The sequence below is a fragment of the Streptomyces sp. NPDC059788 genome (assembly GCF_042732265.1).
Taxonomy (GTDB): domain Bacteria; phylum Actinomycetota; class Actinomycetes; order Streptomycetales; family Streptomycetaceae; genus Streptomyces.
In genome coordinates, this window is record NZ_JBHWHY010000033.1 from 18,043 (window position 1) to 75,010 (window position 56,968).

Genomic DNA, 56,968 nt, shown 5'->3' on the forward strand with positions numbered 1-56,968 from the left:
TCTCGCTCGGGTGCCCCCGGTGGGTTGAGTGGGGGGGGGGGGCGGCCCGCGCCGCCACCCCGGGCGGGCCCCCCCCCACGGCGGTACCGTGCCCCGCGTCATCCCCCCTCGATCAACCCCTGCTCGGGCCCCCGCCCCCCTGTCCCCTTGCCCCTCGGATCAGCCCTCCTTGAGCGTGATGGCTCCGTTGCTCGTGGTGAGGTCGAGCCGGTGCGTACCGGACGGGTCGTCGGGCACGCCGAGGCTCTTGTGGCCGTTGTCGGTCTCGGCGGATATTCGGTACCGGTTGCGCTGCCCGCCGGGCACGGTGAGCGTGATGGCCCCGTTCGACGTATCGGCGCGGACGTTCTGCGGTGTGTCCGTGACGAGGTCGATGGCGCCGTTGGTCGTGCGCGCCTTTATCCCCTCGCCTTTCAGGCCGCGCCCGTGAATCCTGCCGTTGGACGTACGGACATCGACCGGGCCGGTCACCCGGCTCAGACCGATGGCGCCGGAACTGGTGCTCACCCGCACCTCGCCGACATCCGAGAGATCCACCGCCCCGGCCGAGGTCCGGCCCGTCACCGGGAGGCCCGCCGGCACGTCGACCGTGTAATTCACCGAGCAGTCGTCCCCGCAACCGCCCAGCACCAGCACCCCGTTCTCCACGCGGTGGCTCGCCTGCTGCGGCCGGTCGCCCTGGTAGTGGAGCTCGCGGTGCACCTTCACCGCGTCGAGGGACTTCTTGCCGCGCAAGGTGAGGCTGCCGGAACCGCTGTCCAGCCGTACGGACTTGATGTTCGCCGAGAGCGTGGCGTCGTCCTCGGCGGTGGAGCGGTTCAGCAACCCGCATGCGCCGAGCCCGCTCACACCGACACCGGCCAGCGCAACGGCCGCGAAAACGCGGAGATGACGACGCACGGAAATTCCCCCTCGTAGTACGTGGCGCACCGTGCACGGATCGCATGCCCGGTGCGGACCGATCGCCGCGCCTCCCTGCGCGGCGATCATCAGATTACGGTGACGTCACGGCCGCCACCATGGGGAAAACCCCCGGTTCCACCTGCGGAACACCGCAGGTGTTCCACCGCGCCCGTACCCGTCGCGTCGCGTCGCGTCGCACAGGACGGTTGCTCCGTACGAATGGTCGTGGCCTGAACCTGCACCAACTCTTCAAGCACGCAAGCCCTGCACTTAAGGAACTCAATGAGCCGAGCGCGAGGCCACATCCGAGCCCGAGCTCCTGCCCGATCCCGAGCCCAATCCCGAATCCGCGTCGGCGTCCGTGTCCACCACCCGCAAATCCAGCTCCCGCAGCCGTTCCGGGTCCGCGAGGATGACGATTGCGGCGATCTTTCCGCCCGCGATCGTCAGCCCCATCACCGACACCGGCACCCCGTCCTCGACGGTGACGACACCCGCGGCCCCGTTCACCAGCGCGTGCCGGGCACGGCGCGAGGCGTGCCGGAAGGCGAGCGCCCGGCTCGCCACCGCGCGCGCCCCGCGGACCGTTGCGGCCCGGCCCGGGAACCCGGCGCCCGCATCGGCGCGCAGCACCACGTCCGGATCGAGCACCGCGAGCAACCCCTCGAAGTCGCCGCCGCGCGAGGCGGCGAGGAAGGCGTCGACGACCTCCCGCTGCCGGGCGAGGTCGGCGTCCGGCGCGGTGGGCGTCCCCCGTACCCGGCGGCGGGCCCGGCTGGCGAGCTGCCGGGCAGCGGCCGGGGTGCGCCCGATCACCGGCCCGATCTCGTCGAACGGCACCGCGAACATGTCGTGCAGGACGAACGCGAGACGCTCGGCGGGCGCCAGCGTCTGGAGCACCACGAGCAGGGCGAGACCGACGGCGTCGGCCAGCAGGGCTTGGTGCTCGGGGTCGGCCGCCCCGTCCGTACCGCTTCCGCCGCCGGTACCCCCGACGCTGCCGACGACCGGGTCCGGCACCCGTACGTCGAGGGGCTCCTCACCACGCGCCGTACGCGTACGCAGCAGGTCCAGGCACACCCGGCCCACGACGGTCGTCAGCCACCCGCCGAGGTTGGCGACACCGCTGACATCGGACCGGCTCAGCCGCAGCCAGGCCTCTTGTACGGCGTCGTCCGCCTCGCTCAGCGAGCCGAGCATCCGGTACGCCACCGCCCGCAGATGCGCCCGGTGCTCCTCGAAGCGCTCCGCCAGAAGATCTTTCTCGTCCACCTGTCACATGCTCCCGTCGTGTTCCGTCGGAGCATTGACGAACCGTTTCCCCCGAATGTGACACCAGGCCGATGCCTCCCGCCGCCCCCTGTCGAATCCCCGCCGAATTCCTGCCGTCTTCCGGGCGACCGTCTCCCGGGCGACTCGACGTGTCCCGGTCAGTCGAAGCGGATGTGCTTGAGGCTCGTCCACGTGCGGCGCAGCCGGCCCCGGAGCACGCTGTCGGTGTTCGGGGCCAGCGCCAGCCCGGCCGAGGCGGCGATGTGGTCGGCGACCTGCGCGATGGTGCGCCGGTCGGTCCACACATGTTCGGCGAACTCCGGGCCGTTCAGCCGTTCCAGGCACCGGTCCAGCTTCGCCTCGGCGAAGCTCTCCCGCCGCAGTGGTGTGTTCTTGCCCGCGACGAACCCCAGGGCGTGCCCGAAGCTGCGCTCGCGCAGCCGCCGCAGCACCGTTCGCCGGTCGGCCAGCAGCGCGAAGTGCCGGACGTCGTGCCCGCGGTCCCGCAGCCGGCCGACGGTCTCGTGGAAGTACGCCGGTTCCACCAGCGTCATCGGGGCGATCACCGTACCGGGGTGCTTGGTCAGGGCCAGGTCCAGCACTTCGTATACGCCCTGCCGCCAGGCCGGGAGGTCCTGGAAGTCGCCGCGCAGGGCCGGGGGCGCCATGCGGTGCAGGCCGAACCCGACGTGCTCGGGGTCGCAGATGACGCTGCCGGGGAGCCGGCGCCGGATCTCGTGCGCGGTCTGCGTCTTGCCGCCGCCGAAAGGACCGTTGATCCACAGGAGCATGCGCAGCACCCTACGAGCCGGGGGCCGACGGGGCGAGAGGGGCTGTGCTTCTTCCGGGGGTTGAGTCTTTCCCGGGGGATGCGCTTCTTCCGGGCGCTGCGCTTCTTCCGGTGGGTGTGCTTCTTCCGGCGGTCATGCTCCTGGGGTCGCCGGTCGTGCCCCTGGCCCGGTGGTCGTGCTCCTGGGACCGCCGGTCGTGCTCCTGGCCCGGTGGTCGTGCCCCTGGCCCGGTGGTCGTGCTCCTGGGCCCGTCGGTCGGACTACCGGTGGGGCAGTGCTTCTTCCGGGGGCGTGCGGCGCGTACGAGTACGGCGCATCAGCAGCGTGCACCCCAAGAAGAGGAGTCCGGCGAGGAGTTGGAGCGCGGCGGCCGTCAAGAGGGCGCCGGGCAGCGAGCGGGCGGCGACCGGCCCGGCGAGGCCCGCGCCGAGGGCGAAGCCGGTGATCTTCAAGCTGGCGCCGGTGGTGAAGACCTGGGCCCGCAGGTGTTCCGGCGCCTCGCGATGGCGTACCGCGAACAGCGCCGTGAGCTGCGGTCCTTCGCCAACGCCCGCGACGACCGCGGCGGCGACGAGCAGCGTGGGCGGGCCGGTGGCCGCCGACATCAGGAGTGCGACGGCGAGTACGGCGGTGCTGCATCCGAGGACGGTGTCCGGGCGCAGTGGCCCGGTGCGGCGGGCGAGCACCGCGTTGGCCGCGAGGGCGGAGGCGGCGACGACGGAGAGCAGGAGGACGCCGTGCCGCGCGTCGCCGAGGACGCGCGCCCCCAGCAGAGGACTGCACGCCGTCAGCATGCCCTGGCCCGTACAGGAAACCACCGAGGTCACGGTCGCGCGGGCCAGGCGCGGGGTGTGGCGCACGGCCCGGAACCCGGCCGCCGGCCCGGCCACGACCGACGCGGACGCCGCCGGGCGCGTCACCGGTCCTCCGGGCAGCGCGTGGGCGGACGGAACGGCGAGGCAGATCAGCGCGGCGGACACCAGCACGCCGGCCGCCGCCCCGGACGCGCCCGCGACGAGCCCGGCCAGCGCGGGGCCCGCCAGCGCGGCGGCGTTGAACGTCATGGCGTCGAACGCGATCGCCCGGGGGAGGAGTTCGGGTGGCGCGACGCGCGGCAGCTGTGCGGTCCAGCCGCCGGACAGGGCCGGTCCCAGCAGCCCGGCCCCCACCGCCACGAACACGCTGACCGCGATCGGTACGTGCCCCAGGCTCACCAGGACGACGGCCAGGACTGCCGCGTAACCGGCGAGCGCGCCCGCCAGCAGGCGGCCGGGCCGCGCGGATCGGTCGAGCAGGACGCCGAAGAGCGGGCCGCCGGCCGCCGCCGCGACCGTGATCCCGGCCAGCAGCGCCGGACCCGCGGACGCCGATCCGGTGAACGCCGGTCCGGCCACCAGCAGAGCGGGCCCCGACATCTCGTCTCCCACGCGCGCCAGTGCCGCCCCGGCGAGGGCGGACCCCATCGCGTAACGCTTTCGCATGCGCGTCACGTTAGGTATGTAACGGAAACCTTGCCCATATGCGTTACATCGGAACGGCCCGCAGCACTACCGTCAACGCCCATGCAGCCCACAGCCTCCGCACAGCCACAGCCACAGCCACAGCCCGTACGATCCGATCAGCCCGCAGCCTCCGCACTCCCTGCCCCTCGCCCCCAGGCCGCCCGCCGGGAATGGATCACCCGGCATTCGGTGCAGGCCACCGCCCGGCGCACCGCCGCCCTCGTCAACGCCCTGACCGGCGAGGCGGCGGCACCGGCGCCGGCCACGATCGCGGCCCTGCTACGCGAACACGGAGAGTCCACTGACTTCAGCGACTCCAGCAAGTCCGGTAAGCCCGAAGGGACCGGCGCTCCCGCAAAAGCCAGCGCCCCCGCAAAAGCCGGCGCCCCCGCAACAGCCGGCGCCTCCGAATCGGCCATCGCACTGTCCGCCACCGACGTGGCGGAGATGCGATCCGCCGCCCTGCTCCTCCGCGAGGTCTTCACGGCCGACGGGACCGGTCCCGCCGCGGAAGCGCTGAACCGCCTCCTCCGGCGCACCGCCGGCACCCTGCGTCTGACCTCGCACGACGGCGCGAGCCCCTGGCACCCGCACCTCGACAGTGACGACGACGCCCCGTGGGGCGAGTGGTTCCTCGCCTCGTCGTGCCTGTGCCTGATGGCCCTGATCTGGCACCACCAGCGCCCGCCCGGCGGCGTCTGCGCCTCGTCCACCTGCGACAACGTCTATCTCGCGCTGGGCAGCGGCCTCCCGCGCCGCTACTGCTCCCGGCGCTGCGCCACCCGGGAGCGGGTGGCGGCGCACCGGCGCTCACAGCCCTGACCCGGCCCGCCCCCAGCCCTCACCCCGCCCGGTCCCCTCAAACCACCGGCACGAATACCAGGCACGCATTGTGCCCGCCGAACCCGAAGGAGTTCGTCAGCGCGGCGCTCAGGGCCCCCTTCCGCGGTTCGCCCGTGACGACGTCGAGCCCGATCTCCGGGTCGAGGGTGTCGACGTTCTGGGTGGCGGGGACGACACCGTCGCGTACGGCAAGGATCGCCGCGAGAGCGCCCGCCGCTCCGGCCGCCCCGAAGAGATGGCCGGTCATCGACTTGGTCGCGGTCACGGACGGGTGGGTGCCGATGGCCTCCGTGATCGACCGGGCCTCCACGAGATCGCCCATCTGCGTGGACGTCGCGTGGGCGTGCACGTGCTCGATCTCGTACGGGGACAGCCCGGCGGCGGCCAGGGCCAGCCGCATCGCACGGACCTGCCCCTCGGGGTGGGCGGCCGTGATGTGGTGGGCGTCCGAGGTGACGCCCGCGCCCGCGAGGGCGGCGTGCGCGCGGGCCCCGCGCGCCGCGGCGAATCCGGCACGCTCCAGGACGACCACGGCCGAACCCTCGCCGATCACGAAGCCGTCCCGGTCGACATCGAACGGGCGCGACGCCCGCCGCGGCTCGTCATTGCGCGTCGAGTGGGCCTTGGCCTGGGCGAAGCCGGCCAGCGGCAGCGGATGGACGCAGGCCTCCGCGCCGCCCGCCACGACCACGTCGGCCCGGCCGAGGCGGATCAGGTCCAGGCCCGTCGCGATGGCCTCGGCCCCGGAGGCGCAGGCGCTGACCGGGGTGTGGGCGCCGCCGCGCGCCCCCAGCTCGATGCTGACCCAGGCGGCGGGGCCGTTCGCCATCAGCATCGGGACGGTGTGCGGGGACACCTTCCGTACGCCGGAGGCTTCGAGCACGTCGTCCTGGCCGAGCAGGGTGAGCGCGCCGCCCGTACCCGTACCGATCACCACGGCCAGCCGTTCGGGGTCGACGTCGGGTGCGCCCGCGTCGGCCCACGCCTCGCGGGCCGCGACGAGCGCGACCTGCTCGCACCGGTCCATGCGCCGGGCCTGCACCCGGTCCAGGACCTCGCCGGGCTCGACCTTGAGCCGGCCCGCGATCCGCACGGGCAGCCCGGCCGCCCACTCCTCCTCGATGGCGCCGATGCCGGACCGGCCGGCCAGCATGGCGTCCCAGGTCGAGGCGGCGTCCCCGCCCAGCGGGGTCGTGGCTCCGAGTCCGGTGACCAGCACGTCGTCGGTGACGATGGCAGCAGGCATGGGATGGCCCCCTTTGTCGTTTGGCTTGTCCGTCGTTGAGCCCGGCGTTCGGTTTGTCGTCGAGCTCGTCGTCGGGCTTGGCGTTGGGTTTGTCGTAGGGAGACAACTCGCCCGGGTGTCGGCACCCGGGGGTTGATCGCCTTGCTTCCGACTCTGCCAGGGGATATTCGGCGTGACAGGTGGCGGCTTCCACGGAGTCCGGGGCCCGCATTTTGTAGGTTGTCTTCAACTAGGAGATGGCATGTCGAGCGGTACGCGCCGCGCATGTCGAGCGGTACGCGTCGCGACGGAGGGAGGTCGCACAGGCGGTTCCGGGCGGCGGGAGCGGCGTCCGCGGCGGCCCGGCGGCGTGCTCACCGCCGGTGTACGTTCCGGCCGTACCGGGGCGTCCCGGCCGCGGTGGCCAGGGCCCTTCCTGGAAGGGGCCGATCACGAGATATCTTGATGTCGAGCAATGTTGCAGACGTGGAGCGGAGCACCCGGTGACTGACTCGACCATCATCTACACACACACTGACGAGGCCCCGGCCCTGGCGACGTATTCGTTCCTGCCGGTGATCGAGGCCTACGCCTCGACGGCCGGGGTCGCGGTGGAGAGCCGTGACATCTCCCTGGCGGGCCGCATCATCGCCGGATTCCCGGAGTGGCTCCAGGAGGAACAGCGCATCGACGACGCCCTCGCCGAGCTCGGCGAGCTGGCGAAGACGCCCGAGGCCAACATCATCAAGCTGCCGAACATCTCGGCCTCGATCCCGCAGCTGAAGGCGGCCGTCGCCGAGCTGCAGGAGCAGGGTTACGCGCTGCCGGACTACCCGGACGACCCGAAGACCGACGCGGAGCGCGACATCCGCGCCCGCTACGACAAGGTCAAGGGCAGCGCCGTCAACCCGGTGCTGCGCGAGGGCAACTCCGACCGCCGCGCCCCCGCCTCGGTGAAGAACTACGCCAAGGCCAACCCGCACCGCATGGGCGCCTGGTCCGCCGACTCCAAGACCGATGTCGCGCACATGACCGGCGACGACTTCCGCTCCACCGAGAAGTCCGCGGTCATCGCCGAGGACGGCGCCCTGCGCATCGAGCTGGCCGGTGACGACGGCTCCACCACCGTCCTGCGCGAGTCGGTACCGGTGCTCGCCGGCGAGGTCGTGGACGCGTCCGTGATGCGGGTGACCGCGCTGCGCGAGTTCCTCAAGGAGCAGGTCGCCCGCGCCAAGGCCGAGGGCGTGCTGTTCTCGGTGCACCTGAAGGCCACGATGATGAAGGTCTCCGACCCGATCATCTTCGGCCACGTGGTCCGCGCCTTCTTCCCGAAGACCTTCGCCGAGTACGGTGACGTGCTCGCCAAGGCCGGCCTGACCCCGAACGACGGTCTCGGCGGCATCTGGAAGGGCCTGGAGGCGCTGCCCCAGGGCGAGGAGATCAAGGCCTCCTTCGACGCGGAGCTGGCCGAGGGCCCGGACCTGGCCATGGTCGACTCCCACCGCGGCATCACCAACCTGCACGTCCCGAGCGACGTCATCGTCGACGCCTCCATGCCGGCCATGATCCGTACCTCCGGCCACATGTGGAACAAGGACGACCAGGAGCAGGACGCCCTCGCCGTCATCCCGGACAGCAGCTACGCCGGCATCTACCAGGCCGTCATCGACGACTGCAAGGCCAACGGCGCCTACGACCCGTCGACCATGGGCTCGGTGCCGAACGTCGGCCTGATGGCGCAGAAGGCCGAGGAGTACGGCAGCCACGACAAGACCTTCGAGATCCCCGCCACCGGCACGGTGCGGGTCCTCGACAAGGACGGCAACGCCGTCCTGGAGCAGACGGTCGCCGCCGGCGACATCTTCCGCATGTGCCAGACCAAGGACATCCCGATCCAGGACTGGGTCAAGCTGGCCGTCAACCGCGCCCGCGCGACCGGCGACCCGGCCGTGTTCTGGCTGGACGAGGGCCGCGCGCACGACGCGAACCTCATCGCCAAGGTCAAGCAGTACCTCCCGGAGCACGACACCGAGGGCCTGCGCATCGAGATCATGTCCCCGGTCGAGGCGACGAAGTTCTCGGTCGAGCGCATCCGCCGCGGCGAGAACACCATCTCCGTGACCGGCAACGTGCTGCGTGACTACCTCACCGACCTGTTCCCGATCCTGGAGCTGGGCACCAGCGCCAAGATGCTCTCGGTCGTACCGCTCATCAACGGCGGCGGCCTGTTCGAGACCGGCGCCGGCGGCTCCGCGCCCAAGCACGTCCAGCAGCTGGTCAAGGAGAACTACCTGCGCTGGGACAGCCTGGGCGAGTTCCTCGCGCTCGCGGTGAGCTTCGAGCACCTCGCGCAGAAGACGGGCAACGCGCGCGCCCAGGTGCTCGCCGACACCCTCGACCGCGCGACCGGCTCGTTCCTCGCCGAGAACAAGTCGCCCAGCCGCAAGCTCGGCGGTATCGACAACCGCGGCAGCCACTTCTACCTGGCCCTGTACTGGGCCCAGGAGCTGGCCAAGCAGACCGAGGACGCACAGCTGGCCCAGGCCTTCGCGGCCCTCGCGGCGACGCTGGCCGAGCAGGAGCAGACGATCGTCGACGAGCTGATCGCCGTCCAGGGCTCGCCGGCCGACATCGGCGGCTACTACCAGCCCTCGGTGGCCAAGGCCGCGGCCGTCATGCGCCCGTCGAACACGCTCAACCAGGCGCTGGCCACCCTCGGCGGCTGACGCGGCGCCGGCGGACGGGGCGCACCCCCGTCCGCCGCGCCCCGCACGAACGCGACGGGTCCGCCCCGGCCGGCATTTCCGCCCAGCCGGGGCGGACCCGTTCAGGCCCATGCGAGCCGTACCCCCGGACGCCCGCCAAGGGCCGCACCGGCCGCCCCGCCTACGGCACCAGATGCTTCAGCCCCTCCACACACCTCTTGGCCAGCTCGGAGGACCGCGGCAGCATCAGCTCCTCGTACGCGCGCACGGCGTCGTCCGTCCGCTCCTCGTCGATCAGCGCCCGGGCCAGGTCGGCGCCGTCGAGCAGCGCGTGGTTGACGCCCACGCCGAGGGGCGGCATCAGATGCGCGGCGTCACCCAGCAGCGTGACGCCCGGTACGTGCTCCCAGACATGCGGAACGGGCAGCGCGAACAGCGGCCGGTGCACAAGATCGTGGTCGCTGTCCAGCGCGGCGTAACGCAGGCTCTCGGCCCAGCCGTCGAGCCGCTGCGCGAGGAACGCACGCGTAGCCGCCGAATCGGCCGGGTCCACCCCGGCGGCCGTGTGCCAGTCCTGCGGAACCCGCATCGCCACGTACGTACGGATGTGGCCGTTGCTGTTCCGCTGGGCGCACAGCAGCGCCGAGCCGGACTTGGCCATCAGCGTGCCCGGACCGACCAGCTCCGCCAGCCCGGGATGGCGTACGTCGCAGTCGTCGAAGCCGGTCTCGATGAACACGACACCCGTGTACGCGGGCAGGGCGTCCGAGACGGCCGGGCGGACCCGTGACCAGGCGCCGTCGGCACCGACGACCAGGTCGAAGTCCTCGGTGGCGCCGTTCGCGAACACCAGGCGGCAGGTGCCGTCGCCGAGCGGCCGGGCGCTGCCGAGGGCGTGCCCCCAGCGGACCGTCCCCGGCGCGAGCGACTCCAGCAGCAGCCCCCGCAGATGCCCGCGGTCGATCTCCGGCCGGTCCTCCACGCCCGCGCCCTCGTCCCCGGGGGGCCACTCCTCTTCCAGAGCGGCCGCGGTGGCGTGGTCCACCGACCGCCACTCCTGGCCCTCCGGGCGGGACAGGGCGTGGAACCGGTCGAGCAGTCCCGCCGCGCGGATCGCCGCCTGGCCCGTGTCCGGGTGCAGGTCGAGCGAGCCGCCCTGCGGGCGGGCGTCGAAGGCCGCCTCGCGCTCGAAGACGGTGACGGAGGTGCCGTGGCGCTGCAGGATACGGGCGCAGACCAGGCCGCCGGGGCCCGCGCCGACGATCGCGACACGGGCCGCCCGGGTGGAATTCATGGGGTCCCCCTCCAGGGGTGCACGGAGCGCCGGACCGAACGTCCGGCGCCTCACAAAAAAGCACACCCACTAAAAAAGCGCAACGGCTAAACCTTCGAACTCGATACACCACGAGGTAGGCTGCGTCCGTGACCGAACCCGCTCCCCGCATCGAGCCCCCGCCGCCCGCCGAGAGCGGCGCCCCCGTCGGCCGCCGCGAACGCAAGAAGGCCCAAACCCGCCAGGCACTGGCCGACGCGGCCCTGCGGCTCTTCCTGGAACGCGGCTACGAGCAGGTCGGCGTCAAGGAGATCGCCGACGCCGCCGACGTGTCGGTGACGACCCTGTTCAAGCACTTCGCCGGCAAGGAAGCCCTCGTCTTCGACCAGGACGACGACATCGAGGCGGCCCTCGTCGCCGCCGTACGCGACCGGGCCCCCGGACAGTCGGTCCTCCAGGCCCTGCGCGAGTACGTGCTGCTCAGCGAGAAGGACCACGCGCACCCCGAGATCGCCGCGTTCATCCGCCTGGTGTCCGACACGCCGGCGCTGCGCGACTACGCCCAGCGCATGTGGATGCGCCACGAATCGGCCCTGGCGCGCGCCATCGCCGAGCAGGTCGGCGCCCCCGAGGACGACGTCACCTGCGCCGCCCTGGCCCACTTCGCGCTCGCCTCCCGCACCCTCACCGACCGGCGCCCGGAGCGCCGCCAGGCCACCGAAGAGATCTTCGCCCTGCTGGAGCGGGGGTGGGAGGCGGTCCGTCCGGAGAGCTGACGTACGGCGCCCCGGCCCGGGGCGACCACGCGGCGCGGGGGGACCACGCGGCGTGAGGGAACTACGGCGCTCGGCGCGAGGGAGCTACGGCAGCTCCGGCGCCGGGAACCACGACGGCTCCGCCGCGAGGGAACTACGACCGCTCCGGCGCCGGCCCCGCCCCGTCGCTGATCACGACCGGCGGCGGGGCTTGCCGCGCCGGGCACCCTTCGCGGCCCCCGAGCCGCCGCGCGGGCCCCTCGGGCCGCCCTTGCCGGCCGGCTTACCGGCCGTGGACTTCTGCCGTGCGCCGGCCTTGCCCGCGTTCCCGGCCTTCGACCGGGCCTGCTCCTGGGGCTGGGACCGGCCGCGGGTGCTGTTGACGGTCCGGCCGCGGACGATCCCGATGAAGTCCTCGACCTGGTCGGTGGTCCGCTCCTCCGGCCAGGCCAGCGCGACCTGGGACTGGGGGGCGTCCGACACCGTGCGGTACTTGAGGTCCTTGCGGTGGTGCAGGCGGGCGAGCGACTGCGGTACGACGAGCAGGCCCACGCCCGCCGCCACCAGCTCGATGGCGTCCGCCGTCGTCGCGGGGCGCTCGAACGCGGGCTGCCCCGGCGGGCGCTCCCAGCCGAGGGTGTCGTCGAGGGGGTGCAGCACGATCTCGTCGGCCAGTTCCCCGGTGGAGATCTCGTCGGCCGCCGTGAAGAGGTGGTCCTTCGGGACCACGACCACCGTCGTCTCCGTATAGAGGGGGATCGCGCTGAAGAACGTCCGGTCGGCCGGCAGCCGTACGAATCCCGCGTCGGCGCCGCCGTCCCGCAGCACGTCGTACGCCCCGGCGGCGGACGTCGGGACGAGCGTGAGGGGAATGCCGGGCAGCCGCTCGTTCCAGATCCGCACCCACTTCGTGGGCGTCACCCCCGGGACGTACGCGAGCCGGAACGAGAGGGTTTCTTCCGAGCCTGTCACTCCGCCAGGTTACCGGTCGTGGTCAGCGGCGGCTCACACGATCGATACCCTTGACATCATGACGTCGCACCAGAACACCCAGACGATGAAGCCCGCGACCGCGGCGAAGAAGCTGGGTGTGTACCTCGAAGCCACCCCCGCCGAATTCCAGGAGGGGCTCGTCTCGCGCGCCGAACTGAACGCGCTGCAGACCGACCCGCCCGAGTGGCTCCGGGAGCTGCGTCGCAACGGCCCGCACCCGCGCCCCGTCGTGGCGGCCAAGCTGGGCGTCTCCATCTCGGGGCTCGCGCGCGGCGGCGTCACCGAGGCGCTCACCACGGAGCAGATCGACGCGCTGAAGGCCGAGTCCCCGGAGTGGCTGCAGAAGGAGCGCGCCACCCAGGCCGAGGTCCGCAAGGAGACCGTGCGGATCAAGGAGAAGAACAAGGAGAAGCGCGAGCGGCAGGAGAAGGGCGAGTAGCGGGCGGGGACGGCTCACCGCCCCCGGCCACGGGCGCGCCGGTGACTGCCTCCCGCCCCGCGACCCGGCCCGGTGCCGGGGCCGGAGCAACTGCTCTCCCGGCCACGTCGCCCACTTCAGCGCACGGCCGAGGCCTGCTGCCCGGATGCCGGATCTCACCGCCGACGCGGACAACGCGTCGGCGGTTTTCTACTGCGCCCGAGCAAGAACCACTCACCCCGCCGCAGACTGCCGGAGGGGCTGGGGGAAGGCGTCGGCGCAGCGAAAGCCGCCGTCTTCGTGCCCGCGGGCCGGTTCCGAGCACGCGGCTCACGGTCCGTGCTCCGCGGTGGACGGTGAAGTGGGGAACGGCGAGGTGGGGGACCGCGCGGGCCCATACGAGATGCCCGGGTCAGAGTTGTCCCCTCCAGTTTCAACCTATAGCGCACCGGGGGGCTTGCGGCAAGACCCCGTGGGTGGCGCAAAATGCTCGGCCGAGGCCACAACCAGCGGAAATGGGGGGCACGAGGTGCGTGTGTTGTCGACGTACGGGGGACGCGGTGACGTCGGACCAGTGGGGGGAGCGGCTGTGCGGTCGCGAGGCGCCGGGGCCGTGGTGCGGCTGTGTGCGCCGTCCGTCCGGGGCAAGGGGTCGGCCGACTCGGCAGAAGGAGCGGAGCCGGCGGCCAGGACGTGTCCGACGAGAGGTTCGGCAGGGCGGGAGGCGCCGGTGACCCGGTCGGCCGGTGCGGGGCGACGGGGTACGACTGTCCCGGAGGTGTCGCGATGACCGGGCAGTACGTGCGGGATCTTCAGGAGATCGACGAGACGCAGGTCGCGGTCGTCGGCGGCAAGGGCGCGCACTTGGGCGGGCTGTCGCGGATCGACGGCGTCCGCGTGCCGGCGGGCTTCTGCGTGACGACGGACGCCTTCCGGCGGATCATGGCGCAAGCGCCGCCGATCGACGACGCGCTCGATCGGCTGTCGGGCCTGGACCCGGACGACCGGGAGGCGATCCGCTCCCTCAGCGCGCAGATCCGCCGGACCATCGAGGAGACCGCCGTCCCGGACGACCTGGCGGCGGCGATCACCCGCGCGCTCGCCCGGCTCGGCGAGCGGACCGCCTGCGCCGTCCGGTCCAGCGCGACGGCGGAGGACCTGCCGACGGCCTCCTTCGCCGGCCAGCAGGACACGTACCTGAACATCGTGGGACCGGAGGCGGTCCTCCGGCACATCAGCCGGTGCTGGGCCTCGCTGTTCACCGAGCGGGCCGTGACCTACCGTCAGCGCAACGGCGTCGACCACCGTACGGTCCACATGGCCGTGGTCGTGCAGCGGATGGTCTTCCCGCAGGCGGCCGGCATCCTGTTCACGGCCGACCCCGTCACGGGCAACCGGAAGGTCGCCACCGTGGACGCCGGCTTCGGCCTCGGCGAGGCACTGGTCTCCGGACTGGTGAACCCGGACGTCTTCACGGTGCGGGACGGCGAGGTCGTCGCCAAGACGATCGCCGCCAAGCAGCGTGCCGTTCACGCCCTGCCGGACGGCGGAACGCGGGAAGTGGCGATCGACCCGCAGCGGCAGGAGCAGCCGGCGCTGACGGACGCGCAGGCCGTGCGGCTCGTGCGGCTCGGGCGGCGGATCGAGGCGCACTTCGGCCGCCCGCAGGACATCGAATGGTGCCTGGCCGACGAGGACTTCCAGATCGTCCAGAGCCGGCCGATCACGACGCTGTTCCCCGTCCCCGAGACCGGCGACCAGGAGAACCACGTCTACGTCTCCGTCGGACATCAGCAGATGATGACCGACCCCATGAAGCCCCTGGGGCTGTCCGTGTGGCAGCTGACGGCCATGGTGGCGATGCAGACGGCAGGCGGGCGGCTCTTCGTCGACGTCACCCGGCGCCTGGCCGCGCCGGCGAGCCGCGCCGGTCTCCTGGACCTCATGGGCAGAGGCGATCCGCTGGTCAGGGACGCGCTGGAGACCGTCCTCGACCGTGACGGCTTCGTCCCGACGCTCCCGGACGCGGCCCCCGGCGGGCCCCCGGCCGGCGGCGCGCCCGCCCCGGTCGAGACCGATCCGGCCGTCGTCACCGAACTGATCGAGCGCAGCCGGGGGTCCGTCGCCGCCCTGGAGCGCGACATCCGGACGAAGACCGGGCCCGCGCTCTTCGACTTCCTGCTGGAGGCCTTCGAGGAGCACAAGCGGGTCCTCGGCGATCCGCTGAGCATGCGGGCGATCATGGCGGGGATGGAGGCCACATGGTGGCTCAACGACAACCTGCAGGAGTGGCTGGGCGAGAAGAACGCCGCTGACACGCTCACGCTGTCCGCCCCCGACAACATCACGTCGGAGATGGGACTGGCGCTGCTCGACGTCGCGGACGCGATCCGCCCGCATCCGGAGGTGGTGGCGTTCCTGCAAGGCGTCGAGGACGAGAACTTCCTGGACGGGCTGGCGAAGCTCCCGGGCGGTACCGAGGCACGCGACGCCATCGAGACCTACCTCGACCGGTACGGCATGCGCTGCGTCGGCGAGATCGACATCACGAGGCCGCGGTGGCGCGAGCGCCCCACCACACTCGTGCCCGTGATCCTCGACAACGTCAGGAACTTCGAGCCGGGGGCCGCCGAGCGGCGCTTCGAGCAAGGGCGGCAGAAGGCGCGGCAGAAGGAAGAGGACGTGCTGTCACGCCTGCGGGCCCTGCCGGACGGGGACCGGAAGGCCGACGAGGCCAAGCGGATGATCGACCGGGTCAGAACCTTCATCGGATACCGGGAGTACCCGAAGTACGGCATCATCAGCCGCTACTTCGTCTACAAGCAGGCCCTGCTGGGGGAGGCCGAGCGCCTCGTGCAGGCCGGCGTCCTTCCTGAGAAGGAGGACATCTTCTACCTCACGTTCCAGGAATTCCACGACGCCGTGCGCTCGAACCGGGTGGACGCGCGGCTCGTCCAGCAGCGCAAGGACGCGTTCCGCTCGTACCAGGCGCTCACACCGCCCCGGGTGCTCACCTCGGACGGTGAGGCCGTCACCGGGGCGTACCGGCGCGACGACGTGCCGGCCGGCGCCCTGACCGGCCTGCCCGTCTCCGCCGGGACCGTCGAGGGGCGGGCCCGCGTCGTCCTCGACATGGCGGAGGCGGATCTCGAAGCGGGCGACATCCTGGTCACGGCCTTCACGGACCCCAGCTGGTCGCCGCTGTTCGTCGGAATCGCGGGTCTGGTGACGGAGGTGGGCGGCCTGATGACCCACGGCGCGGTGATCGCCCGGGAGTACGGCCTGCCGGCCGTCGTGGGCGTGGAGCGGGCCACCCGGCTGATCCGGGACGGCCAGCGCATCCGCGTGCACGGAACGGACGGGTACGTCGAGATCCTGCCCTGACCGGCCACCCGCGCAGACCCGCCCGCCACTGCCGGCCGCCCCGGCACCGCATCCCCACTCCCGCCGCACCACCAGCATCACCATCCGCGCATCACCACCATGTTCTCCTGCGGCCGGCTCGGTCGGCCGCAGGAGAACGGCGTCTACCGGGCGGAGGCGATCACTGGCCGAGGCCCTGGCCGAACCCGCCGTCCACGGGCAGTTCCACGCCGGTGGTGAAGGTGGCCTCGGCGGCCAGGTACAGCGCGGCGGCAGCGACCTCTCCCACGGTGCCTCCTCGGCCCATCGGCGTGGAGGCGTTGCCCTGCTCGATGAACTCGGCGCGTTGCTCGTCGGTCAGCTCGGCGACGCCCATGGTGGGGGTGAGAATGAAGCCCGGGGCGATCGCATTGACGCGGATCTTGCGGGGGAGCAGTTCGGCGGCGAGCACCTTCGAGAAGGCGGCGACGGCCTCCTTCGCTCCGGAGTAGGCGCTGAGGCCGGGAAATATGCGGTCGTTGGAGACGGTGGTGAACACGATCGAACCACCCTCGGACATCAGCGGTACCAGTCGCTGGACGGTGAAGAAGGCGCCCTTGGCGTTAACGTCGAAGACGCGGTCCCACGATTCTTCTGTGACCTCTTCGAGCGTCTGGAACTCGGCGATGCCTTGGTTGACGAACAGGTGGTCGATGCTGCCGAGGCGGTCGGCGACCTGATCGCGCAGGGCGGTGATGGCGTTGATGTCGGTGACATCGGAGCGCACCGGGTGGGCCAGCGGATTGTCGAGCGCCGCCTGGGCCTCGGCGAGCCGCTGGTCGCTGCGTCCGGTGTATATCACTTCGGCACCGCGATCGGTCAGGGCTTGGACGATGGCTCGGCCCATGCCGATGGTGCCGCCGGTGACGACCGCCCTTTTACCTGCCAGGGGCTTCGGGTCGATGGTCGAACGTGCCTGTGTGCTGTGGTTCGTTGCCATGGCGGCTAAGCTAAACCTTGACGTCAATGTCAGAGTCAAACTGCTGTATTGGGAGTCACGTGTTCATCGGCGAGCTGTCGAAGCGGACCGGCGTCAGCACCAGGAGCCTGCGGTACTACGAGCAGCAAGGGTTGCTGCGGCCGCAGCGACGGGCCAGCGGCTACCGCGAGTTCGATGAGCCCGATGTGGCCGCGGTGCGCCGGGTCCGGATCCTGCTCGCGGCCGGACTGAACACCGACCTGATCCGGGAGGTGCTGCCCTGCATGACTGAGGAGGGAGCCGTCCTGGCGCCGACCTGTGAGGAAATGGCCCAAGACCTAGAGCGTGAACGCGAGCGCCTGAGCCGCTCCATCGAACAACTCCAAGACGCTCACGCGATGCTCAGCTCGATCATCCACGCAGGTGAAGCGATGGCCGCCGGGGTCGGCCGCAACGGCCCTCCTGCCGGCGGATGAAGCCGCTGCTCGACGCTCACGCCGCCCAGCCCCCCGAGCCGTCGATGCTGCCCGCTCGACTCGCCAACTCGTACGCTCACTCGCCAACTGAAGCGCTCGGTCACCTCGGTGAGACTGAGCAGCCGATCTGGCGGACCGGGCAACTGGCTTGGCGAGGTCGATCCCGGCCGTTGGTGCCATCAATGGCACTATGGTCACTTGCATCGGCGGATGAGCGTTTGAGCCGGCGGGGGTGTTCGGGGCTCGGATGGTTGCTTGATCGAATAGCGGGAGCTCACTACTGCTGGATGCACTCGCGGGAATCGATCTGGGCTGGATTCTGGTATTGGACCGTACGAAGGCATCGCCTGGGTTGTTCATATGGGGCAATCACCCGATGATGCAGCGCGGCGGCGAAGCATTCCCGCCGCTGTCGAGGCAGCTCTTCGGACCCTTGGCAGCGGCCGTTGCTACGCACCTGGGTGCCCTTACCCCGTGATCCATGAAGTCCGCCCTGGCGTCTATCAAAAGAACGCTCAGATCGCCCATATCATCGGAGTCAAACGCACCGCCGCCCGCGCCGGACGTCGATCGGCAGAGCCGTTTCGGGCAAGAGCACCAGGAAGTCGGGGGTGTGGTCCTCACTGCTGCCGTCCGCGGTGGCGAACTTCAGTTTGAACGGCTGTGACAGCACCTCGGTCAAGGCTCCGACGAAGTCCAGGGCGAGCAGCAGATTCCGCTCGGCCAGGCTCTCGAAGCCATGCATCCGCCCTGTGGCTAGCAGATACTGCAGTCCAGGACGGTGCCGCTGCCCCGTCCGCCGGGTAAACCCGCGTACCGGCACCGAGACAACCGCCGGAAAGCCCGCCATCTCCTTGACCGGACAGATCATGTCCGCTTGCTCGGTCTTCCACCACACCGTCCACCGACGTGTCCATCCCGGACCCGTGTCCAAAGACTCCGCAAATGCAGGATCGATGGGGTATGGCACGACAAGGTCAGTCAGAGAACGGTCGTGCGACCACACAGGGCGGGACTCGCTTTCCGGCGTACAGACCGAGGCATTCATGCTCCCGGCGCCGTAGGGCTGCCAGCTCCTCGTACGCATGTGAAGACTGCGTAGCGCGACGACGGGACCGCTGCTCTGCCCGCCAACCGAACTGCTCAGTCCCGCCGGCTCGCGTGCGCATCCGCCAGATCGGCTGCTCAGTCTCAACCACACCATCCACCACCCCCACCATTGCATAAAACTTCCAGGCTCCGTATAGTCATACCTCCACGGAGGAGGGTCCATGGCAGTACGAGCAGCAGTTGCCGGAGCGAGCGGGTATGCCGGAGGTGAGATTCTCCGGCTGCTTCTGGGGCATCCGGAGGTGGAGATCGGGGCGGTGACCGCGCACGGCAACGCCGGGCAGCGGCTCGGGGCGGTGCAGCCGCATCTGGTGCCGCTGGCCGGGCGGGAGCTGGTGGCCACGACCGCCGAGGCGCTGGCCGGGCACGACGTCGTCTTCCTCGCGCTGCCGCACGGGCAGTCCGCCGCGGTCGCCGAGGCGCTGGGGCCCGACGTGCTCGTCGTGGACTGCGGGGCGGACTTCCGGCTGGCGGACGCCGCCGACTGGGAGAAGTTCTACGGCTCGCCGCACGCCGGCACCTGGCCGTACGGCCTGCCCGAGCTGCCCGGCGCGCGGGAGGCGCTGCGCGGGGCCCGGCGTATCGCGGTCCCGGGCTGTTATCCGACGGCCGTCTCGCTCGCCCTCTTCCCGGCGTACGCGGCGGGGCTCGCCGAGCCGGAGGCCGTCGTGGTCGCCGCCTCGGGCGCCTCGGGCGCGGGCAAGGCGCCCAAGCCGCACCTGCTGGGCAGCGAGGTGATGGGCTCGATGAGCCCGTACGGCGTGGGCGGCGTGCACCGGCACACGCCGGAGATGGCGCAGAACCTGGGCGCCGCGGCGGGGGAGCCGGTCACCGTCTCCTTCACGCCGACGCTCGCGCCCATGCCCCGCGGCATCCTGGCCACCTGCTCCGCGAAGGCCCGGCCCGGCGTGGACGCCGCCGACCTGCGGGCCGCGTACGAGAAGGCGCTGGGCGACGAGCCGTTCGTCCGGCTGCTGCCGGAGGGGCAGTGGCCGTCCACGGCGGCCGTGTACGGGTCGAACACCGCGCTGGTGCAGGTCGCCCACGACGCGGCGGCCGGCCGGATCGTCGTGATCTGCGCCATCGACAACCTGACGAAGGGCACCGCCGGCGGCGCGGTGCAGAGCATGAACATCGCCCTCGGCCTCGACGAGGCCACCGGGCTCTCTACGATCGGAGTCGCACCGTGAGCGTCACGGCAGCCAAGGGTTTCTCGGCGGCGGGCATCGCCGCCGGGATCAAGGAGAACGGGAACCCGGACCTCGCCCTGGTGGTGAACAACGGACCGCGACAGGCCGCCGCAGGCGTCTTCACCGCCAACCGCGTCAAGGCCGCCCCGGTGCTCTGGTCGGAGCAGGTCCTCAAGGGCGGCCGGGTCTCGGCCGTCGTCCTCAACTCCGGCGGCGCCAACGCCTGCACGGGACCCGAGGGCTTCCAGGACACCCACGCGACCGCGGAGAAGGCGGCGGAGGTGCTCAAGGGGCACAGCGCGGGGGAGGTCGCCATCGCCTCGACGGGACTGATCGGCCTACGGCTGCCCATGGACAAGCTGCTGCCGGGGATCGAGAAGGCCGCCGTCGACCTCAGCGTGCACGGCGGGGAGAAGGCCGCCATCGCGATCAAGACCACCGACAGCGTGCACAAGACCGCCGTGGTCTCGAAGGACGGCTGGACGGTCGGCGGCATGGCCAAGGGCGCGGGCATGCTCGCGCCGGGGCTTGCCACCATGCTCGTGGTGCTGACCACCGACGCCGACCTGGACCCGCCGGTCCTGGACCGGGCGCTGCGCGACGCGACGCGCACGACCTTCGACCGGGTCGACTCCGACGGCTGCATGTCCACGAACGACACGGTGCTGCTGCTGGCCTCGGGGGCGTCCGGGGAGGTTCCGGAGTACGACGCGTTCGCGGACGCGGTCCGTACGGTCTGCGACGACCTGGCGCGGCAGCTCATCGGGGACGCGGAGGGCGCGAGCAAGGACATCCGTATCGAGGTCGTGGGCGCGGCGAGCGAGGACGACGCCGTCGAGGTGGGCCGGTCCATCGCCCGGAACAATCTGCTGAAGTGCGCCATTCATGGTGAGGACCCGAACTGGGGCCGGGTGCTGTCCGCCATCGGCACCACCTCCGCCGTCTTCGACCCGGACCGGCTGAACGTCGCCATCAACGACGTATGGGTCTGCAAGAACGGTTCGGTGGGCGAGGACCGGGACCTGGTCGACATGCGCTACCGGGAGGTACGGATCACCGCCGACCTCAGCGCGGGCACCGAGTCCGCGGTGATCTGGGCGAACGACCTCACCGCCGACTACGTCCACGAGAACAGCGCGTACTCCTCATGAGCACCCGCAAGCACACCGCGCTCCCCAAGGCCCGCACCCTCATCGAGGCGCTGCCCTGGCTGACCCGGCACCACGGCAAGACCGTCGTCATCAAGTTCGGCGGCAACGCCATGGTCGACGAGGAGCTGAAGGCCGCCTTCGCGCAGGACGTCGTCTTCCTGCGGCACGCCGGACTGCGCCCGGTCGTCGTGCACGGCGGCGGCCCGCAGATCAGCGCCCAGCTCGACCGGCTCGGCCTGGCGTCGGAGTTCAAGGCGGGCCTGCGGGTCACCACTCCCGAGGCCATGGACGTCGTACGGATGGTGCTCGCCGGACAGGTGCAGCGCGAACTGGTCGGGCTGCTCAACCAGCACGGCCCGCTCGCCGTCGGCATGACCGGCGAGGACGCCCACCTGATGTCCGCCACCCGGCACTACGCCGAGGTGAACGGCGAGCGGGTGGACCTCGGGCGGGTCGGCGAGGTCACCGCCATCGACCCCGGGGCCGTACGGGCACTGCTGGACGACGGCCGCATCCCGGTCATCTCCTCCGTCGCCCGCAGCGCCGACGAGGGCGACGGGACCGGCGTCTTCAACGTCAACGCCGACACCGCCGCGGCGGCCCTGGCCGCGGCCCTCGGCGCGGAGACGCTGATGGTCCTCACCGACGTGGAGGGCCTGTACGAGGACTGGCCGCGCAGCGACGAGGTGATCTCCCGGCTCACCGCCACCGAGCTGGAGAAGCTGCTGCCCGACCTGGCCAGCGGCATGGTGCCGAAGATGCGCGGCTGCCTGCACGCCGTACGCAACGGTGTGCACACCGCCCGGGTCATCGACGGCCGGGTCCAGCACTCGATCCTGCTGGAGATCTTCACGGACGAGGGCATCGGCACGATGGTCGTGCCGGACGGGCCGGCGGCCACCGGCGCCACGGGCGGCGGCGCGGCGGACATCGGCGAGCGCGAGAAGGCGGGAGCGGCATGAGCGACACGGCCACGGAAGCAACGCCCACCACGTGGGGGACGGCCTCCAACACGGCGCTCACCGAGCGCTGGCAGGGCGCCATGATGGACAACTTCGGCACCCCCCGCGTCCCCCTCGTACGCGGCGAGGGCGTCCAGGTCTGGGACGCCGACGGCAACGCGTACCTCGACTTCCTCGGCGGCATCGCCGTCAACGCCCTCGGCCACGCCCACCCCGCCGTCGTCCGCGCGGTCTCCGAGCAGATCGCCACCCTGGGCCACGTCTCCAACCTCTTCGTCGCCGAACCGACCGTCACGCTGGCCGAACGGCTGCTGCGGATCGCCGGCCGCCCCGGCCGGGTCTACTTCTCCAACTCCGGCGCGGAGGCCAACGAGGCCGCCTTCAAGATCGGCCGGCTGACCGGGCGTACGCGCATGGTCTCCACGGTCGGCGGCTTCCACGGCCGCACCATGGGCGCCCTCGCCCTCACCGGCCAGCCCGCCAAGCAGGCCCCCTTCCGGCCGCTCCCCGGCGACGTCGACTTCGTCCCGTACGGGGACACCGAAGCGCTGCGCGCCGCCGTCACCACCGACACCGCCCTCGTCGTCGTCGAACCGGTCCAGGGCGAGAACGGCGTGGTCGTCCCACCCCCCGGCTACCTCGCCGCCGCCCGCGAGATCACCGCCGCCACCGGCACCCTGCTCGTACTGGACGAGATCCAGACCGGCATCGGCCGCACCGGACACTGGCTCCACTCGCAGGCCCAGGGCGTCGAGGCCGACGTGATCACGCTCGCCAAGGGCCTCGGCGGCGGCCTGCCCATCGGCGCCACCCTCGCCTTCGGCCCGGCCGCCGACCTCCTCACCCCCGGATCGCACGGTTCGACGTTCAGCGGCAACCCCGTCGTGTGCGCGGGCGCCCTCGCCGTACTGGACACCATCGAGGCCGACGGCCTCCTCGACCACGTCAAGCGGGTGGGCGAGCGGCTGCGTGGCGGGATCGAGGCATCGGCGCACCCGCTCGTCGGCCAGGTCCGCGGCGCGGGGCTGCTCCTGGGTATCGTCTTGTCCGAGCCCGTCGCACCGCAGGTGCAGCGAGCGGCTCAGGACGCGGGCCTCCTGGTGAACGCGGTCGCGCCGGACGTCATCCGGCTCGCCCCGCCGCTGATCGTCTCGGACGACGAAGCGGATACGTTCCTCCGGAAGCTCCCCGCCGTCCTCGACGCGGCCCTCGCAGGGGCACACGGGGTACAACAATCCGGAGACTGACGACAACGATGACCGAGGCGCAGGACAACGAGACGCTGCACGGGGGACCTGCCGTACCGCAGACCCGCACCGCCCGCCACCGCCGGATCGTGGACATCCTCAACCGGCAGGCCGTCCGCTCCCAGAGCCAGCTGGCCAAGCTGCTCGCCGACGACGGCCTGTCCGTCACCCAGGCCACGCTCTCGCGCGACCTGGACGAACTGGGCGCGGTGAAGATCCGCAACACCGGCGGGGAGCTGATCTACGCGGTACCGAGCGAGGGCGGCGACCGCAAGCCGCGGGCGCCGCTGGGGGAGTCCGCCAAGGAGGAGCGGATGCGCCGGCTCTCCGGCGAACTGCTCATCTCCGCCGAGGCGTCCGCCAACCTCGTGGTCCTGCGCACCCCGCCCGGCGCCGCACAGTTCCTCGCCTCCGCCATCGACCAGGCCGAACTGCACGACATCCTCGGCACCATCGCCGGCGACGACACGCTGATGCTCATCAGCCGCGACCCGGCCGGCGGCCAGGCCCTCGCCGACCACCTGCTGAATCTGGCGCAGAAGGCGCGCTGACCCGGCCGGTCCCCGCCCCGTCACCCGCCCGGCCCCTGTGTACTGGGGCCCCGCCCGGCCGCCGCGGCCGGGCGGCACGGGAGGACCGATGCTGGCAGTACGCGCGCGAGCGCTGTTCGACGGGGTGGGGCCGGGACTGGTCGAGCGGCCCACCGTACTGATCGAAAACGGCCGGATCGCAGCGGTACGCCCCGGCGGGGTCCCGCTGATCGGCACCGAGATCCTCGACCTGGGCGCCGCCACCCTCCTCCCCGGCTTCATCGACACCCACACCCACCTGGCGTTCGACGCGAGCGACGACGTCATCGGCCGGCTCACGGACGCCGACGACACCACCCTCCTGCACCGCGTCCGGGCCGCCGCACGGGCCTCGCTCGCCGCCGGGGTGACGACCGTACGAGACCTCGGCGACCGCGGATACCTCACCCTGCGGCTGCGCGCCGAGACGGCCCGCGACCCGGCCGCGGGCCCCCACGTCGTCGCCTCCGGCCCGCCCCTCACCACCACCCGCGGCCACTGCTGGTTCCTCGGCGGCCGGGCGGAAGGCGTCGACGGCGTCCGCGCGGCCGTACGCGAACGGGCCGAACGCGGCGTCGACGTCGTCAAAGTCATGGTGACCGGCGGCGACCTGACCCCCGGATCGGACCCGTACAGCGTCCAGTACGGCCGCGACGAACTGCGCGCCATCGTCGACGAGGCCCACCGCCACCGGCTGCCCGTCACCGCCCACGCCCACGCCGTCACCGGCATCCGCGAAGCGGTCGCCGCCGGCTTCGACACCATCGAACACTGCTTCTTCCTCACCGAGACCGGCGTCGACTTCGACCGCCGGGTGATCGAGGACATGGTCCACCGCGGCACCACCGCCTCCCTCACCCTCGGCGCCCTCCCCGGCGGCCCGCCCCCACCGGCCCACATCGCCCGCCGCATCCCGTCCCTCATCACCGGCCTCGCCACCCTCCGCGAAGCCGGCGTCCCGCTGTCCCTCGGCAGCGACTCCGGCATCTTCCCGGTCAAGGCCCACGGCAGCCACCCGTACGGCATCACCGCCATGACCGACTTCGGCTTCACCCCGGTCCAGGCCCTGCGGGCGGCGACATCGACGGCAGCGCTGGTCTGCGGCCTGGGCGACCGGAAGGGACGGATCGCGGCGGGGTACGACGCGGATCTGGTCGCGGTGGGCGGGGATCCGCTCTCGAACGCCGCGGCGGTGCACGACGTGGTCGCGGTGATCCGGGGCGGGCGGAGGGTGGGGTGAGGGGCGGCGTACGGGCGCGGGGCTGATGGGTGCGCGGCGTCCTCGTCATGAACCAGGTCGCCCACCCACGGGTCCCGCTCGCCGCTCATCCTCGCTCCATCTCGTGCAGCTCCGCCCACACCCGCTTGCCCCATGGCAGGGGATCGGTGCCCCAGTACCTCGACAGCGCTTCGACGAGAGTCAGGCCACGCCCGTGTTCGTCCTCGCCGTCCGGTTGCCGGGACATCGGCAATCTCTTCGATTTGTCCACGACCCCGATGCGCACCCTCGCCGCCTCTGGCCGGGTGATCGTGACCCGGATGGAACGGCTCCGCGCGTGCTGAACGGCGTTGGACACCAGCTCCGAAACGATCAAGGCTCCGTCTCCGGCCAACTCCTCCAGCCCCCATGCGGAGAGGGCGTTGTGCACCAGACGTCTGGCGGTTGCCGCGCTCTCCGGTGTGCGGGGCAGGGTTTCGGCGACGTGTGCCATGCCGATGCGCCCTTTCAGGTCGGTCGCATCCCGCGGCCGTCCGCGCAGCCGCCGGGGTTTACGGACCGATCATCGGGACGAGCGGGCACCACCCCCATCCCGTCGTCCTATAGGCCGCCCTATATTCGCCGTATGACGGCACCCGGCCTCAGCATCTGGTCCCACCCGGAACTGCTTTCGGCGCTCGCCGCCGAAGACTGGGGCGCCGTCCTGCGCACCTACCGCAGGCTCTCCGGGCTCTCCCAGACCAGGGTCGGCGAACTCGTCGGACTGGTGCAGCCGGACGTCTCCGACATCGAGCGCGGGCGTCGCCGGGTCACGTCCGGCGAAGTGCGGCAGCGCATCGTCGACGGGCTGAAAGCGCCGTCACACGTGGCGAGTCCGGACCGTCAGCCCGTACCGGGACTCGCACTGCCCGGCGCGGGGCCGGACGAAGACCTGCTCGCACGCCTCACCGGCACAGCCGACGCCACTCACAAGGTGGACACTGCCACGCTGGACTGGCTGGACAGGCTGCTCGCCGAGCACCGTTCCGCCGAAGACCTGATCGGTTCGCGTCCGCTGGTGGGCCTGATGCGGCAGCAACTGCGGGCCGTCGTGGACCTCTTCGCCGGCGCCCGGGGCCCGCTCGCGGACCGGGTGATCCGGCTCGCCGCCGAACACGCCCAGTTCCTCGCGTGGATGGCCCAGGACCAGGGGCAGACCACCGCCGCTCTCACCTGCTACGACCGCAGCCACGAATGGGCGCTGGAGGCAGGGGACGCGGACATGGCGGCCACGACACTGAGCATGAAGGCCCACATGGCATGGTCCGGCGGCCGGGGCGACCGTGCCGTACGTCTGGCCGAAGCGGCGCGCCGGTCGGCCCCGGACGCGTCCCCCGGCGTACGGGGAATGGCGGCGCAGATGGCTGCCCGGGGCCACGCCCTCAACGGTGCCGGCAGCGACGCCCACCGTCTGCTCGACGAGGCCCAGGCACTGATCACCCGGGCGTCCGAGCATCCGGAGGACGAGCCCGCGTGGATGTACTTCTACGGCGACACCTGGTTCACGCTCCAGCGCGGCATGATCGCCATGCATCTGCGGGACCGGGGCGACGCCATCGCGCACCTGCGTACCGGGCTCGCCGGCCTGGCTGACGGCTACCGGCGTGACCGTACCTGGTACGGATGCTGCCTGGCCCATGCGTACGCCGGGGCCGGAGAGGCCGCCGAGGCATTGGCCGTAGCACTCCCGCTCGTCCCCGACGCCGCCACGATCGGCCGCCCGCACTCCTGGAACGAGTTGCACGTCACGGCCGCCGCACTGATCCGCGCGGGCGCGAAGCAGGGACGCCTGCTGGTGGAGGCGCTGCGGCAGCACGACTGACCGTTTCGACCGCCCGGAAGGGAACCGCGCCGGGTGGGGAAAACGATCGAGGGCCCCGTCCCACCGAAGTGAAACAAGGCCCTCACCTGCGACTCTCACGAGTCGGGACGACAGGATTTGAACCTGCGACCCCTTGACCCCCAGTCAAGTGCGCTACCAAGCTGCGCCACGTCCCGGTGCTCGCTTCGGCCGGGTTTCCCCGGTCGCGGCGTGCACAAGAAAAATACCCTGTACTGGCCCCTGAATCCAAAGCGGGGCCCCCGTGGGGGTGCAGAACGGTCCAAAAGGGGCGGGCGGGGCCCTTCGGCGCGTGGTTGCATGGCGGTATGGGTGGTCACCGTAAAGAGGTCCGGCAGCGGCGGGTGTACGAGGCGCCGGAGGCTGAGGACGGTGCGCGGGTGCTCGTCGACCGGTTGTGGCCTCGGGGTGTGGCGAAGGACGCGGCCCGGCTGGACGAGTGGTGCAAGGACGTGGCGCCGTCGAAGGAGCTGCGTACCTGGTACGGGCACCGGGGCGAGCGGTACGAGGAGTTCGCCGAGCGCTATCGGGAGGAGCTGGCCGGTTCTCCGGCCGCGGAGGCGCTCGAAGGGCTGCGGGAGCGGGCGGCGGCGGGTCCGCTGACCCTGTTGACCGCCACCAAGGACTTGGCGCTGAGTCATGTGACCGTGCTGGTGGAGGTGCTGGGGGAGGAGTAGGAGGGGGGCGGGGGAGAGGGAGGGGTGGGGGTGGCGAGGGGGAGCGGGGCGGCCCGTATCCGGCGTTTTGGCGCGGTTCCTGCGTAGGGACTGCGCCATTCGTGTGGTGCGCGTTGACGAATCATGCGGTGGAGTGCATAGTTATACCCATCAGTGAATGCACCGTAAGGAGAAACCCGTGACCGAGCGCGTCGTACTCGCCTACTCGGGCGGCCTGGACACCTCCGTCGCCATCGGCTGGATCGCCGAGGAGACGGGCGCCGAGGTCATCGCCGTGGCTGTGGATGTCGGCCAGGGCGGTGAAGACCTGGACGTCATCCGCAAGCGCGCGCTCGCCTGTGGTGCGGTCGAGGCCGAGGTCGCGGACGCCAAGGACGAGTTCGCCGACGAGTACTGCCTGCCGGCGATCAAGGCCAACGCGCTGTACATGGACCGGTACCCGCTGGTCTCCGCGCTGTCGCGGCCCACGATCGTCAAGCACCTGGTCGCCGCCGCCAAGAAGCACGGCGCGAGCACCGTCGCCCACGGCTGCACCGGCAAGGGCAACGACCAGGTGCGGTTCGAGGCCGGGATCTCCTCCCTGGCGCCCGACCTGAAGTGCATCGCCCCGGTCCGGGACTACGCGATGACGCGGGACAAGGCCATCGCGTTCTGCGAGAGCAAGAACCTGCCGATCACGACGACCAAGAAGTCGCCGTACTCGATCGACCAGAACGTCTTCGGGCGGGCCGTGGAGACCGGCTTCCTGGAGGACATCTGGAACGCGCCGATCGAGGACGTGTACGAGTACACGCAGAACCCGGCGCTGCCCCGGGAGGCCGACGAGCTGGTCATCACCTTCAAGGAGGGGGTGCCGGTCGCGATCGACGGCAAGCCCGTCTCCGTACTGCAGGCGATCCAGCAGCTGAACGAGCGGGCCGGCGCGCACGGCATCGGCCGGATCGACATGGTCGAGGACCGGCTGGTCGGCATCAAGTCCCGCGAGGTCTACGAGGCGCCCGGCGCGATCGCGCTGATCACCGCCCACCAGGAGCTGGAGAGCGTCACCGTCGAGCGCGAGCTGGCCCGCTACAAGCGGCAGGTCGAGCAGCGGTGGGGCGAGCTGGTCTACGACGGCCTGTGGTTCTCGCCGCTGAAGCGGGCGCTGGACGGGTTCATCGACGAGGCGAACCAGGCGGTCTCCGGTGACATCCGGATGACCCTGCACGGCGGGCGCGCGGTGGTCACCGGGCGGCGGTCCGAGCAGTCGCTGTACGACTTCAACCTGGCGACGTACGACACGGGCGACACCTTCGACCAGTCGCTGTCCAAGGGCTTCATCGAGATCTTCGGGATGTCGTCGAAGATCGCCGCGAAGCGGGACCTGGCGTAAGCACGACACGCGGTGCGAGCCGGGGTGCCACCCCGGCTCCGTCCCCGGTGGCCGGTCCGACCGGCTGCCGGGGACCGTTCATCTCACCATCCACGAGGAGCTGAGCAAGTGAGCAGCAACAGCGGTGACGTCCGGCTCTGGGGCGGACGGTTCGCCGACGGTCCCGCCGAGGCCCTGGCGAAGCTGTCCGCCTCCGTCCACTTCGACTGGCGGCTGGCGCCGTACGACATCGCCGGATCCCGTGCCCACGCGCGTGTGCTGCACAAGGCGGGGCTGCTCAGCGAGGACGAGCTCACCCGGATGCTCGGGGGGCTCGACCGGCTGGAGGCCGATGTCGCGGACGGTAGTTTCGTCGGCACCATCGCCGACGAGGACGTGCACACCGCGCTGGAGCGCGGGCTGCTGGAGCGGCTCGGCCCGGACCTCGGGGGCAAGCTGCGGGCCGGGCGGTCCCGTAACGACCAGGTCGCCACGCTCTTCCGGATGTACCTGCGCGACCACGCCCGGATCATCGGCGGGCTGATCGCGGACCTCCAGGAGGCGCTGGTCGGCCTCGCCGAGGCGCACCCGGACGTCGCGATGCCGGGCCGTACGCACCTCCAGCACGCCCAGCCGGTGCTGTTCGCGCACCACGTCCTCGCGCACGTCCAGGCGCTGTCGCGGAACGCGGAGCGGCTGCGGCAGTGGGACGAGCGGACGGCCGTCTCGCCGTACGGATCGGGGGCGCTGGCGGGTTCCTCGCTCGGGCTGGACCCGGAGGCGGTCGCCGCCGATCTCGGGTTCGAGGGCGGCAGCTCGGCCAACTCCATCGACGGGACGGCGTCCCGGGACTTCGTCGCCGAGTTCGCCTTCATCACCGCGATGACCGGCGTGGACCTGTCCCGGATCGCCGAGGAGATCATCATCTGGAACACGAAGGAGTTCTCCTTCGTGACCCTGCACGACGCCTTCTCCACCGGCTCCTCGATCATGCCGCAGAAGAAGAACCCGGACATCGCCGAGCTGGCGCGCGGCAAGTCCGGCCGGCTCGTCGGCAACCTGACGGGCCTGCTGACCACCCTCAAGGCGCTGCCGCTGGCCTACAACCGCGACCTCCAGGAGGACAAGGAGCCGGTCTTCGACTCCTGCGACCAGCTGGAGATCCTGCTGCCGGCGTTCACCGGGATGATGGCCACGCTGACCGTCAACCGGGAGCGCATGGCGGAGCTGGCCCCGGCGGGCTTCTCGCTGGCCACGGACATCGCCGAATGGCTCGTACGGCAGGGCGTGCCGTTCCGGGTGGCGCACGAGGTCGCGGGGGAGTGCGTCAAGGAGTGCGAGCGGCACGGCATCGAGCTGGACGAGCTGAGCGACGAGCAGTTCGCCGCGATCTCGCCGCACCTGACGCCGGAGGTCCGCACGGTCTTGAACGTGCCCGGCGCGCTCGCCTCGCGCAGCGGCCGGGGCGGCACCGCGCCGTCCGCCGTCGCCGTGCAGCTGGCGGAGGTCAAGGCGGACCTGGCCACGCAGCGGGCGTGGGCGGACGCGAAGCGCTGAGCCTTCCCGTACGGGATGCCGGATGCCGAGCGCCGGACGGCGGCGCTCGCTTCCCGGGCCGCAGCCCCCTCGGACTCCTCCGAGGGGGCCGCGGCCGTTCCGCTGTGGCGGCGAGTACGGGAGACCCGTGCGAATCGAATGAGACATCACTGTCTCATTCGGCTATGCTCTGTCTCATGGCCGTAGACCGTGAACACGTACTGAAAGAGGCCGCCGGCCTGCTCACCCGCAAGGCGACCGCCGGCATGGACGAGATCGCCAAGGCCGCCGGCATCAGCCGCGCCACCCTGCACCGCCACTTCGCGGGCCGCGACGCCCTGATCAAGGCGCTGGAGGAACTGGGCATACGGCAGTTCACCGCGGCGCTGGACGCGGCCCGCCTCGACGAGGACGACGCGATCTCGGCCCTGCGCAGGCTGATCGCCGAGGCCGAGCCGGTCGCCGGCATCCTGTCCTTCCTCTACACCGAGAACCAGCTCTTCGAGGGCGAAGGGATCAACGAGGGCTGGGCGGTGCTGGACGCCCGTATCCACGCGCTGTTCCGGCGCGGCCAGGAGGAGGGCGACCTCCGTATCGACCTGACGCCCGTCTGGCTCACCGAGGCGCTGTACGGACTGATCGGCGCCGGCGCGTGGGCCGTGCACGAGGGGCGCGTCGCCCGCAGGGACCTCAACCATTCGATCGCCGAGCTGCTGCTCGGCGGCATCCGACGGAGCATGGAGAAATGAGCAAGCCCGCCAAGGAGACCGCGGACCACACCGGTGCCACCGCGGAGCACCAGCCCCGCCCCGGACGCTGGCTCGCGCTCGCCGTCCTCGTCCTCGCCGTCCTGCTGGTCGGCGTGGACGCCACCGTCCTGGGCCTCGCCACCCCCTTCCTCAGCGAGGACCTGCGCCCCTCCGGCACGCAGCTGCTGTGGATCGGCGACGTCTACTCGTTCGTCATCGCCGGTCTGCTGGTCTCCATGGGCAGCCTCGGCGACCGCATCGGCCGCAAGAAGCTGCTGCTGACCGGGTCGGTCGTGTTCGGCGCCATGTCGGTGCTCGCGGCGTACGCCGGTACCCCGGCCATGATGATCGCGGCGCGCGCCCTGCTGGGCGTGGCGGGCGCGACGCTGATGCCGTCCACCCTGGCCCTGATCCGCAACCTCTTCCACGACCCCAGGGAACGCAGCCTGGCCATCGGCATCTGGGGCGCCATGGCCTCGGCCGGCGCGGCCGTCGGCCCGGTGCTCGGCGGCTTCCTGCTCGGCCACTTCTGGTGGGGCTCGGTCTTTCTGATCAACCTGCCCGTGATGGCGCTGCTGGTGATCGTCGGCGCCAAGGTGCTGCCGGAGTCCCGCAACCCCGATCCCGGCCCGTGGGACCTGCCCAGCGTCGGCCTGTCCCTCGTCGGCATGGTCGGCATCGTCTACGCGATCAAGGAAGCGTCGGTGCACGGCTTCCGCTGGGACATCGCGGCGGCCGGCGTCCTCGGGGCGTTCGCGCTGGTCACCTTCGTACGGCGGCAGCGGACCCTGGACTCGCCGCTGCTGGACATGAAGCTCTTCCAGCACCGCGGCTTCTCCGGCGCCGTACTGGCCGACCTGCTGACCATCCTGGGACTGTCCGGACTGGTCTTCTTCCTCTCGCAGTTCCTCCAGATGGTGCAGCTGCGCTCGCCGCTCAACGCGGGGCTGGTCGAACTGCCCGCGGCGATCGGCGCGGTGGGCGCGGGGCTCGCCGCCGGATTCGTGGCGCGGCGGCTGTCCGTACGGCTCGTCGTCGCCGGCGGCCTGGCGGTGGTCGGCCTCGCCCTGGCCGGCTGCATCGGCCTGAGCCAGGACACCAGCACGCTGACCCTCGGCACGATCCTGTTCGTCGTCGGCATCGGCGCGGGCTTCGCGTTCACCGTCACCGCGGACGTGATCCTCTCCAGCGTGCCCAAGGAGCAGGCGGGCGCCGCGTCCGCGGTCTCGGAGACGGCGTACGAACTGGGCGCCGCGCTCGGCATCGCGCTGCTCGGCTCCATCGTCACCAGCATCTACCGGGGCTTCGCCACCCCGGCGGGCGTGCCCGAGACGACCGCCAAAGCCGCCAGGGAGTCGCTCGGCGGCGCCGTGGAGGCGTCCGGCTCGCTCCCGGCCGACACCGGGGCCGGCCTGCTGAAGGCCGCCCAGCACTCCTTCGTCGACGGCCTGGACACCGCGGCTGGGGTCGGCGCGACCGTGCTGCTCGCCGCCGCCTGCGCCGCGTGGTTCCTGCTGCGCGGCCAGCGGCTGGAGGACAGCCCCGTCGAACCGGAATCCGTGCCCGAGGCGGCGCATCACTGAGACGGGTGATCCTCGGATCACCGGGCGGGGGGCGGCTGTTGTCCCCCGCCCGTTCACGTTCCGGCCGCCTCCTGTGGGCCGGCAGGCTCCCATGGCTCGTTTGACTCTCCAGGCATCCCCCCGCACTCGGGCAATCTCAGGAGGGTGAAGACCTTGGCAGAGCTCGGCAGACGCATCTTCTTCACCGCGGCGGGGGCTCTGGCCACCGCCACCGCGGTCGGCACCCACGCCTTCGCCTCCGGCCACGCACGCGACGCCGGGTCGGCGGACGAGTACGTGGACGTGCAACTGCTCAACATCACCGACCTGCACGGCTATCTCCAGGCGGCGCCGGGCAGCAGCTCGGTCATCACCGGCGCCGGCGGCAGGAAGTACACGGTGGGCGGCGTGGCCTACATGGCCGCGCACCTCGAACGGCTGCGGGCGGGCCGCGCCAACTCCCTTTTCTTCGCGCCCGGAGACCTCTTCTCCGGCTGGGAGTTCCCCGCCGAGTCGCTCGCCGACGAGCCGACCATCGAAGCCTTGAACCGCATGGGCATGGACTTCGCCTCGGCCGGCAACCACGAGTTCGACAAGTCGCCCGCCTTCCTCTCCCAGCACATGGTGGACGGCATCTCCTACCCGACGGTCGACTGGGACAACTCCTTCGTCGACTCCTCCGGACAGCGCTTCCACGGCGCCGACTTCGCGTACTACAGCGCCAACACGGTGTGGTCCGCCAGCGGGGAGCGGGTGCTGCCGCCGTACAACATCGAGTGGGTGGACGCCGGCCGGGGACGGCGGCTGCCGATCGGCTTCATCCACCTGACCGCCATCGGCACCGAGACCATGCCCGCCTCCTACCAGCCGGGGCTGCGCACCCTCGACCAGCTGGCCACCGCCAACCGCTGCGCCGCCGAACTGAAGTCCCGCGGCGTGAACGCGATCGTGCTGAGCATGCACGACGGCGCGGTGGCCGGCGGCGACTTCAACAGCGGCACCAACCCCTCGGGCCCCGCCTACGAACTGGCACTTCGCGCCTCGCCGGACATCGACGCCATCGTCTGCGGCCACTGGCACACCGCCTTCAACATGATGGTGCCGGACCCGGACGGCGTACCCCGCCCGTTCGTCGAGGCCGGCTGCCACGGCCAGCTCATCAACGAGATCAACCTCCGGCTGGACCCGGCCACCGGCAAGGTCGTCCGCGCGCTGACCACCTCCACCAACCACCCCAACACCCGGGACGTGGCGCCGCATCCGGAGCTGGCCGACGTCGTCAAGTACTGGGCCGGGTACGGCACCCGGCGCGCGGCCGTCGCCCTCGGCAAGCAGACCGCCTCCTTCACCCGGACCCGCAACGCGGCGGGCGAGAGCACCATGGGCGACCTGGTGGCCGACTGGGCGCTGTGGGCCGGGCAGCAGCCCCAGGGCCCGATGAACGACGCCAACCTCGACCCGGCGACCCCCGCCGAACTGGCCGTCATCGCCATCGCGCCGCGCATCGGGCAGGCCATCATCGCCGCGGACCTCACCTATGACACCGCGTCGGGCGGCACGGTCGCCTTCGGCAAGGCGTGGAACGCGGTGGGCTTCGGCGACCCGATCGTCACGGCCACCGTCACCGGGCAGCAGATCCACGACGCGCTGGAGCAGCAGTGGACCGTGCCCGCGGGCGGCGGTCTGAAGTACGCGCCGCTGGCGGTCTCCGGCAACGTCCGCTACAGCTTCGACGCGACGGGCGCGGCGGGCGACCGGGTCGACCCGGCCGATGTGTTCATCGACGGCACCGCGCTGGACGTGTCCCGCTCGTACCGGATCGCGGCGCCCTCGTACACGCTGCTCAACCAGGACGGGTATCCGGCGTTCACCGGCTTCACCCGGCCTTTCCGGCACAACCGGGACTTCGAGAGCTTCGTGGCGTACGTCAAGGAGCGGCGGCGGATCGCGCCCGCGCCGCTGAACCGGGTCACGGTGAAGAACGGCAGCGCGCCGGGCGCGCGGGTCGGCGAGACCACCGTCCCGCCGCGGCTGCGGCGTGCGGACGGCACGGTGCTGCCGCGGGCCGAGGCCGCGATGCTCGCCGCCGGGCGGCCCTCGGCGGAGGGATTCCGGGTGCCCTGCTAGGCGTACGGAAACGAGGTCCACGGAAACGAGGTCCACGGCAACGCGCAGGGCCCCGCCCGGAATCGGACGGGGCCCTGCGCGTCGCGGGTCGGGCGGCGGTCAGGCCGCGCGTGCCTTGGTGGCGTACATGTCGACGTACTCCTGGCCGGACAGCTCCATGACGTCGCTCATCACCTCGTCGGTGACGGCGCGCAGCACGTAGCGGTCCCGGTCCATGCCCTCGTAGCGGGCGAAGTCCAGCGGCTCGCCGAAGCGGACGGTCACCGGCGCCAGGTGCGGACGGCCCTTGCCGCCGGGCTGCACCTTGTCGGTGCCGATCATCGCGAACGGCACGACGGGCGCGCCGGTCATCAGCGCCAGCCGGGCGATGCCCGTACGGCCGCGGTACAGGCGGCCGTCGGGGGAGCGGGTGCCCTCGGGGTAGATACCGAAGATCTTGCCCTCCTCCAGGATGCGGCGGCCGGTCATCAGCGCCGCGACACCGCCGTGGCCGCCGTCCCGGTCCACCGGGACCATGCCGGAGCAGGTGAAGAACCAGGACATCAGGCGTCCCTTGAGCCCCTTGCCGTTCACGTACTCGTCCTTGCCGATGAAGAACACCTGGCGCTTGACGACGAGGGAGAGGAACAGCGAGTCGATGAACGTGACATGGTTGCCGGCCAGGATCACCGGTCCGCTGCCGGGAATGCGTTCCGCGCCCTCGACCTTCGGGCGGAACAGGACACGCATGACGAATCCGAGAAACGCCTTCAGCAGAATGCGGGACAACGGGCCCTCCGGTCGTGGGTGGTCTGCGGCGGTCGCCGCGAGCGTGCAAGAGTATGCAGCCCAGGACGATACTCGTCGGCCGCGCTCGATCGCACATCGGGTTCACGGGACCGATACGCAGAGTTGACGTGGGTTTGCCGCGCGTTGGGGGCCAGGTCTCCCGTTCGAAAGGTGTACGTGCCTAGGATCGCCCCCGACCCATTGACAGGTGCCGGACACTCTCACCGGCGCCGTGGAGCGAGGAGCGCGATCATGCAGGAACGGCAGCGGCCGGGGCGCCGGACGGTACTGGGCGCGGCGGCCCTCGGCGCCGGCGCGGCGGTCTGGGGCGGCACCGGCACGGCGAGCGCCGCGGGCTCCCGCGGACGGGGCCACGGCCACGACGAGCTGCCCGTACCGCTGATCGTGGGCCACCGCGGCGCCAGCGGCTACCGCCCGGAGCACACCTTCGGCTCCTACCAGCTCGCCCTCGACATGGGCGCGGACGTCATCGAGCAGGACGTGGTGCCCACCAAGGACGGCCACCTCGTGTGCCGCCACGAGAACGACATCACGGCCACCACCGACGTCTCGGCCCACCCGGAGTTCGCGGACCGCAAGACCACCAAGACGGTCGACGGTGCCAAGCTGACCGGCTGGTTCACCGAGGACTTCACGCTCGCCGAGCTGAAGACACTGCGGGCGAAGGAGCGCATTCCGGGCACCCGGCAGCACAACACCCTTTATGACGGCGTGTGGGACGTACCCACCTTCGAAGAGGTGCTGAAGTGGGCCGACCGCGAGGGCCGCAAGCGGGGCCGCCGCGTCTGGCTGCACATCGAGACCAAGCACCCCACCTACTTCCGCAAGCTGGGCCTGGGCCTGGAGGAACGTCTCGCCAGACTGCTGCGCAAGTACGGACGGCACAAGAAGCACTCGCCGAACTTCCTGCAGTCCTTCGAGCCCAGCAGCATCCAGCGGCTCGACAAGCTCGTCGACTGCCCGAAGGTGGTCCTGCTGGGCACCCTCAAGGACCGCCCCTGGGACTTCGAGGTGGCGGGCGACCCGCGCACCACCGCCGACCTGGTCAAGCCCGCGGGCCTGAAGTGGATCGCCGGCTTCGCGCAGGGCATCGGCCCGGACCTGACGGTCATCATCCCGCGGACCAAGGACGACAAGCTGGGCGAGCCCACCTCCGTCGTCAAGGACGCGCACGCCGCGGGCCTGGTCCTGCACCCGTACACCGGCCGCAACGAGAACACCTTCCTGCCCGCCGACTACCGCCGGGGCAGCGACCCCGACGCGTACGGTGACGCGCTGGGCGTCTTCAAGAAGTACCTGGCCACCGGCATCGACGGGATGTTCTCCGACAACTGCGACACGGCGCTGCTGGCCGCCGCGGAGTTCCGCGGGCGCTGACCGGCGCGACGCCGCCGGGCGGGCGCCCACCGGCGTCAATCCGGCACCGCCGGTGCCACGGACGAGTGAGGCCGTGGCACTGGCGAAACCACCGGACGGCACCCCCACGTCTCGCAGGCCATGCGGCACGCCATCACGGACAACGACCTCATTCGTACGCTGCGCCCCCTGCTGGCCGCCGAAGTCGCGGCCGAGGCGGCCGCCGCCGGAGCCGACGCCGAGGACCTTGAACAGGGCGTGTGGGCCCGGCTGCTGGAACACACCCGCGAGGCCGGGCCGCCCGCCGAGCCCGCCCGCTGGCTGCGCCGCGCGGTCCGCGCCGAGGCCCGCGGCGCCCGACGGCTGGCCCTGCGCGAGGTCCCGTACGACCCCACCGGACCGCAGCCCCGGATCGCCGCCGTCGCCGAACGCGCCGCCCTGGAGACCGAGGAGCGCCGCGCGCTGCTCGCCGCCGTCGAACGGCTCCCCGGACGCTGCCCGGCCCTGGTGCGCGCCCTGTTGTCCCGCTCCGACCTCACCTACCGCGAAATCTCATCTGAGTTGGGAATGTCACAGGGGAGCTTGGGGCCGGTCCGTTCCCGTTGTCTGGGATGCCTGCGCAGAATGCTCACGGCGGAGGTTGCCGCTGCGCGAAACCGGGGAGTCCGGAAGCAGCAGCGTCAGTCACGTCATGACGGCGGCGTGCACCACACGGCTCCGTCAGTCAGGGCAACCGGTCCGGGCGTACCCTCACACCCTCTGCACGCCCGGGCGCACCGAACCGAATAAAGGGGAGGCATTCGCGCATGGGTATGAGCGTGACCATCTCTGCGGCGACCGACCAGGACGCCGAGCAGATCCTCAAACTCCAGTACCTCTGCTACCAGCCGGAGGCCGCGCTGTACGACGACTACTCGATCGAGCCGCTCACCCAGACCCTGGATGACCTGCGTGCCGAACTGAGCGACGCCTGCGTGGTGGTGGCCCGGCTCGGCACGGAGGTCGTCGGGGCGGTGCGCGGCACGGTCGACGCGGACGGCACCGCCGCCATCGACAAGCTCGTCGTCCACCCCCGGATGCAGCACCACGGCCTCGGCGGACGGCTGCTCGCCGCCGTCGAGGAGCGGCTCAGCACCGAACGCTCCGCCAAGCGCTACCGGCTCTTCGCCGGCCACCGCAGCGAGGGCAACCTGCGCCTGTACCGCAGCCGCGGCTACACCCCCGTCGGCACCGAGCAGCTCAGCTCCCGGCTGAGCCTGGTCACGCTGGAGAAGGAGGCGGCCACCGCGCAGGGCGCGCCACGGGACTACGTGGCGAGCGTCTGACCGGCCCCGGCCGCGCGGCGGGGACCCACCGGGCGTACGGGCGCCGAGCGCGTCACGCCCGGCGGGCCCGCCGCAGCCACAGCAGACCGGTCACCGGCAGGAAGACCGGGATGAAGAGGTAGCCCATCCCGTAGTCGGACCAGACGGTCGCGTCGGGGAAGGCGGAGCGGTCCACCAGCGTCCACGTGCCGACGCCGAGCACGCCGGCCAGCTCCAGCGCGCAGCACACGACGGCCGCCCTGCGGGCCCCCTCGCCGCCGCGCACCAGCGAGAACAGGATGAAGGCGTAGACCACCGCGGAGACCGCCGACAGGAGGTACGCCAGCGGCGCCCGGTCGAACTGCGCGATCAGCTGGTAGGCCGCACGCGACGCGGCGGCGACGGTGAAGACGCCGTACAGGGCGACCAGCAGCCGCCCGGGGCCGGTGCCCAGGGACCGCCGAGCGCCGCCCGCCGCGGCCTCGGGGGTCCGGGACCCCGCGGATGTCTCAGGCATGGCCGCCTCCCCAGATGTCGTACAGCCGCACTTGCAGTACGGCGAGGACCACCGCGCCCGCCGCCACGGTCGCCGAGCCCCAGCGGGTGCGCTCCGAGAGCGACAGGAAGCCGGTGGCCGGCACACAGGCGGCGGCCCCGACCAGATAGGCGACGAAGATCGCCGTACCGTCCCGCGGCGACTCGCCGCGCCCCAACTGCACCAGGCCGATCACCAGTTGCACCACGGCGAGCAGTGAGACCACCGCCATGCCGATGAAGTGCCAGTCCTTCGTCGGCTCGTCGCGAAACGCGGCGAAGCCGCACCAGGCGGCCAGGGCGAGGGCGGTCACGGCGATCGCCACCGTCAGCGCGTCGATCACCGGGACCTCCGCGCGGCGCGGCTGCGCGCAGTGGAGAAAAGGGGCATGAGGCGACTCTAATCGGCGCCCCGGCGGCCGACGCGCGCGGCCCCGCCGTCACCGGGCGACTCCAGTTGGTCACCAAGGTCACTTCCGCCGGTCACCGGTGGTCACTCCTGCCGGTCACCCGGTGTCACGTACGCTCGCGCAGTATGAAGATCTCCGCAGCCGCCCTGCTTTTCGACAACGACGGCACCCTCGTCTCCTCCATGGAGTCCGTGTACCGCTGCTGGACGCGGTGGGCCGAGGAGTACGGGATCACCGCGGAGGAGTTCGCCCGGGTCGAGCTGCACGGCCGCCCGGCCGCCGAGATCATCGGCGACCTGCTGCCCGCGGCCCGGATACCGGAGGCGCTGGCCCGTATCGAGCAGCTGGAGGTCGAGGACGTCGCGGGCGGGGTGATCGCGCTGCCCGGCACCCTCGCGCTGCTGGCCCAGCTGCCGCCGGAGCGCTGGGCGGTCGTCACGTCCGCGACGGCCCGCCTGGCAGAGGCCCGGCTCGCCGAGGTCGGAATCCACCCGAAGACCCTGATAGCCGCCGACGACATCAGCCGCGGCAAGCCCGACCCGGAGCCCTTCCTGCTGGCCGCCCGGCGGCTGGGCGTGGACCCGGCCGACTGCGTGGTCTTCGAGGACGCGCCCGCCGGCCTGCAGTCCGGCCGCGCGGCGGGCATGACCACCGTGGCGTTGACCACAACGCACCGGGCCGACGAGCTGGCCGCCGACGTGATCGTCGAGGACCTGTCGGCGGTGTCCGCGCAGGCCACGGGGGACGGTGTGGAGATCACCACGGCGGACTGAACCGCCGTCCACCCATCGGTCGGTCCCGTCCGCCATACGGACAGGCTTGATCGGGCCGTACGCCTGTCTGGTTTACTGGCGAACATGACCACGACGAGCAACCGCACCCCTGCGACCGAGGCGCCCCTGACGCCCGGTGCTCGTTGCATGTGTCGAATGTGTGACCGCTGAGGGCCCCCGCCGAGCCTCGCGCCCCGAAGCGAGACCCGCCGCCTTGCGCCGTGCGAGACGTACACCGCCGTACCCCACGGACCCGGCCGCCCCGCGTCACCGGAACCCGAAGCCGGGCCACCGCGCCCTCCGGGTCCCCCATGCCGCACTCCGCAATGAATGCCCCGTGCCCGGCGGGCGAGCCGCCCGGCACACGACAGTGACGGAATTCCCTGTGATCACCACAACGGGCCTGACCAAGGTCTACCGCTCAGGAGACCGCGAAGTCACCGCCCTGGACGGCGTCGATCTGCACGTCCGCGAGGGCGAGGTGTACGGCGTCATCGGCCAGAGCGGCGCCGGCAAATCCACCCTCATCCGCTGCGTCAACCTCCTGGAGCGCCCCACCTCCGGCACGGTCACCGTCGCCGGCCAGGAGCTGACCTCGCTGGCCGGCCGGGGACAGCGCGCCAACGCCGCGCTGCGCGCCGCCCGCAGCCACATCGGCATGGTCTTCCAGCACTTCAACCTGCTGTCCTCGCGCACCGTCCAGGACAACATCGAGCTGCCGCTGGAGATCCTCAAGGTCGACCGCCGCGAGCGCTCCCGCAAGGCACTGGAACTGCTCGACCTCGTCGGCCTCGCCGACAAGGCCAAGGCCTACCCCGCCCAGCTCTCCGGCGGCCAGAAGCAGCGCGTCGGCATCGCCCGCGCCCTGGCCGGCGACCCCAAGGTGCTGCTCTCCGACGAGGCCACCAGCGCCCTGGACCCGGAGACCACCCGCTCCATCCTCCAGCTGCTGCGCGACCTCAACCGCCAGCTCGGCCTGACCGTGCTGCTGATCACGCACGAGATGGACGTCGTCAAGACGATCTGCGACTCGGCCGCGCTGATGAAGAACGGCCGCGTCGTCGAGCAGGGCACCGTCTCGGAACTGCTCGCCACCCCCGGCTCCGAGCTGGCCCGCGAGCTGTTCCCGGTCGGCGGCGAGCCCTCCGGACCGGACCGTACGGTCGTGGACGTCACCTTCCACGGTGAGGCCGCCACCCGCCCGGTGATCTCCGAGCTGTCCCGTACGTACAACGTGGACATCTCCATCCTCGGCGCCGCCATGGACACCGTCGGCGGGAAGCAGATCGGCCGGATGCGCATCGAGCTGCCCGGCCGCTTCGAGGAGAACGTCGTGCCCATCGGCTTCCTGCGCGAGCAGGGCCTCCAGGTGGACGTGGCCGGCGAGACGGCCGGCCCCGCGACGGCGGCGCCCGCCGGCGCGCTGGTGAAGGAAGGTGCCAAGTGACCTGGTCGCAGATGCAGCCGCTGCTGTACAACAACACGCTCGACACGCTCTTCATGGTGTGGTGGTCGACGTTCTACGCCGTCCTGTTCGGCATCCCGCTCGGCGTCCTGCTGATCCTGACCGACCGCGGCGGCGTCCTGCAGAACGTCGTGGTCAACAAGGTCATCGGCGCGGTCGTGAACATCGGCCGGTCCTTCCCCTTCCTGATCCTGATGGTCGCGCTGATCCCCTTCACGCGCCTGGTCGTCGGCGTCTCCATCGGCCCCACGGGCGCGGTCGTGCCCCTGGTCATCGCGGCCATCCCGTTCTTCGCCCGGCTCGTCGAGGCCGCGCTGCGCGAGGTCGACCACGGCCTCGTCGAGGCCGTCCAGTCGATGGGCGGCGGCACCTGGACCATCGTCTTCAAGGTCCTGCTGCCGCAGGCCCTGCCCGCGCTGGTCGCGGCCGTCACCACCACCGTCATCACGCTGATCGGCTACTCCGCCATCGCCGGCGCGGTCGGCGGCGGCGGCCTGGGCAACCTGGCCTACACCTACGGCTACCTCCAGTACGAGACCAACCTGATGGTCATCACCATCGTGCTGCTGATCGTCCTGGTCATCGCCGTCCAGCTGCTCGGCGACCTGATCGTGCGCAGGCTGGCCGGCCGCGGCAGCCGCGGCTCCTCCTCCGTACGCGTCGGACTGCGCCGGGCGCCCGCCCCGGCCGCCGCCGACGGGCAGCCCGCCGGGGCCGCCCCCGCCGACGCCCCGAAGGAGCGCGTCGGCGCCTGAGACCGGGTCCGCACCGGACCCTCTTGAGCCCGGACCCTTTGCCGGGCGCATCCGCGCGGAACACCGGTCCCGCGCGTCCGAGAAACCAGATAGGGGCACTCTTCGTGCGTACCACCCGCAACATCACCGTGGCCGCCCTGGCCGCGGCGGCCGTCGCCCTCGGCGCGAGCGCCTGCAGCGCGCCCTCCGACGTCTCCTCCTCCGGGGACAAGAAGGAGGACAGCAGCGCGCCGCTGACCGTCGCCGCCAGCCCGACCCCGCACGGCGCGATCCTCAACTTCGTCAAGGACAAGCTCGCGGCGAAGGAAGGGCTCACGCTGGAGGTCAAGGAGTTCAACGACTACAACCTGCCGAACAAGGTCACCGAGGACGGCCAGGTCGACGCGAACTTCTTCCAGCACAAGCCGTTCCTGGACACCTACAACAAGAAGAACGGCACCCACGTCGTACCGGTCGTCAACGTCGCCATCGAGCCGCTCGGCGTCTACTCCAAAAAGGTCAAGAAGCTCTCCGAGCTGACGTCCGGCAACACCGTCTCCGTCCCCAACGACCCGTCCAACGAGGGCCGCGCGCTCAAGCTGCTCGCCGACAACGGCGTCATCACCCTCAAGGACGGCGTCGGCTCCGACGCGAAGCTGACCGACGTCGAGGACAACAAGGGCATCAAGCTCACCGAGCTGGAGGCCGGCCAGATCGCGCCGCGCCTCGCCGACGTCGACGCCGCCGTGATCAACGGCAACTTCGCCATCGGCGCGCAGCTCAAGCCCTCCACCGACGCCCTCGCGCTGGAGAAGGCCGAGAACAACCCGTACGCGAACTTCCTGGCCGTCAAGAAGGGCAACGAGGACGACCCGCGGGTCAAGAAGCTGGCGAAGTTGCTGAACTCGCCCGAGGTCAAGAAGTTCATCGAGGACAAGTACCGGGACGGTTCGGTCATCCCGGCCTTCGGCGCTCCGCAGAGCTGATCGCCGTCATCGCAGGTCAGCACCGTACGGACGGCCGTGCCGTGCGACGACGGGCCCCGGGGCGCGCATCTTGCGCCACCGGGGCCCGCGTGCGTGGCACATCCCCGGTCGGATGCTGCATCCTGGTGCACTCAAGACGGTCAACAGGGCCCGAACTTCGGAGCAGCACGGTCAACGGCGTTGGAGCAGCGGCATGACATCCACCTTTCCGGACATCTCCATCAGCACGGATCGGTTGGTGCTTCGCCCGTTCGAAGAGGCCGACGTGCCCGCGCTCACCGAGATGATGAACGACGAGCTGACCGCAGCCTGGACCGCGCTGCCCCACCCGTACACCACCGACACCGCCCGTGCCTGGGCCACCCGCGGGGCGGCCGCGGTGCGCACCGAAGGCCGCGGCATCGCCTTCGCCGTCACCGAGTTCCTCACCCAGCGCCTGGTCGGCACCATCACCCTCGACCGCACCGACTGGCGCATCCTGAGCACCGAGGCCGCCTACGTCACCGCGCCCTGGGCGCGTGGCGAGGGCTACGCCTCGGAATCCGTCCTCGCGGTCGCGCAGTGGCTCTTCAGGGACCAGAAGTTCGAACGGGTCGAGCTGCGCACCGCCGCCGACAACACGGCCGCCCAGCAGGTGGCCCAGAAGGTCGGCTGCATCAGCGAGGGCGTGCTGCGCAACGCCTGGATAGCCCGTTCGCGCACCGAGGACGGCGGCTGGACGGACATCCGCACTGACCTGATCGTGTGGAGCCTGCTGCCCGAGGACCTCGACGGCGTACCGGGCCGGATGGCCGACGCCAACGGCTTCGCCTATCCCGAGTGGAACTGAGCCCGCTCGGCGGCTGAGTCCGTCCGTCGGCCGTGTCCGTCCGTCGGCCGAGCCCGTCCGTCGGCTGCATCCGCCCGGCGGCGTCCGCGGGGCCGGGACGCGCCTGCCGGTCGGTTCCGGCCGTTCGGTTTCGGCCGGTAGCGCGCCGGCCGGTCGTGCTCCGGCCCGCTTCGCTGTGGTCCGGACCTCTCGGGGTAGTCTCGGCCTGCCCACAGAACTCCGTGACCGGCCGCCCGCTGCCGGGCGAGCCGTCCGGCGTGTGGCTGCGAGTTCCGTTTTCCATAGCTCTGTTCCGTATTGCCCAGTCCTGTTCCGTAGCAAGCGAAGCCCAGGAGACTGACGACGATGGCCGACCGGGTCACGGTGATCGGGTGGGACGGTTCGCCGTTGACCGCCGCCGCCCGCTCCGCCCTCGGCGCGGCGACGCTCGTGGCCGGCGCCGCCCACCACCTCGCCCTGCCCGAAGTCCCCCCGCACGCCGAACACATCCGGCTGGGCAGTGTCGGCCTGGCCGCCCGCCGCATCGCCCAGCACCGCGGCACCGCCGTGGTGCTCGCCGACGGCGATCCCGGCTTCTTCGGTGTCGTACGGACCCTGCGGGCGCCCGAGCACGGCCTGGAGGTCGAGGTGGTGCCCGCCGTCTCGTCCGTCGCGGCGGCCTTCGCCCGCGCCGGGATGCCCTGGGACGACGCCCAGATCGTCGTCGCCCACAGCCGCGACCTGCGGCGGGCCGTGAACATCTGCCGCGCGCACACCAAGGTCGCGGTGCTCACCGCGCCCGGCGCCGGACCCGCCGAGCTGGCCCTCCTGCTGGACGGCGTCCACCGCACCTTCGTCATCTGCGAGGAACTGGGCACCGGCCGTGAGCAGGTGACGGTCCTCACCTCCGACAAGGCCGCCGACCACGTCTGGCGCGACCCCAACGTCGTCATCGTCGTCGGCGGGGCCAGCGCCGCCACCCAGGGCAGCGGCTGGCTGGCCGGGCGCGACGTCGCCTACCCGTCGCCGCCGCGCGGCTGGGGACTGCCCGCGCAGGCGTACGGCGGCGTCCTGGACGAAGGGGAGTCCGTCCAGCTGCGCAGCGCCCAGCTGGCCCGGCTCGGGCCCCGGCCCGGCGACCTCGTGTGGGACATCGGCGCGGGCAGCGGTGCCGCCGCCGTCGAGGCCGCGCGCTTCGGGGCCGCCGTCATCGCCGTCGACTCCGACGCGGACGCCTGCGGGCGCACCACCGCGGTCGCCCGCCGGTACGGCGTCCAGCTCCAGGTCGTACAGGGCCGCGCGCCGCAGGTGCTGGAAGACCTGCCGGAACCGGACGTCGTACGGGTCGGCGGCGGGGGAGCGGAGGTGGTCACCGCCTGTGCGGCCCGCCGCCCCGAGCGCATCGTGACGCACGCGGCGACCCGCGACGAGGCCGAGGCGATCGGCCGGGCGCTGGCCGACGGCGGTTACGAGACCGAGTGCGCGCTGCTGCAGTCCGTCGAACTGGACACCTCCGCGTGGGTCGAGCGGGAACGGGCCGTCGTCTTCCTGCTCAGTGGCTACCGGCTTGCTCACCCGTGACCGGGTCCGGGACCGGCGCGCGGTAGGCTGGCGGATCGTTGCGCCGCCGTCCCACGTTCGGTTTCGTACGCCAATATCCGGAACATGCCGTGGTTTTGGCCGTAATTGAAGCTCTCAAGGGCGGACGTGCCGCGAGGCGCGCTCGCTCGTTCTAGCTATAGGGGCGGTCGGCGCGCCGCGGTGGAGCGCGTCGCACGAGCGGTTGGAAGGAGCACTACCAATGGGCGAGGGGTACGCATGACCGACACCGGCCAGGTCCCGGGCGAGGGGCTGCCGGAGAACGCAGGCGGACAGCCCGGACAGCCGCAGCCGGCGGCCGTTCCCTCCCCTGCCGATGCCGGCCCGACGCAGCCGCCGGGCGCGCCCCAGGCGCCCGACGCGTACACCTTCCTGGACCCCGCCGACGCGGGCGCCGAGGACGACGACCTGCTGCTGATGCCGGGGGCACAGGGCGCGTGGGGGAGCGAGCAGCCGCATCACCAGCCGTTCCCGCAGCAGGCCCAGCCGCCGCAGGCAGCGCCCCAGCAGAGCGTCCCCGAGCAGGCCGGCCCGTACGACTCCGCGCCGCGCGGCGCCATGGCGTACGAGCCCGGGCCGCCGGTAGCCGGCACCCACGAGAGCGGCGGCCGCGACTCGGCCTCGGTCGACATGGGCGGCGTCCGCGCGGCGCCGCCCGCCGCGCCCCAGCAGGCCGCCGCGCCGCGCCGCCCGCTTCACATGGGCCCGCCGGTCCCCGACGCGACCGGCGGCGTGGTCCGCTCGCTCGCCGACCGCGGCCCCGCCACCCCGGTGCGCGGCAATCCCGGCCCGCCGGCCCCGGGCCCCGAGTACCTGGACGTCGAGGAGGACGCGCAGCAGGTCCAGGCGCCCGCCGCCGTCGCCGCCGTGCAGGACGCGCACGCCCAGGCGTACGCGGCGTCCGGCACGGCCCCGCTGCCCGGACCGCAGCTCGGCATGATCGTCCCGCAGGTGCCGTCGTGGGACAGTGCCCCGGCGCAGGCGGCTCCGATGGCGCCGGTCGCCGTACAGGCCGCCGCGGCTGCCGAGGCGGCCCCGCAAGCTCCGGAGGCCGCTGCGGCCGGGGGCGCAGAAACGGTCGATCGCGGTGCTCAGGAGGCTGCGGTGGCTGATGTGACCACAGAGGCTTCCGAGGTCCCGGCGCCCGAAGCGGCCGAAGCCGCCGAAGCCGCTGTTCCGGCGCAGCCGGAGGCCGGGCCGGAAGGCGCCGAGGGCGCGCAGGAAGCCGCATCGGCCGAGGTCGCGCCGCAGGCGGTCGCCGACGGCGCCGAGCAGGCGGCGCAGGCCGAACCGGCCGGGCCGCAGCCCGCACCGGCCGAGCAGCCCGCCCAGGCCCCGGCCGACCAGTCCGTACCGGCCGCCGAAGAGTCCGTACAGGCTGCACCGGCTGCCGCCGACCAGCCCGTACCGGCCGGGCAGCCGGGCGCGGACGCCCAGGCCGCGCAGCCGGAGGAGGCCGCCCAGGACGTGGTGGGCACCGGCGAGACGACGCACGCCACGGGCACCGCCGACGGCGCACAGCCCGTGGCGGCGGCCCAGGTACCGCAGCCCATACAGGTCGCCGAGGAGGCACCGGCCGCTTCGGCCGAGACACCCGCGACGGCCCCGGAAGCGGCCGCACCGGCCGCCGAACCGGCGGAGACCGCCACCGTGACCCAGGACGCACCGGCCGAGGGCGCTCCCGCCGCGGAACAGCCCGTGCCCCCCGTGGAGGGCGAGGCCGCCGCCGCACCGGAGCAGGACCAGGCCGCCGCGCCCGGGACGGACGTACCGCAGGAGGCCGCCGCCGAAGCCGCCGCGGAGGCCGCTAAGCCGGCCGACGCACCGGTGCCCGCTCCGGCCGCCGAAGCGCAGATCCCGGCCGACGAAGCCGCCCAGGCCGCCGCCCCCGCGCCCGCTACCGTTCCCGCGGACGCCGAGCAGGCCGCCGCCCCGGCCCCGCCGGAGCAGCAGGCCGCCGAGGGCGACGGCACCCAGCAGGCCGACGAGGCCCGGGCCGCCGGACAGGCCCCGGACGCCCCGGTGACCGAGGACGCCCCCGCAGCCGAGGCCGTGGCCCCGGCGGAGGCTCCCGCCGACGCCGGAGAGCCGGCCACCGAGCAGGACGCCTCCGAACTCGTCCAGCTCGGCGACGCCCCCGACGCCCCGGTCGTCCTGAACACCACGGATGCCGCGGACGCCCCGGAGGCCACCGCCCCCCAGGCCGAGGCCGCCCCGGCCGAAGGCGGCCCGGAGCAGCCCGCCGCGGCTGCCGCCGACGAGTCCGCACTGCCCGCCGACGCCCTGGCCGCCGCCCAGGAAACGCCCGCCCCATCCGCGGAGCCCGCGACGCAGGCCGATACGGAGTCCGCGGCGCAGCCCGGCACGGAGTCCACCGAGCAGCCCGTCGCGGAAGCCGGACCGGCCCCCGTACCGGCCGTGCCCGCCACCCCCCCGGCCACCGGCTACGACGACTCCGAGCGCGCCGCCGTGCACCGCGTCATGCGCGAGCGCCGCGACATCCGCAACGGCTTCCGCCCCGACCCGATCCCCAACGAGGTGCTGCTGCGCGTCCTGGAGGCGGCCCACACCGCCCCCAGCGTCGGCCACTCCCAGCCCTGGGACTTCGTCGTCATCCGCTCGCAGGAGACCCGGGAGCGGATGCACCAGCTCGCCGCGGCACAGCGCGAGGCGTATGCGAAGTCGCTGCCCAAGGCCCGCGCCAAGCAGTTCCGCGAGCTGAAGATCGAGGCCATCCTCGAAACGCCGGTCAACATCGTGGTGACCGCCGACTCGACCCGCGGCGGCCGGCACACCCTCGGCCGTCACACCCAGCCGCAGATGGCCCCCTACAGCTCCGCCCTCGCGGTGGAGAACCTGTGGCTGGCGGCCCGCGCCGAGGGCCTGGGCGTCGGCTGGGTCAGCTTCTTCGACGAGCGGGAGATGGTCCGCGAGCTGGGCCTGCCCGACCACCTGGAGGTCGTCGCCTACCTCTGCGTCGGATTCGTCGACGAGTTCCCCGACGAGCCCGAGCTGATGCAGGCCGGCTGGGCCAAGCGCCGTCCGCTGTCCTGGGTCGTCCACGAGGAGACGTACGGCCGCCGCGCCCTGCCCGGCGAGGCGCCCGCCGACCTCCTCCAGGAGACCCTCCAGGGCATCCGCCCGCTGGACGCCAAGGCGCTCGGCGAGGCGTGGGAGCGGCAGAAGCGGATGACCAAGCCCCCGGGCGCGCTCGGCATGCTGGAGATCATCTCCGCGCAGCTGTGCGGCCTGTCCCGCAAGTGCCCGCCGCCGATCCCGGAGCCGGCCGCCGTCGCGATCTTCGCGGGCGACCACGGCGTGCACGCCCAGGGCGTGACCCCCTGGCCCCAGGAGGTCACCGGCCAGATGGTCGCCAACTTCCTGGGCGGCGGCGCGGTCTGCAACGCCTTCGCCAACCAGGTCGGCGCCGAGGTCTGCGTCGTGGACGTCGGGGTGGCCGCCGACCTGCCCGCCACCCCCGGCCTGCTGCCGCGCAAGGTCCGGCCGGGCACCGCCGACTTCACCGTCGGACCCGCGATGAGCCACGAAGAGGTGCTGCGCGCCATCGAGGTGGGCATCGAGACCGCCCGCGACCTGGTCGCCGCCGGGAACAAGGCGCTGATCACCGGCGAGATGGGCATCGCCAACACCACCACCTCGGCCGCCCTGATCTCCGTCTACACCGAGGCCGACCCCGTCGAGGTCACCGGCCGCGGCACCGGCATCAACGACGAGACGCACGCCCGCAAGATCGACGTCGTCCGCCGCGCCCTGGAGCTGCACCGCCCCGACCCCGGCGACCCCATCGGCGTCCTCGCCGCGATCGGTGGCCTGGAGCACGCGGCGATGGCCGGTCTGATCCTCGGCGGCGCCTCGCTGCGTACGCCGGTCATCCTGGACGGCGTCAGCGCCGGAGCCGCCGCCCTGGTGGCCCGCGCCATCGCCCCCGAGGCGCTGGCCGCCTGCATCGCGGGCCACCGCAGCGCCGAGCCCGGCCACGTCGCCGCGCTCAACAAGCTGGGGCTGCGCCCGCTGGTCGACCTCGACCTGCGGCTCGGCGAGGGCACCGGCGCCCTGCTGGCGCTGCCCGTCGTCCAGAGCGCCGCCCGCGCCATGCACGAGGTCGCCACCTTCGACTCCGCCGGAGTCACCGAGAAGAGCTGACCGCACGGCCACCGGCCCCGCGCCGGTGCCCGCGCATGACCCCCGGCCCGCAGCCACATAGGCTGTGGGCCGGGCCCGTACCCTCTCACCAGGTCCAGGGTCCCCGGGGCGGCAGCCGCCCCGCCCCGCCAGCCGCTCCAGCGCCGCAGCGGCGAACGCGTCCCCGCCCTCGCCCCGCGCGCTGCCGCACGATCAGCGCCCCGCGCCACCCGCACAAGGAGCCGTACCGCCATGGCCGAGCACGCCGAACACGCCGCCTACCCCGTCGGACTGCGCCTGTCCGGCCGCCGCGTGGTCGTCCTCGGCGGCGGCCAGGTCGCCCAGCGCCGCCTGCCCTCCCTGGTCGCCGCGGGCGCCGACGTCCTGCTGATCTCCCCGTCCGCCAAGCCGTCCGTCGAGGCCATGGCCGACACCGGCGAGATCCGCTGGGAGCGCCGCCGGTACGTGCCGGGCGACCTCGCGGACGCCTGGTACGCGATCGTCTCCACCGACGACCCCGAGGCCAACGCCGCCGCCTCCCAGGAGGCCGAGGACGGCCGCGTGTGGTGCGTACGCTCCGACGACGCCGAGGCCGCCACCGCCTGGACCCCGGCCACCGGCCGCAGCGAGGGCGTCACCGTCGCCGTCCTCACCGGCCGCGACCCGCGCCGCTCCGCCGCCGTACGCGACGCCATCGTCGAGGGCCTGCGCGACGGCACCCTCGCCGCCCCGCACCACCGCGCCCGCGCCACCGGAGTCGCGCTGGTCGGCGGCGGTCCCGGCGACCCCGACCTGATCACCGTGCGCGGCCGCCGCCTGCTCGCCGAGGCCGACGTGGTCATCGCCGACCGCCTCGGCCCCCGCGACCTGCTCGCCGAACTTCCGCCGCACGTCGAGGTCATCGACGCCGCGAAGATCCCGTACGGCCGGTTCATGGCCCAGGAGGCCATCAACAACGCCCTGATCGAGCACGCCCGCGCCGGAAAGTCCGTCGTCCGGCTCAAGGGCGGCGACCCCTACGTCTTCGGCCGCGGCATGGAGGAACTCCAGGCCCTCGCCGACGCCGGCATCCCGTGCACCGTGGTGCCCGGCATCTCCAGCTCCATCAGCGTGCCCTCCGCCGCCGGCATCCCCGTCACCCACCGGGGCGTCGCCCAGGAGTTCACCGTCGTCAGCGGCCACGTCGCCCCCGACGACGAGCGCTCCACCGTCGACTGGTCGGCCCTCGCCCGCCTGCGCGGCACCCTCGTCGTCCTCATGGGCGTCGAGAACAGCGGGGCCATCGCCGCCACGCTGATCGCACACGGGCGCGGCGCCGACACCCCCGTGGCCGTCGTCCAGGAAGGCACCACCGCCGCCCAGCGCCGCGTGGACGCCACCCTCGCCACCCTCGGCGAGACGGTACGGGCCGAAGGCGTCCGCCCGCCGGCGGTCATCGTCATCGGCGAGGTCGTGGCCGTGAACCCCGCGCGCTGACCCGCCGCCCCCGCCGCCCCACCGACCCCACCACCGACAAGGCACCCCACCCCGTGGCTGACATCATCACCGTCGACGATCCGGACGACCCGCGCCTCGGCGACTACACGGGCCTGACCGACGTGGAACTGCGCCGCCGCCGCGAACCGGCCGAAGGCCTGTTCATCGCGGAGGGCGAGAAGGTCATCCGGCGCGCCGGGCACGCCGGTTACGCGATGCGCTCGATGCTCCTGTCCGCCAAGTGGGCCGACGTGATGGGCGACGTCATCGAGGCGGCGACGGCACCGGTCTACGTGGTCAGCCCGGCCCTCGCCGAGCGCGTGACGGGCTATCACGTACACCGTGGCGCCCTGGCCTCCATGGCCCGCAAGCCGCTGCCGACGGCCGCCGAACTCCTGGCCCGGCCCGGCACCCGCCGTATCGCGGTGATGGAAGCCGTAAATGATCACACAAATATTGGTGCGATATTTCGTAGCGCGGCAGCCCTCGGCATGGACGCCGTCCTGCTCTCCCCGGACAGCGCCGACCCGCTCTACCGCCGCTCGGTGAAGGTCTCCATGGGCGCGGTCTTCGCCGTCCCGTACGCCCGGCTGGAGAACTGGCCCCGCGACCTGGAGACCGTCCGCGAGGCGGGCTTCCCCCTCCTGGCCCTCACCCCCGACGCCAAGGCCGTCCCCCTCGACGAGGTGGCGCCCCACCGCATGGACCGCGCCGCCCTGATGCTCGGCGCGGAGGGCGACGGCCTGACCCCTCATGCCCTGCGGGCCGCCGACACCTGGGTCCGTATCCCGATGGCCCACGACGTCGACTCCCTGAACGTGGGGGCCGCGGCGGCGGTGGCGTTCTACGCGGTGACGGCGGGCAGGGGGGACGGGGGAGCCGCCACCGGGTGAGTACCGGCCGGGGCGGCAAGGGCCGGTCCGGTGGTCAGTCGTGGTCGTACCAGGCGAAGGCGGCGATCCGCCAGCCCTCCGTGGTACGGACGAACTGGAACGTCTTGGACCCGCCGCCCTCGAACGGCGCGCCGTCCAGGACCCCGGACTTGCGGTACTCGCCGAACCGCGACGCGATGTCCCCCGCGATCTCGGTGCGCTCGGAGGTCTCCCACTCGGCGAACCCGACCAGCCGGCCGTCGGCCAGCAGCCGTTGGCGGGGCTCGACGAACTCCTCCACGGTGTAGACCGTGAACTGCGGGCCCGTATTGACGATCACGCCACCGGGCAGGACCAGCCGGCGGATGCGGGCCACGTCGGCGGGCCGGCCGTCCCGGTTGTCGAAGGCACCGAAGAACTCGGAGGTCAGCGCGTCTATCTCGGCTTTGGACACGGCGTGACGCTAACACTCGACGTACCTTGCGGGGAACAAAGATCTGAAGATCGGGAGGCCGGGAGACCAGAAGTCGAAAGGTCGGGAGAACCGGAGCCGGGAGGCCGCCGGAGGCGCAGCGGGCCCGTGCTTGCGCTCAGCCCCGTCCGGCCCCCGGTGGCACCACGGACGAGGACGACGTGACCACCGACCGGTCGGCGCCCAGCCCCCGGGCAGGTCCCTGGCACCCCTGTGCCGCCGCGATCCCCAGCGCGACCAGCAACGTGACCGTGATGAACACGATGATCCGCTGCCGCAGCAACCGCCGGTCCGGTCCGGGCCTGCGCCCGCCGGGCGAGGTGCGCGACCCCGTACGGGGCGCCCGCGCCGGACGCGAACCGTTTCGCCCTGAGGCGCGGGCTCCGGGGACGGAAGGACGGCCCGACGGCCGCCTGCCCCCCTGGGACTTGGGCGCGGCTTCCCCCGGAGCTCCCGGAGCGCCCGCCCCCGACGAGGGGCCCGGCGCCCCCGGCGTGCCCTGTGGCCGGGCCGACGCGGCACCGCGCCCCGCCGCACTTCCGCGCGGCGCCTGCGGACGCGGCGTCGGCGTGTTGGTCGCGCGCCGCTCCGTGTGCTGGCGCGCGTACTCCTCCGCGCGCTTCCCGGTCGGCCGGTCCGCCTGCGGCCGTACGGACCTGGCCCGGTCCGGTGTGCCGCGCTCGGACGACGGCCCCCGCTCGGACGGCGCCCCGGCGCTCCGCTCGGACGACGGCCCGCGCCCGACGCGCCCCCGCCTGGCCCCGCCGGGCATCGCGTCTCCGGGCCCGCCCGGCGCCGACAGCCCCTGCGCCTCGCGCGCCGCGATCTCCTTCAGCCGCAGCGACAGCGACAGCGTGCTCGGCCGCTCCGCCGGGTCCTTCGCCAGACAGGCCGCGAGCAGCGGCGCCAACGCGTCCGGCACCCCGGCCAGGTGGGCCTCCTCGTGCACGACGCGGTAGAGCATGACCTCCGAACTGCCCTGGCCGAAGGGCGAGTCCGCCGTGCAGGCGTACGCGAGCGTCGCGCCGAGCGCGAAGATGTCCGTCGCCGGGGTCACGGCGGCGCCGCGCACCTGCTCCGGCGCGAGGAAGCCGGGCGAGCCGACCGCCGTGCCGACGTGCGTGAGCGTGCTCGCGCCGGTGGCCCACGCGATGCCGAAGTCGATGATGCGCGGGCCCTTGGGGGAGAGCAGGATGTTGGACGGCTTGAGGTCCCGGTGGACCACGCCCGCGTCGTGCACCGCGAGCAGGCCCTCGGACAGCGCGGCGCCGATCGAGGCGACCTGCGCCGGATACAGCGGCCCTTCGTCGTTGACCTTGTCGTGCAGCGAGGGCCCGGGGACGTACTGCGTGGCGAACCACGGCCGGTCCGCGTCCAGGTCGGCGGCCACCAGCCGCGCCGTACAGCCGCCGCGGATGCGCCGCGCGGCGGACACCTCGCGCGCGAACCGCGAGCGGAACTCCTGGTCCTCGGCCAGGTCCGGCCGGATGACCTTCAGGGCCACCCGCTGCCCGCGCTTGTCGGAGCCGAGATAGACCACGCCCATCCCGCCCGCGCCGAGCCGCCGGTGCAGCCGGTACGAACCGACGACACGCGGGTCCTCGCGCCGGAGCCGCATCATCGCCATGTCCATCCCCGCTGCCCGGTCCCGTCTGACGTGGCACAGCTTACGGATTGACGGCTCGCTGTGCTGATAGGCCGCGCATGAGTCGGCGGCCGGATTGTCAGTGGCCGGTGGGATGCTGAACAAGCGGGAGGAATCCGGGCGGGGCGCGGTCCGGCCTGCCGCGTGGGCTCCCAAAGATCCGTCGCGGAAGGGGGATTGACGCGGTGAAGGGTGACCGAGTCGAGATCGTCGTGGACGCCGGGGACACGACCCGGGCGTACGAAGTGGTGGCGAGCAGGGCGGGCCGCAGGGTCGAGACGGCGGTGCGCAGGGGAGTGGTGGAAGTGAGCGAAGTCACCCGCAGCGGCTCCGTGGTGCGTACCGCCCGCTTCATGGCCAGCCGGGTCCTGGCCCTGGTCGAGCACCCCGTGCCGCGCGCCGAGGAGTCCGAGAGGGCCGCCGGGCGACCGTCCCCTCCGGGATGACCCCAATCCCCAGGGGCGCGTCTCCACCCAGGGGAGTACGCGGCGCGGGGCACCGTCATCCTCCTGGAGGCCGTCCAATCGGTACGACGGCATGACGCCCCGGGCCCGCCGGTTGCCTAATGTTGAGGTCAAGCGGCGGGTGAACGCACTCGTCCCCCGAGGTCAGACGCCCGCCGCCCCAGAATTCGACGGGGAGCGGGGCGATGGCAGACATCTTTGGGCGCACAGCCGTCCGTACGCAAGGGCGCAGGACCGCCTCGGCGTTCGGCGGACGGCCCTCGGGGACCCGCCATCCGCTCGTCGCGGTGGTGATGGTGCTGCCGCTGGCGGTTCTGCTCGCCGTGGTGTTCGGCGGCTGGGAAGCCGTCATGACACAGGCGTCGTCCGTGGCCGGAATGCTGGGGCGCTGAGGCGTCCCGGTCCTGGGAGAGCGGCCCGGGACGGGGGATCTTCCGGCTGACAACCCCGTGGGGACGGGGGTGCGGCGGACGGCACGAGTGGCCGGGCATCTGGGGAGATGCCCGGCCATCGGCCTGTGCGGGGCCGGGGTGTCGGTCCGTGCGGGGCCGGGCCGTCGTTCTGTCCGAGGTTCGGCCGTCGGTCTCTTCGGGCCCGGCCGTCGGTCCGTCCGGGGCCCGGTCCGGTCCGGCGGCGTACGATCCCGGACGGACCGCTTCGATCCGGGGGGACGATGCCCACATCAGCGCATTCCGGGACCGCCGCCGAAGAGCCCCGGTCGGCGGCCACGGCCCCGGGCGCCGCCCTGTCCCCGGATTCGGCCCCGGCCCCCGCCCTGGAACCCGGCCCGACCGCGGCACGTATCAGCCGACTGGCCACCCTGGCCGCCGGCCCCGGCGCCTCCTGCCCGCCCACCGTCCTCGCGGACCGGCCCGACGCCACCCTCGTCCGCGGCGGGCACGTCGTGGCCAAGGCCCACGCCCCCGGCTGCGACCCGGACCGGCTGGCCGCCCGGCTCCGCGTCGCCGCGCACCCGTCCCTGCGCGGCATCCTGCTGCCGCCGCTCCCGGTCACCGGCCCCGGCGGTTTCCTCACCCTGCTCGACGACGGCCGCCCCGCGACCCGCTGGCCCTACGGCAGGCCCGTCTCCCCGGACGAACCGGACACCGCGCCGTGGGAGGAGACGGCCCGGCTGCTCGCCCGCCTGCACGCCGTCGCCCCGGCGCGACTGCCCGGCCCGGTGCCGCCGATGCGCGGCCCGGCGAAGGCCGCCCGCGCCCTGTCCCGTATGCGCACCGCAACCGCCGCAACCGCCGCAACCGCCGCAACCGCCGCAACCGCCGCAACCGGACCCGGACCCGGCGCTGCCTCGCCGCCCGCCCGCAGCGCTCCGCCTCCTTCCCTTCCCCTCCTCCACGCCGCCGCCACCGTCGAACGCGCCTGGTCCCTGCTGCCGCCGTGGGCCCGCGACGAGGCCGCGGCGCCCCGCGCCACCGCCCTCTGCCACGGCGACCTCCACCTAGGACAGCTCGTCAGGCACCCCGCGCCGGACGGCCCCTGGCTTCTCATCGACATCGACGACCTGGGCCTCGGCGACCCCGCGTGGGACCTGGCCCGCCCCGCCGCCTGGTTCGCCACCGGCCTCCTGGCCCCTGCCCTCTGGTCCCGCTTCCTCGGCGCCTACCGGGCGGCGGACGGACCCGCCGTACGCAAGGACGGCGACCCCTGGCCGGAACTGGACGTGCCCGCCCGCGCCCTGACGGTCCAGACGGCGGCGCTCGCCGTCGCCAGGGCCGCGGCCGAGGGCCGCCCGCTGGACGCGGACGAGCGGGCCCTCGTGGACGCGTGCGGCCGGATGGCTTGCGTATAGGGGGAGTTGGCGGCACGGGCCGGGCCGTAGGGTGAACCCGTCACCGCCGGACGGCCGTTCCGGGCGCACCGGCCTCCCGACAGGAGATGAGCCGAAATGCAGTGTCCCAAGTGCCATGGACCGATGCAGACGTACAACCGCAACGGCGTGCAGATCGAGCAGTGCGCCGGCTGCCGGGGGATCTTCCTGGACTACGGGGAGCTGGAGGCGCTGTCCCGCCTGGAGACGCAGTGGGCCCAGCAGGCCCCGCCGCCCCCGCCCGCCCCGCAGGCGTACCCGCACGCCCCGCAGGCGTACCCGGCCGCTCCGGTCTGGGGCGCCACGCACCACGGCCATCACGGACCCCACGGCCACCGCGGCTTCGGGCGGATGCTGTTCTCCTCCTGAGCCACGGCCGGGCCCGGCCGTACAACGGCGAAGGGCCGGAGCGATGTGCTCCGGCCCTCGGCCTTGCGGTGTGGACGATACTGGGATTGAACCAGTGACCTCTTCCGTGTCAGGGAAGCGCTCTCCCGCTGAGCT

Annotated in this window: 49 protein-coding genes, 2 tRNA genes and 1 pseudogene (1 of these 52 cut by a window edge); 35 read left to right on the top strand and 17 right to left on the bottom strand. The window is 72.6% G+C overall.

Features of this window, described 5'->3' with window-relative positions:
- Positions 1–159: 159 nt before the first annotated feature.
- The 4 genes from ACFV57_RS27000 to ACFV57_RS27015 all read right to left on the bottom strand — a co-directional run bounded on the left by ACFV57_RS27000 (position 160) and on the right by ACFV57_RS27015 (position 4,447).
- On the bottom strand, positions 160–900 hold the full coding sequence (locus ACFV57_RS27000; protein WP_385237554.1) for a DUF4097 domain-containing protein: 741 nt from the start codon (positions 898–900) through the stop codon (positions 160–162).
- Positions 901–1,182: 282 nt separating this feature from the next.
- Positions 1,183–2,175 (bottom strand): sigma-70 family RNA polymerase sigma factor, encoded by a 993-nt coding sequence (locus ACFV57_RS27005; protein ID WP_385237557.1) that lies wholly within the window; start codon positions 2,173–2,175, stop codon positions 1,183–1,185.
- 158 nt (positions 2,176–2,333) lie between these two features.
- Positions 2,334–2,966 carry an AAA family ATPase gene (locus ACFV57_RS27010; RefSeq protein WP_385237560.1) on the bottom strand — a complete coding sequence of 211 codons (633 nt, stop codon included), beginning with the start codon at positions 2,964–2,966 and terminating at the stop codon, positions 2,334–2,336.
- A 260-nt stretch (positions 2,967–3,226) separates the two neighbouring features.
- Entirely contained in the window at positions 3,227–4,447 is a 1,221-nt protein-coding gene (locus tag ACFV57_RS27015; RefSeq protein WP_385237563.1) for an MFS transporter, read from the bottom strand.
- Positions 4,448–4,657: 210 nt separating this feature from the next.
- Here ACFV57_RS27015 and ACFV57_RS27020 point away from each other — a divergent pair, with 210 nt between their 5' ends.
- Entirely contained in the window at positions 4,658–5,290 is a 633-nt protein-coding gene (locus ACFV57_RS27020) for a CGNR zinc finger domain-containing protein (RefSeq protein ID WP_385237566.1), read from the top strand.
- A gap of 37 nt (positions 5,291–5,327) precedes the next feature.
- Here the strand turns inward: ACFV57_RS27020 and ACFV57_RS27025 are convergent, their stop codons facing one another.
- Positions 5,328–6,557 carry a beta-ketoacyl-[acyl-carrier-protein] synthase family protein gene (locus tag ACFV57_RS27025; RefSeq protein WP_385237569.1) on the bottom strand — a complete coding sequence of 410 codons (1,230 nt, stop codon included), beginning with the start codon at positions 6,555–6,557 and terminating at the stop codon, positions 5,328–5,330.
- A 482-nt stretch (positions 6,558–7,039) separates the two neighbouring features.
- Between ACFV57_RS27025 and ACFV57_RS27030 the strand changes: the two genes are divergently transcribed.
- Positions 7,040–9,262 (top strand): NADP-dependent isocitrate dehydrogenase, encoded by a 2,223-nt coding sequence (locus tag ACFV57_RS27030; RefSeq protein ID WP_385237572.1) that lies wholly within the window; start codon positions 7,040–7,042, stop codon positions 9,260–9,262.
- A 160-nt stretch (positions 9,263–9,422) separates the two neighbouring features.
- Here ACFV57_RS27030 and ACFV57_RS27035 read toward each other — a convergent pair whose 3' ends face one another.
- Positions 9,423–10,535 carry an FAD-dependent oxidoreductase gene (locus ACFV57_RS27035; RefSeq protein WP_385237575.1) on the bottom strand — a complete coding sequence of 371 codons (1,113 nt, stop codon included), beginning with the start codon at positions 10,533–10,535 and terminating at the stop codon, positions 9,423–9,425.
- Between the two features lie 128 nt (positions 10,536–10,663).
- Between ACFV57_RS27035 and ACFV57_RS27040 the strand changes: the two genes are divergently transcribed.
- The gene (locus ACFV57_RS27040) at positions 10,664–11,290 is read left to right on the top strand and encodes a TetR/AcrR family transcriptional regulator (RefSeq protein ID WP_385237578.1); all 627 of its coding nucleotides are present in this window, start codon (positions 10,664–10,666) and stop codon (positions 11,288–11,290) included.
- A 171-nt stretch (positions 11,291–11,461) separates the two neighbouring features.
- Here the strand turns inward: ACFV57_RS27040 and ACFV57_RS27045 are convergent, their stop codons facing one another.
- Positions 11,462–12,241, bottom strand: coding sequence for a LysR family transcriptional regulator substrate-binding protein (locus ACFV57_RS27045; protein WP_385237581.1), 780 nt, complete (start codon positions 12,239–12,241; stop codon positions 11,462–11,464).
- 58 nt (positions 12,242–12,299) lie between these two features.
- Between ACFV57_RS27045 and ACFV57_RS27050 the strand changes: the two genes are divergently transcribed.
- Together ACFV57_RS27050 and rph are read left to right on the top strand one after the other, a co-directional pair.
- Positions 12,300–12,701 (top strand): DUF5997 family protein, encoded by a 402-nt coding sequence (locus tag ACFV57_RS27050; protein ID WP_385237584.1) that lies wholly within the window; start codon positions 12,300–12,302, stop codon positions 12,699–12,701.
- A 765-nt stretch (positions 12,702–13,466) separates the two neighbouring features.
- Complete coding sequence (rph, locus tag ACFV57_RS27055) at positions 13,467–16,064, top strand: rifamycin-inactivating phosphotransferase (RefSeq protein ID WP_385237587.1); 2,598 nt, start codon at positions 13,467–13,469, stop codon at positions 16,062–16,064.
- A 160-nt stretch (positions 16,065–16,224) separates the two neighbouring features.
- On the opposite strand, the gene ACFV57_RS27060 is transcribed toward rph, so the two are convergent.
- Complete coding sequence (locus ACFV57_RS27060) at positions 16,225–17,022, bottom strand: SDR family NAD(P)-dependent oxidoreductase (RefSeq protein WP_385237590.1); 798 nt, start codon at positions 17,020–17,022, stop codon at positions 16,225–16,227.
- Between the two features lie 59 nt (positions 17,023–17,081).
- Here ACFV57_RS27060 and ACFV57_RS27065 point away from each other — a divergent pair, with 59 nt between their 5' ends.
- Positions 17,082–17,477 (top strand): MerR family transcriptional regulator, encoded by a 396-nt coding sequence (locus ACFV57_RS27065; protein WP_385237593.1) that lies wholly within the window; start codon positions 17,082–17,084, stop codon positions 17,475–17,477.
- A gap of 538 nt (positions 17,478–18,015) precedes the next feature.
- Here the strand turns inward: ACFV57_RS27065 and ACFV57_RS27070 are convergent.
- Complete coding sequence (locus ACFV57_RS27070) at positions 18,016–18,348, bottom strand: hypothetical protein (RefSeq protein WP_385237596.1); 333 nt, start codon at positions 18,346–18,348, stop codon at positions 18,016–18,018.
- A gap of 400 nt (positions 18,349–18,748) precedes the next feature.
- Between ACFV57_RS27070 and argC the strand changes: the two genes are divergently transcribed.
- The 6 genes from argC to ACFV57_RS27100 all read left to right on the top strand — a co-directional run bounded on the left by argC (position 18,749) and on the right by ACFV57_RS27100 (position 24,946).
- Positions 18,749–19,777, top strand: coding sequence for an N-acetyl-gamma-glutamyl-phosphate reductase (gene argC, locus ACFV57_RS27075; RefSeq protein ID WP_385237599.1), 1,029 nt, complete (start codon positions 18,749–18,751; stop codon positions 19,775–19,777).
- Positions 19,774–20,928, top strand: a complete 1,155-nt coding sequence (gene argJ / locus ACFV57_RS27080; protein WP_385237602.1) for a bifunctional glutamate N-acetyltransferase/amino-acid acetyltransferase ArgJ — start codon at positions 19,774–19,776, stop codon at positions 20,926–20,928. Before argC ends, argJ begins: the two co-directional genes overlap by 4 nt.
- A complete protein-coding gene (gene argB / locus ACFV57_RS27085) occupies positions 20,925–21,890 on the top strand; it encodes an acetylglutamate kinase (protein WP_385237605.1) in 966 nt (321 codons plus the stop codon). Before argJ ends, argB begins: the two co-directional genes overlap by 4 nt.
- On the top strand, positions 21,887–23,137 hold the full coding sequence (locus ACFV57_RS27090) for an acetylornithine transaminase (RefSeq protein ID WP_385237608.1): 1,251 nt from the start codon (positions 21,887–21,889) through the stop codon (positions 23,135–23,137). The genes argB and ACFV57_RS27090 overlap by 4 nt, the downstream gene beginning before the upstream one ends.
- 8 nt (positions 23,138–23,145) lie before the next feature.
- Entirely contained in the window at positions 23,146–23,688 is a 543-nt protein-coding gene (locus ACFV57_RS27095; protein WP_030999552.1) for an arginine repressor, read from the top strand.
- 88 nt (positions 23,689–23,776) lie between these two features.
- Positions 23,777–24,946 (top strand): amidohydrolase family protein, encoded by a 1,170-nt coding sequence (locus ACFV57_RS27100; RefSeq protein ID WP_385237612.1) that lies wholly within the window; start codon positions 23,777–23,779, stop codon positions 24,944–24,946.
- Between the two features lie 85 nt (positions 24,947–25,031).
- Here ACFV57_RS27100 and ACFV57_RS27105 read toward each other — a convergent pair whose 3' ends face one another.
- Complete coding sequence (locus ACFV57_RS27105; RefSeq protein ID WP_385237616.1) at positions 25,032–25,418, bottom strand: ATP-binding protein; 387 nt, start codon at positions 25,416–25,418, stop codon at positions 25,032–25,034.
- A gap of 132 nt (positions 25,419–25,550) precedes the next feature.
- Between ACFV57_RS27105 and ACFV57_RS27110 the strand changes: the two genes are divergently transcribed.
- The gene (locus tag ACFV57_RS27110) at positions 25,551–26,786 is read left to right on the top strand and encodes a helix-turn-helix domain-containing protein (protein WP_385237619.1); all 1,236 of its coding nucleotides are present in this window, start codon (positions 25,551–25,553) and stop codon (positions 26,784–26,786) included.
- 102 nt (positions 26,787–26,888) lie between these two features.
- Here ACFV57_RS27110 and ACFV57_RS27115 read toward each other — a convergent pair.
- Positions 26,889–26,962: transfer RNA gene (locus tag ACFV57_RS27115), tRNA-Pro, on the bottom strand.
- Positions 26,963–27,112: 150 nt separating this feature from the next.
- Between ACFV57_RS27115 and ACFV57_RS27120 the strand changes: the two genes are divergently transcribed.
- From ACFV57_RS27120 to ACFV57_RS27145, 6 genes are all read left to right on the top strand, one after another.
- On the top strand, positions 27,113–27,481 hold the full coding sequence (locus ACFV57_RS27120) for a DUF488 domain-containing protein (protein WP_385237622.1): 369 nt from the start codon (positions 27,113–27,115) through the stop codon (positions 27,479–27,481).
- A 178-nt stretch (positions 27,482–27,659) separates the two neighbouring features.
- On the top strand, positions 27,660–28,853 hold the full coding sequence (locus ACFV57_RS27125; RefSeq protein WP_030017294.1) for an argininosuccinate synthase: 1,194 nt from the start codon (positions 27,660–27,662) through the stop codon (positions 28,851–28,853).
- A gap of 108 nt (positions 28,854–28,961) precedes the next feature.
- Positions 28,962–30,389, top strand: a complete 1,428-nt coding sequence (argH, locus tag ACFV57_RS27130; protein WP_385237626.1) for an argininosuccinate lyase — start codon at positions 28,962–28,964, stop codon at positions 30,387–30,389.
- 176 nt (positions 30,390–30,565) lie between these two features.
- Complete coding sequence (locus tag ACFV57_RS27135; protein WP_385237628.1) at positions 30,566–31,117, top strand: TetR/AcrR family transcriptional regulator; 552 nt, start codon at positions 30,566–30,568, stop codon at positions 31,115–31,117.
- A complete protein-coding gene (locus ACFV57_RS27140; RefSeq protein WP_385237630.1) occupies positions 31,114–32,700 on the top strand; it encodes an MFS transporter in 1,587 nt (528 codons plus the stop codon). The genes ACFV57_RS27135 and ACFV57_RS27140 overlap by 4 nt, the downstream gene beginning before the upstream one ends.
- A gap of 153 nt (positions 32,701–32,853) precedes the next feature.
- Complete coding sequence (locus tag ACFV57_RS27145; RefSeq protein WP_385237793.1) at positions 32,854–34,806, top strand: bifunctional metallophosphatase/5'-nucleotidase; 1,953 nt, start codon at positions 32,854–32,856, stop codon at positions 34,804–34,806.
- A gap of 99 nt (positions 34,807–34,905) precedes the next feature.
- On the opposite strand, the gene ACFV57_RS27150 is transcribed toward ACFV57_RS27145, so the two are convergent.
- A complete protein-coding gene (locus tag ACFV57_RS27150; protein ID WP_385237633.1) occupies positions 34,906–35,574 on the bottom strand; it encodes a lysophospholipid acyltransferase family protein in 669 nt (222 codons plus the stop codon).
- Positions 35,575–35,826: 252 nt separating this feature from the next.
- On the opposite strand from ACFV57_RS27150, the gene ACFV57_RS27155 reads away from it, so the two are divergent.
- From ACFV57_RS27155 to ACFV57_RS27165, 3 genes and pseudogenes are all read left to right on the top strand, one after another.
- Positions 35,827–36,972, top strand: a complete 1,146-nt coding sequence (locus tag ACFV57_RS27155; protein ID WP_385237636.1) for a glycerophosphodiester phosphodiesterase — start codon at positions 35,827–35,829, stop codon at positions 36,970–36,972.
- Positions 36,973–37,092: 120 nt separating this feature from the next.
- Positions 37,093–37,614, top strand: a pseudogene (locus ACFV57_RS27160) (sigma-70 family RNA polymerase sigma factor); the annotation flags it as partial.
- Positions 37,615–37,757: 143 nt separating this feature from the next.
- On the top strand, positions 37,758–38,276 hold the full coding sequence (locus ACFV57_RS27165; protein WP_385237639.1) for a GNAT family N-acetyltransferase: 519 nt from the start codon (positions 37,758–37,760) through the stop codon (positions 38,274–38,276).
- 52 nt (positions 38,277–38,328) lie between these two features.
- Here ACFV57_RS27165 and ACFV57_RS27170 read toward each other — a convergent pair whose 3' ends face one another.
- The gene (locus tag ACFV57_RS27170; RefSeq protein WP_385237642.1) at positions 38,329–38,772 is read right to left on the bottom strand and encodes a hypothetical protein; all 444 of its coding nucleotides are present in this window, start codon (positions 38,770–38,772) and stop codon (positions 38,329–38,331) included.
- Positions 38,765–39,133 carry a hypothetical protein gene (locus ACFV57_RS27175; protein ID WP_385237645.1) on the bottom strand — a complete coding sequence of 123 codons (369 nt, stop codon included), beginning with the start codon at positions 39,131–39,133 and terminating at the stop codon, positions 38,765–38,767. Before ACFV57_RS27175 ends, ACFV57_RS27170 begins: the two co-directional genes overlap by 8 nt.
- 191 nt (positions 39,134–39,324) lie before the next feature.
- Between ACFV57_RS27175 and ACFV57_RS27180 the strand changes: the two genes are divergently transcribed.
- From ACFV57_RS27180 to ACFV57_RS27220, 9 genes are all read left to right on the top strand, one after another.
- Positions 39,325–39,972, top strand: a complete 648-nt coding sequence (locus tag ACFV57_RS27180; protein ID WP_385237648.1) for an HAD family hydrolase — start codon at positions 39,325–39,327, stop codon at positions 39,970–39,972.
- A gap of 385 nt (positions 39,973–40,357) precedes the next feature.
- Positions 40,358–41,419: a methionine ABC transporter ATP-binding protein gene (locus tag ACFV57_RS27185; RefSeq protein WP_385237651.1), complete on the top strand. Its 1,062-nt coding sequence runs from the start codon at positions 40,358–40,360 to the stop codon at positions 41,417–41,419.
- A complete protein-coding gene (locus tag ACFV57_RS27190; RefSeq protein ID WP_385237654.1) occupies positions 41,416–42,192 on the top strand; it encodes a methionine ABC transporter permease in 777 nt (258 codons plus the stop codon). The genes ACFV57_RS27185 and ACFV57_RS27190 overlap by 4 nt, the downstream gene beginning before the upstream one ends.
- Before the next feature lie 104 nt (positions 42,193–42,296).
- Positions 42,297–43,157 (top strand): MetQ/NlpA family ABC transporter substrate-binding protein, encoded by an 861-nt coding sequence (locus tag ACFV57_RS27195; protein WP_385237657.1) that lies wholly within the window; start codon positions 42,297–42,299, stop codon positions 43,155–43,157.
- A gap of 193 nt (positions 43,158–43,350) precedes the next feature.
- The gene (locus tag ACFV57_RS27200; protein WP_385237660.1) at positions 43,351–43,986 is read left to right on the top strand and encodes a GNAT family N-acetyltransferase; all 636 of its coding nucleotides are present in this window, start codon (positions 43,351–43,353) and stop codon (positions 43,984–43,986) included.
- Positions 43,987–44,331: 345 nt separating this feature from the next.
- Positions 44,332–45,546, top strand: a complete 1,215-nt coding sequence (cbiE, locus tag ACFV57_RS27205; RefSeq protein ID WP_385237663.1) for a precorrin-6y C5,15-methyltransferase (decarboxylating) subunit CbiE — start codon at positions 44,332–44,334, stop codon at positions 45,544–45,546.
- A gap of 237 nt (positions 45,547–45,783) precedes the next feature.
- Positions 45,784–49,728, top strand: a complete 3,945-nt coding sequence (gene cobT, locus ACFV57_RS27210; RefSeq protein ID WP_385237666.1) for a nicotinate-nucleotide--dimethylbenzimidazole phosphoribosyltransferase — start codon at positions 45,784–45,786, stop codon at positions 49,726–49,728.
- Positions 49,729–49,959: 231 nt separating this feature from the next.
- The gene (gene cobA, locus ACFV57_RS27215) at positions 49,960–51,183 is read left to right on the top strand and encodes a uroporphyrinogen-III C-methyltransferase (protein ID WP_385237669.1); all 1,224 of its coding nucleotides are present in this window, start codon (positions 49,960–49,962) and stop codon (positions 51,181–51,183) included.
- Between the two features lie 53 nt (positions 51,184–51,236).
- Positions 51,237–52,076, top strand: coding sequence for a TrmH family RNA methyltransferase (locus tag ACFV57_RS27220; protein WP_385237672.1), 840 nt, complete (start codon positions 51,237–51,239; stop codon positions 52,074–52,076).
- Between the two features lie 34 nt (positions 52,077–52,110).
- Here ACFV57_RS27220 and ACFV57_RS27225 read toward each other — a convergent pair whose 3' ends face one another.
- Both ACFV57_RS27225 and ACFV57_RS27230 read right to left on the bottom strand, forming a co-directional pair.
- Positions 52,111–52,509 (bottom strand): DUF4440 domain-containing protein, encoded by a 399-nt coding sequence (locus ACFV57_RS27225; RefSeq protein ID WP_385237675.1) that lies wholly within the window; start codon positions 52,507–52,509, stop codon positions 52,111–52,113.
- A 136-nt stretch (positions 52,510–52,645) separates the two neighbouring features.
- A complete protein-coding gene (locus ACFV57_RS27230) occupies positions 52,646–54,154 on the bottom strand; it encodes a protein kinase (protein WP_385237678.1) in 1,509 nt (502 codons plus the stop codon).
- A gap of 203 nt (positions 54,155–54,357) precedes the next feature.
- On the opposite strand from ACFV57_RS27230, the gene ACFV57_RS27235 reads away from it, so the two are divergent.
- From ACFV57_RS27235 to ACFV57_RS27250, 4 genes are all read left to right on the top strand, one after another.
- Complete coding sequence (locus ACFV57_RS27235; RefSeq protein WP_385237681.1) at positions 54,358–54,618, top strand: hypothetical protein; 261 nt, start codon at positions 54,358–54,360, stop codon at positions 54,616–54,618.
- A 203-nt stretch (positions 54,619–54,821) separates the two neighbouring features.
- Complete coding sequence (locus ACFV57_RS27240; RefSeq protein ID WP_385237684.1) at positions 54,822–55,028, top strand: hypothetical protein; 207 nt, start codon at positions 54,822–54,824, stop codon at positions 55,026–55,028.
- Between the two features lie 281 nt (positions 55,029–55,309).
- The gene (locus ACFV57_RS27245) at positions 55,310–56,446 is read left to right on the top strand and encodes a phosphotransferase (protein ID WP_385237687.1); all 1,137 of its coding nucleotides are present in this window, start codon (positions 55,310–55,312) and stop codon (positions 56,444–56,446) included.
- A 96-nt stretch (positions 56,447–56,542) separates the two neighbouring features.
- Positions 56,543–56,833, top strand: a complete 291-nt coding sequence (locus ACFV57_RS27250; protein ID WP_385237689.1) for a zf-TFIIB domain-containing protein — start codon at positions 56,543–56,545, stop codon at positions 56,831–56,833.
- Between the two features lie 71 nt (positions 56,834–56,904).
- Here the strand turns inward: ACFV57_RS27250 and ACFV57_RS27255 are convergent.
- Positions 56,905–56,968 (bottom strand) — tRNA-Val (locus tag ACFV57_RS27255); it runs 8 nt beyond the window's last position.

Coding starts and splice junctions, on each gene's coding strand:
- ACFV57_RS27035 (WP_385237575.1), bottom strand. CDS start 10,535: ATGAATTCCACCCGGGCGGCCCGTGTCGCGATCGTCGGCGCGGGCCCC.
- ACFV57_RS27015 (WP_385237563.1), bottom strand. CDS start 4,447: ATGCGAAAGCGTTACGCGATGGGGTCCGCCCTCGCCGGGGCGGCACTG.
- ACFV57_RS27100 (WP_385237612.1), top strand. CDS start 23,777: ATGCTGGCAGTACGCGCGCGAGCGCTGTTCGACGGGGTGGGGCCGGGA.
- ACFV57_RS27180 (WP_385237648.1), top strand. CDS start 39,325: ATGAAGATCTCCGCAGCCGCCCTGCTTTTCGACAACGACGGCACCCTC.
- ACFV57_RS27105 (WP_385237616.1), bottom strand. CDS start 25,418: ATGGCACACGTCGCCGAAACCCTGCCCCGCACACCGGAGAGCGCGGCA.
- cobA (WP_385237669.1), top strand. CDS start 49,960: ATGGCCGAGCACGCCGAACACGCCGCCTACCCCGTCGGACTGCGCCTG.
- ACFV57_RS27090 (WP_385237608.1), top strand. CDS start 21,887: ATGAGCGACACGGCCACGGAAGCAACGCCCACCACGTGGGGGACGGCC.
- ACFV57_RS27155 (WP_385237636.1), top strand. CDS start 35,827: ATGCAGGAACGGCAGCGGCCGGGGCGCCGGACGGTACTGGGCGCGGCG.
- cbiE (WP_385237663.1), top strand. CDS start 44,332: ATGGCCGACCGGGTCACGGTGATCGGGTGGGACGGTTCGCCGTTGACC.
- ACFV57_RS27170 (WP_385237642.1), bottom strand. CDS start 38,772: ATGCCTGAGACATCCGCGGGGTCCCGGACCCCCGAGGCCGCGGCGGGC.
- cobT (WP_385237666.1), top strand. CDS start 45,784: ATGACCGACACCGGCCAGGTCCCGGGCGAGGGGCTGCCGGAGAACGCA.
- ACFV57_RS27050 (WP_385237584.1), top strand. CDS start 12,300: ATGACGTCGCACCAGAACACCCAGACGATGAAGCCCGCGACCGCGGCG.
- ACFV57_RS27165 (WP_385237639.1), top strand. CDS start 37,758: ATGGGTATGAGCGTGACCATCTCTGCGGCGACCGACCAGGACGCCGAG.
- ACFV57_RS27010 (WP_385237560.1), bottom strand. CDS start 2,966: ATGCTCCTGTGGATCAACGGTCCTTTCGGCGGCGGCAAGACGCAGACC.
- ACFV57_RS27230 (WP_385237678.1), bottom strand. CDS start 54,154: ATGGCGATGATGCGGCTCCGGCGCGAGGACCCGCGTGTCGTCGGTTCG.
- rph (WP_385237587.1), top strand. CDS start 13,467: ATGACCGGGCAGTACGTGCGGGATCTTCAGGAGATCGACGAGACGCAG.
- ACFV57_RS27120 (WP_385237622.1), top strand. CDS start 27,113: ATGGGTGGTCACCGTAAAGAGGTCCGGCAGCGGCGGGTGTACGAGGCG.
- argC (WP_385237599.1), top strand. CDS start 18,749: ATGGCAGTACGAGCAGCAGTTGCCGGAGCGAGCGGGTATGCCGGAGGT.
- ACFV57_RS27245 (WP_385237687.1), top strand. CDS start 55,310: ATGCCCACATCAGCGCATTCCGGGACCGCCGCCGAAGAGCCCCGGTCG.
- ACFV57_RS27240 (WP_385237684.1), top strand. CDS start 54,822: ATGGCAGACATCTTTGGGCGCACAGCCGTCCGTACGCAAGGGCGCAGG.
- ACFV57_RS27070 (WP_385237596.1), bottom strand. CDS start 18,348: ATGATCTGTCCGGTCAAGGAGATGGCGGGCTTTCCGGCGGTTGTCTCG.
- ACFV57_RS27060 (WP_385237590.1), bottom strand. CDS start 17,022: ATGGCAACGAACCACAGCACACAGGCACGTTCGACCATCGACCCGAAG.
- ACFV57_RS27250 (WP_385237689.1), top strand. CDS start 56,543: ATGCAGTGTCCCAAGTGCCATGGACCGATGCAGACGTACAACCGCAAC.
- ACFV57_RS27135 (WP_385237628.1), top strand. CDS start 30,566: ATGGCCGTAGACCGTGAACACGTACTGAAAGAGGCCGCCGGCCTGCTC.
- ACFV57_RS27140 (WP_385237630.1), top strand. CDS start 31,114: ATGAGCAAGCCCGCCAAGGAGACCGCGGACCACACCGGTGCCACCGCG.
- ACFV57_RS27025 (WP_385237569.1), bottom strand. CDS start 6,557: ATGCCTGCTGCCATCGTCACCGACGACGTGCTGGTCACCGGACTCGGA.
- ACFV57_RS27200 (WP_385237660.1), top strand. CDS start 43,351: ATGACATCCACCTTTCCGGACATCTCCATCAGCACGGATCGGTTGGTG.
- argB (WP_385237605.1), top strand. CDS start 20,925: ATGAGCACCCGCAAGCACACCGCGCTCCCCAAGGCCCGCACCCTCATC.
- ACFV57_RS27095 (WP_030999552.1), top strand. CDS start 23,146: ATGACCGAGGCGCAGGACAACGAGACGCTGCACGGGGGACCTGCCGTA.
- ACFV57_RS27110 (WP_385237619.1), top strand. CDS start 25,551: ATGACGGCACCCGGCCTCAGCATCTGGTCCCACCCGGAACTGCTTTCG.